Here is a 57,671-nt window from a genome sequence, read left to right on the forward strand (position 1 = left end):
TAAAAGTAGAAAAGGAGTCGATTCCTATGGGCAAAGACAAGATCAAATTCGGCGTTATGGCCGATATTCATCAAGATTTCATGTACCGGGCCGAAGAGCGGCTGCAGCAATTCATTGATCGAATGAACGAAGAGAACGTCGATTTTATTATTCAGCTTGGAGATTTCTGTTTCCCTTACCCGCAAAATAAACCGTTTGTCGCCCAATGGGAACGGTTCACCGGACCGAAATACCATGTGCTGGGCAACCATGATATGGACAAGTGCGACAAGAAGACGATCATGGAATATTTAGGCATGGAGCGCAATTACTATTCATTCGACAGTGGAGATTACCATTTCGTCGTGCTGGATGCGAACTACTTGCTGCTGGAGGGAAGCTGCGTCGATTACGAGCATGGCAACTATCACAAGCACCCCGATGCGATAAGCAACTTGACGGAAGAACAGCTCGAATGGCTTCGGGAAGATTTGGCCGCAACGAACAAGACGACGATTCTGTTCAGTCATCAAAATCTGGAATCGCCCTACAACGATTTCAACTATGGCATCAAAAACAGCGATAAGCTGCGGGCGATTTTGCGAGAAGCGAATGAGCAGGCAGGGTTCCGCAAAGTGATTGCGTGTCTGAACGGTCATAATCATCTGGACGGGGTCAAGGTGATTGACGATATTTACTTCATTCATATTAACAGCATGTCCTACTTCTATATGGGCAAAGACTATGCGGCTACCCGTTATTCAGACGAAGTCATGAAAGCTTACCCATTGCTGGCCAATACAGCGCCATATGAAGACGCATTATACGCTATCGTAACGCTGGAACCGGGAAAGATCAGCATTGAGGGCAGAGAATCGGGCTATGTCGGACCGGATCCTGTTGCATGTGGACACCGCAATCACGCCGGCGGTCATGTGGTCACGGCGCGCATATCGGATCGGAAGCTGCTTTATTAAAAGTAGGTACGACAGCACTTTGATATCGGGATTAAAAAAATCATGGTAGAATCTTCGATGTTTTCGGAGTTTTTAGAGCGGTTGATCGACGAGTGTTCATAGTCAGGAATGGGTTAGGTATTATTAACAAGCCATCGCGTGTTAACGCGGTGGCTTTCATTACTTTGTGGTGGTCTAATTAGGAAATTACGCCTCGAATATGTGGAATAACCGGTTCACCCGATAGCAGGTGTACTAGATCCGTCTCAGTTAGTGAGATTCGAATTAGGCAGCGCCAAACAAGCCACCTATGTAATGGGGCTTTATTTTTTTGCTCAGAATGCGGTTTCCGATAAAACCTCTTGCAATTAATATATGTATGCGATATATTGCATATAAGTAAACATGGAATTGAGGATGATAACCATGCCAGTACCTACCAATTTTGTCTCACCAGCACGGATGTCCGCCAAAGAAAGGGCCTTCTCGCAAATTCAGAGATGGATAATCGATGGAACGCTGCAACCCGGGGAAAAACTTATCGACGCCGAATTGGCGGAATCGCTTGGCGTAAGCCGCACACCGATTCGGGAAGCTTTTCAGCTGCTCGAAGTACAAGGGCTTGTTACCACACATCCTGGAAAAGAAACCAAAGTAACAGAAATTGAGAAGGACGACATCTTCAAGATGTATTCAACGATGGCAGCCCTTCAGGCTTTAGCAGCCGAAATCACCGCCAAGTCTATTGTTCCGGAGCAAATCGAACAGCTCCGAGCGATTAATCTGGATTTTGCAAATTCCATTAAGAGCGGTCAAGCTTATCAAGCCATGGAGGCAGATGAGCAGTTCCATAACCTCATTGTAGAGCTGTCGGACAATCCTTACATCGCTTCATTCAGCGCTTCGCTTCAAATTCATATCCGGCGTTTTAAATATGTGTTCTTAAAGCAGCCGATGGCTGCGACACAGGCTTCAGTCGATGAGCATGCATCAATCATTTCAGCTTTTGAGAAGAATGATAGTGATAACGCTCAGGCTATGATGAAACAGAATTTCATCCGTCCGATGCAGGAGCTGCACGGATTACTCTAAAAAGACTGGAGAGATGTACAATGTCGAACGGAAAAGATCTCCGTATTCGCAGCAAAGTAATAAGTGAAGGTGTGAATCGGGTACCGAACAGAGCGATGCTGCGCGCCGTTGGTTTTACTGATGAAGATTTCAAAAAGCCGATGATTGGCGTAGCCAGCACTTGGAGTGAGGTAACCCCGTGCAATATGCACATCAATGATTTGGCTGTTCAAGCCAAGCAAGGCGTCCGTGACCACAGTGGCGCTCCATTAATTTTTAATACGATTACCGTCTCAGACGGCATCTCGATGGGGCATGGCGGAATGCTGTTCTCGCTGCCAAGCAGGGAAGCCATTGCAGATTCTATTGAGATTGTTGCAGGGGCCGAGCGCTTTGACGGTCTTGTAGCGATAGGCGGATGTGACAAAAACACGCCTGCCTGTCTGATGGCTATCGGGAGGCTGAATATTCCTTCCGTTTATGTGTACGGAGGCACGATACAGCCTGGGAAACTTGACGGTAAAAACGTCGATATCGTTTCGGCTTTCGAAGCAGTCGGTCAATATCATGAAGGTAAAATTACGGATGAACAGCTCTATAAGGTAGAATGCAGCGCTTGCCCGGGCCCAGGCTCCTGCGGCGGCATGTATACCGCCAATACAATGGCCGCTGCGGCGGAAGCAATGGGGATGAGCCTGCCCGGCTCCTCATCAACCCCAGCCATTTCACCTGATAAAGGAGCCGAATGTGCTGCAGCAGGCAAGCAAGTTATATCGTTGCTCGAACAGGAGATCTATCCCAAAGACATTATGACGAAAAAAGCGTTCGAAAATGCGATTACGGTTGTTATGGCTTTGGGTGGTTCAACAAACGCATTCCTGCATTTGCTCGCCATTGCCCATTCGGTAGAGGTCGATTTAACATTGGACGATTTTGAGCGGATCCGTCTGCGTGTTCCTCATTTGGCGGATCTGAAGCCAAGCGGCCGGCATGTCATGCAGGATTTGAACGAAATTGGCGGTGTTCCGGGTGTAATGAAGCTATTACTCGCTGAGGGGCTTCTTCATGGTGATTGTCTGACGGTCACAGGGAAAACCTTGGCGGAGAATCTAGCCGAAGCAGCTCCGCTGCAGGACGATCAAGAGATTATTCGTCCATTGAATCAGCCGCTAAAGCCGAATGGACCCTTGGTTGTACTGAGAGGTAACCTTGCACCTGAAGGTGCCGTTGCCAAAATGTCAGGTATGAAGAAGCAGCGCTTTGTCGGACCGGCCAAGGTGTATGACAGCGAAGAGGACGCAACCGAAGCCATTTTGAGAAATGAAATCCATAAAGGCGATGTACTGGTTATTCGCTACTGTGGCCCAAAGGGCGGACCGGGTATGCCGGAGATGCTATCTGTTACTGCGCTGATTGTAGGTAAGGGACTTGGCGGGGAAGTCGCCCTTATTACGGATGGCAGGTTCTCTGGAGGCTCGCATGGATTCGTAGTCGGCCATGTATCACCCGAGGCACAGGTAGGCGGTCCGATCGCGCTGCTAAGGAGCGGGGACATAATAACCATCGACAGTGAAACGCAGCAGATTATGTTTAACGCATCCGAAGAGGAGCTGGCTGCTCGGGCTCGTGCATGGGTGAAGCCACCGCTCAAAGCTTCTTCGGGTGTGCTAGTCAAATATGCAAGACTCGTATCTTCCGCATCTAAAGGTGCAGTGACCGATCTCTCAGAATAAAAATAATAACCTAAGACACGGCTGCCGCGATGGATTCGGCAGCCGTCTTGTGCTAACGGGCAGAACAATATCAATTTAATAAAAATTTTAGATTTAGCCTCATTTCTTTTTAAATAGTTTTCCTTAAAATCGGGTGGATGAATGGTCTCGGTTTATTGTTCACTGGAGATTGAGCTTAAGGAAAATAGAGGATGAGGAATGAAACAGAAGAGATTATTATTTGATATTGTGATCCAAGCACTGCTCGGCTTGTATGTGTTCGGATTATTCAAAGTGATATTATTTAAGTTCGGCACGATCGATGTGCCATTTCTATATCGCCAGCTGAGACGAAATTTGGCTAACCCTCATTATATTGCCTCGCGGCTGAATGAAGGGAATCTGATTCCGTTTCATGAAATATCCAAATCATTTCATGTATTTTCGAGCCATCTGCTCTATAACCTGTTAGGAAATATCGTGATTTTCATCCCTTACGGTATTTTACTTGGCCTATTATCAATAAACAAAAGAAAGCTATCGTTTGTAGATGCGCTCCTGTGTTCTTTTGGTTTAAGTCTATGCTTGGAATGCGCGCAAACCGTATTTTCCATTGGAATTTTTGATGTTGATGATCTTATTCTAAATTCCTGCGGGGGCTTGATCGGTTGGATTGCGTTCCGATTATGTGCTAAGTTTAAGGTAGCTGTACCAAATTCATTAACCAAGCCAAGCGAATCTTAGCCGGAATCACTAGGAATAAACGATTTAATATATGTAATACTACGTATTACGGAGGTAGAGTGTATGAAGTCTATTACGATTCTAATAGCTGATGATGAGGCGGAGATTGCCGACCTAATTGAGCTGCATTTGAAGAAAGAAGGCTACCAGTGTATCAAAGCGGCTGACGGTCAGGAAGCAATCTCGGTTGTTAATACACACTCTATTGATTTGGCGATTTTAGATATTATGATGCCTAGAATGGACGGTTATGAAGTAACAAGGCAAATTCGAGAAAAACATCCGTTTCCTATCATTTTTTTAAGCGCTAAAGCTACCGATCTCGATAAGATTGCAGGGCTGGTGAGAGGAGCGGATGATTATGTGACCAAACCGTTCAATCCGATGGAGCTGGTCGCACGAGTCAACGCCCAGCTGAGACGGTCCATGCAGTTCAATCAATCGATGCAAGTGATGACTAAGCCTGCTTTGGAGGCTGGAGGGCTGATTATCAATCCTGAAGAGCGAACCGTGTTCTTGTACGGCAAGCTTGTTGAATTAACTCCGAAAGAATTCGATATTTTATTTTTGCTTGCCAGCTATCCCAAGAAGGTGTACAGCACGGAAAATATCTTTGAGCATGTGTGGGGTGAGGCATACTATGAAGGCAGCAATACGGTCATGGTACATATCCGAACCTTGCGGAAAAAGCTTGGAGAAGACATGCATAAGAACAAACTGATCAAAACCGTCTGGGGGGTGGGGTACTCGTTCAATGGATAACGTAATCCGAAGCTTTCGGTTTAAAATGATTTTACTATTCGGCTTGAGTATGTCTTTATCCGCTATATTTACCTATATCCTCTTCAAAATCCTGCAGCTCTACTATCATACGACGAAGTTTGAGGATCCGTCTACCAAACTGCGTTTTTTCATTCGAGAAATCGGGGATGTGAATTTCTTTTTGATCATATTTTTCCCGGTTTCCTTTTATCTGTTCTTTCTGTTCACCAAACGTTATGCGGCTTATTTTCATGTCATATCCAACGGGATTAACCAGCTTGCGAACGGTGATTTTAACAGTCGTATAAGTCTACATTCCAATGATGAATTTGGGGATATAGCGAGGGACATTAATCTGGCAAGCCAAAAATTGCAGCAGGCTATACAAAGAGGAGATTTTGCGGAAAACAGCAAGGAGCAGCTGGTTTTGAATTTGGCTCATGATTTGCGAACGCCGCTGACATCTGTTATAGGCTATTTGGATTTCATGCTTCAAGACGATCAGCTGACGGCGGAGCAAAGGAAGCATTATACAAGCATAGCTTTCACCAAAGCCCAGCGTCTGGAGAAGCTGATTGACGAACTGTTCGAAATCACCCGTATGAACTACGGAAAACTTACCATGGAAACAACGACGATCGATCTTAACGAGCTTCTCATCCAATTAACCGAAGAATTATTCCCTGTGCTGGAGAAAAATAATTTAACGGCCAGACTGAATATGACCCCGCATATGATCGTTTGGGGTGACGGAGAGCTGCTGGCACGCGTATTTGAAAATCTTCTGACGAATGCCATTCGTTATGGAGTAGACGGCCAGTTCATAGATATTCAATGCCATCCTGATGCAAAAGATGTAGTGATTCAAGTAGTCAATTATGGAGACAGTATTCCCCAGAAGGAGCTGCCGCATATCTTCGACATGTTTTTTAGTGGGGATAAAGCAAGAGCTCATAAAGACGGGGGCTCAGGTCTTGGCTTGTTCATCGTGAAGAATATTGTTGAGCAGCATCATGGCACGATTACGGCCCAAAGCAATCTCATTCGTACGGTATTTGAAGTCCGTATTCCACAAAAAAACATACCTGCAGAGCCCGCGTAACATAGGGGTTACTTGACATCGTCAGCTGGTAGGGACGATGTTTTTTTATTTTCAAGGACACAACTCTGATCCTGTGGTTTTAGAAAAATTTTAATTTTTGCGCTGCTTTTTCTTTAACAGTTTTCCTTAGTCTAAATGTAAGAAGAGGAGGACTGAAAATGAAGAAGTGGCTATTTTTATTTGCCGTACTTTTGGTGGCAGGGGGTATCGTCTTCGAACAGAATGAACAGCTCATGCAGGGCTACCCAGCTCGTGAAAAGGATCAAGAAGCGGTATCACAACTAAAACAACAAACGATAACGATTACAAAGGATCAGGTTTACCAAGGTGATCTGTTGTTGGTGAATAAGGAGTATCCCGTTCATAAAGAGGGAATCAAATCCGATGTGATCAAGCTGTCTCAGCATAAGCAGCTGATAAGGGGATATGGTTTGTTGGACAACCGTATTCAATTATCGGAGAGTGTGGCGCAACGATTTATAGAGATGGTGGGTGCTGCACAAAAAGATAAAGTCAGCCATTTCTCTATTACTAGCGGTTATCGCGGCCTGGAAGAGCAGAGTCAGCTTTATCAAGAAATGGGTTCGGATTACGCTCTTCCTGCTGGTTACAGCGAACATAATTTAGGGTTATCCCTTGATATCGGTTCTACGCAAATGGAGATGAATCAAGCGCCTGAAGGAAAGTGGCTGAATAAAAATGCGTGGAAATACGGTTTTATCTTACGCTACCCGAAGGATAAAGCAGCGATTACGGGGATCCAATATGAACCGTGGCATTACCGCTATATCGGACTGCCTCATAGTGCCATTATGCAAGAGAAACGATTTGTCTTGGAGCAATATTTGGATTACTTGAAGAAAGAGAAGAGCATTCTGTTTACCGTTGACGGTACAAAATATCAGGTCGCCTATTACCCAGTATCCCAAAATACCGCCATTAAAGTGCCGGCCAACCGCCAATATGAGATTTCCGGCAACAATATGGATGGAATCATTGTAACCGTACGCCTTTGAACTTTGGCTTTTGGAAAGGATGTTGTAGGCAACCATGAAGAACTGGCTCCGCAAGGATGCTTCGGTGGCATGGATGTTCCTCGCGCCGAGCGTTATCGGCTTTGCGCTGTTTTACCTGATACCGTTCGCTATGGGAATGTACTATTCTTTCATGGACAGTACGGTGGACGGCCATTTTGTGGGACTGGATAATTACCGAGAGCTGCTGGCGAGCGACTCCTTTCGGAAGGCGGCATCCAACACATTTTATTTTAGCGCTGTTAGTGTCCCGCTTATGCTTGTGCTGTCGCTAAGCTTGGCGATGCTGCTGAACCAGAATGTATACCTTCGAAATTGGCTGCGCACTGCGTATGTGCTGCCGCTTGTCGTTCCTGTAGCTTCGACCCTGCTGGTCTGGCAAATTTTGCTTGATTGGAATGGTTCCTTGAACGCCTGGATGAGCGGCAGCGGTATCGAACGAGTGGATTGGATGAAGACCGATCATGCTCGAATCGTGATCATTGCCGTCTATCTATGGAAGAACATCGGCTATAACGTGATTTTATTCTTGGCGGGACTGCAGCAAATCCCGAAAGATTATTACGACACCGCTCAAGTGGAAGGGGCAGGTCGTTTACGGCAGTTCGGCAGTATTACGATTGTCTGCTTAACATCCACCATATTCTTCGTAGTCATTATGTCGATCATTAATTCGTTCAAAGTATTTAGGGAAACGTATTTGATTGCCGGCGATTATCCGCATGACAGTATCTACATGCTGCAGCACTATATGAACAACATGTTCACATCGCTCGATATTCAGAAGTTGACTGCGGCGGCGATCTTGATGGCGGGCTGCATCCTTCTGATCGTCACTGGATTGTTTGCGGTTGAACGCCGGTATCGTCAGTTTATGGAATAGGGGGAAGGTTGGAGGTGCTTGCTGCCAAAATATTGAAAAAAGGCGTGTTGACGCTCTTCTTGGGCGCAATAGCCATAGTGTTCTTATTCCCAATTGTGATTACATTCACAAACTCGCTCATGACAGAGCAAGAAATTAGCATCAATTACGGCTCCATAGGGCAGATGAACCAAGCCGCTCGTTTCGTGAATTTGAAATTGCTGCCGGATCAAGTGACCTTGGAGCAGTATCGTAAGGTGTTGGTGGACAGTCCGAGATATCTCGCGATGTTCTGGAATTCGGTATTTATGGTAGTTCCGATCATCGCAGGACACACCCTGGTAGCATCTCTTGCAGCATACGCATTTTCCAAGCTGAAATTTCGCGGGCGGGAATCCTTGTTTCTCGTGTATGTTTTGACGATGCTCATGCCATTCCAAGTGACGTTAGTGCCGAATTACATTATGGCGGATAGGCTTGGGCTCCTAAATAGTCCGATCGCGATCCTACTACCAGGCATTTTCGCTGCTTTCGGCGTGTTCATGCTAAGACAATTCATGCTGGAAATTCCCTATGACTACATTGAAGCGGGAAAAATGGATGGAGCCGGGCATTTGCGGATCTTCTTCGAGATCATGCTCCCGATGGTTAAACCGGGTCTCGCTGCACTTGTTCTCCTCTTATTCGTTGATTACTGGAACATGGTGGAACAGCCGATAGTTTTTCTGGATGATCCGTTCAAGCAGCCGTTATCGGTTTATTTGTCCAGGATCAATGCTGAGCCGGGGGTTGCTTTTGCTGCGTCCGTCATTTATATGGCTCCGATGGTGCTGCTGTTTCTATATGCGGAAGCCTACTTCATAGAAGGTATTCAATTGTCTGGCATCAAAGGGTAGTGTCGCGATGTCGTCGCCTACCATGCAAGTGTAAGGGGAGATGGAGTTGGAAAAGAAGCCGGTTGATCATAGGCGAAAAAAAAGCATTCAAGTCGTGTTCATTGTATTTATGGGATTATTAGTGTTTTTTACGATATTCAGCAATACGCTGCAGTCGTTAGCCTTGCCGAAAGTGATAACGGAAAAGCCGGCCAAGGGAAGTCTTGTATTCACAATCGAAGGCAGCGGGAACCTGCAACCGCTCAATGAAGCTAACCTATCGAATGCTGCCGGATGGAAGGCCCGACAAATTCTCGTTAAAGCAGGTGATCTAGTGACGAAGGGGCAACAACTAATCATCTATGACAGCAAAACGGCCGAACGTGAACTGGAAGATGAAATGACCAGCCTAGACAAGCAAAAAATCGCTCTTGAAAGTATTCAAGACCAGCTTATCCAGTCAACCATGGATGGGGACGAGCTCAAGATTCGGAATGCAAGACGCGATCTCGAAACGAGAAAGCTTGATCTAGGGTTGCAGGAACGTAAAATTAACGATCTGAAAGACCGTCTATCGATCCAGAAGGAACTGACGGCTCCCTTCGATGGGGTGATTACGAAAGTAAATTCCGCACAAGGTCTGGCCTCGGCAGGTGAGCCTGATATTGTTATGACGAATAGCAGCCTTGGTTATCGATTCGAGCTTGTTGCCGATTCAAGCCGTTTGTCCAGCATTGCGATTTCGGCCGGTGAGAAAGTAGAGGTCGAAGTACACGCTGCGCAAGAACAACAATCCCGTATAATCGATGGCACATTAGACGAAGTGGCGAATGCAGAACCGCGAACCGCGAGCTCTTCTAATGAAGGGATAGGAAAGTCGGTAGCCATTCCACAAAAGATTCTTCGCGTAAAGGTCGTTGATCCCGGACTGAAAGGGGGTGAACAGGTACAGATCAAGCTCGAGAAACGATCGCGCAAAGAGGGATTGACCCTTTCCAATGAAGCTCTTCATCAGGATCGTGAGGGCATGTTTGTTTATAAGATTGACGAGCAGAGAGGAGCCATAGGCAACGTCTTTATTGTCCGCAAGGTCCGAATTCACTCCTATGAAATGAATGGCTATGAAACGATGATTCAATCCGATAGCATCTATGAGGATGACATGATTGTTCTGGAAAGCAGTGAGCCTTTGCAAGACGGAAACCAGGTTCGCCTGCAATAGTTTGATATATGTATATGAGAAATGGATAGGAGGATTTATTCAATGAGAAAGTTTCAATGGATACTATGTATTGGTATGTTAATAACGATAACGACTGCGTGCCGTTCTGGCGGCAGTGAGGAAGTGGAGCGCAAGGGGGGCAATGCATCAGGAGAGGGGAAGACCGTCGTTACTTTGTCATTGCAAAGATCGAGCGCATTTTTCCAGGCTGTAGAGAGAAAATTTGAAGAAAAAAATTCGGGCATCGACCTGCAAATCCAATCCACGGAAGATTATGAAAAATACCAGAAGACGACGAATACGGCGCTCTTGGCAGGCAGAGGCCCGGATATCTTCGAAATAAGCAGCTTGCCAATCGACGATTATATGAGCAAAAAGCTTCTCCTGAACCTGGATGAGCTCATGAAGCAAGATGCAACACTGAATAAGAGCGAGTTGCAGATGAATATTATAGATGCGTTGAAGATGAATGGCGGTTTGTATAGCATTCCATCCGGATTCAACTTGCGGGCGTTCGTAGGAGATGGGGATCTTCTGCAGAAGACAAACGTTGACGATAAGAATTGGACCTGGAAGCAGTTTGCGGAGATATCGAAGAAAATGGGGGAAAGCGGCAAGGAACGCCGTTATGCCTTAGCTAATGACCCGCCGGAAATACTCCTTCAAGAGATGATCGTGGATAAGTACGCGGAGTTTGTTGATCAAACGGCGAAGAAGGCAAAGTTCGACTCTCCTTTATTTTTGGAAGCGATGCAGCAAATTAAAAGCATGTATGATAATAAAGTCATGACCACGGAACCGGCTGACGTAGGCAAGCAAATGTTCTACTCTACCGTTTTGCAATCACCGGCAGATGTTATCAACGGCTTACATCAGTTCTACTCCAACCCGAAGCTGCTGCAAAAGCCTGAACAAAAAAGCGGGACCCGGATTGTCACCACATCCCAGTTCGCTATTCAAGCCAAATCTCCGGTTAAAGAGGAGGCATGGAAGGTGATTGCCTTCTTGTTATCCGAAGAGATCCAGTCCATGCAAGAGAGAGAAGGGTTTTCCATGCTTAAGTCTGTGAACGAGAAGCAACTAAACGATATTCAAGAACAAGTGAAAAAAGGTACATACAAGCTGCCAGACGGAAAAATACCAAAGGTATCGGACGAAGAATTCACTAAATTCAAACAGCTTCTTAGCACTGCGGATAACTATTCGATGGTGAAGGGGAGTATAATTTCCATCATAGGAGACGAAGCCAGATCGTTCTTTAGCGGGCAAAAGCCTGCGGAGGAAGTAGCCAAGCTGATCCAGAGCAGGGTGACCACCTTATTAAATGAGTAGGGAATATGGCGGTCCAAGCGATACAGCCCTTATGGATCCTTCACAATAGGTAATGCTTCCTTTCAGGATAAATTGATATTCTTCGCGAAGCCTGTTACTTTTTATACCCGTATAATCGAAACCTGTTTGGAGCCGCCCTTCGTTGGTAACATAAATTCGTAGATATCCTATGGGGAGGTATTCAAAATGAAATCGATTGTTATTGAAAGAGCAGGCGGAGCCGAGGTGCTGCAATTAAAGGAACTGCCGGATCTTACGCCAAGATACGGGGAGATGATCATCGATGTGGCGTATGCTGGCATTGGGCTCGTAGATATTCTGATCCGCAAGGGCGAGTTTACAGAGTTGTTTCCGTTCCCGGTGATCCCGGGCCTAGAGGTGTCCGGATATGTCCGCTCTATAGGAGAGGGCGTTCAGGGATTTACGATCGGCCAGCCGGTTGCATCTATGAAGCTCCTTGAGCTTGGAGGTTACGCGACTCAGGCTAGAGTAACGCCGCAGCTTACGGTACCGCTGGATACACTAGGAGGCGAATGGAAGATGGCCGAGGCGGCTGCCTCCATCGTTAACCTCACTACCGCCTATATGGCTGTCAAGCATGTGAGCCGGATGAAGGAAGGAGACACCGTCCTGGTTCATGCCGCTGCAGGAGGATTGGGCAGCTTTCTAGGGCAAGTCGCCAAGCGGTTCGGTGCCGGTATGTTATTGGGAACAGTGGGCACATCGGACAAGATCAAGCTCGCTTCCTCGCTTGGATATGATGAACTGCTGCTGCGCTCGGATTTTGCCAATGAAACCAAACGATTGGCGGGAGTACAGGGAGTCGACGCTATTTTTGACCCGGTTGGCGGAGAGACGAGGGATCACAGTCTGGAGCTCCTGAAGCCGCTAGGTCAAATGATCGCTTTGGGCAATGCCAGCGGCGGCAAGCTGATGCATGACACGAATGAGATTTGGCTGGAAAATAGGAATATCGTCGGTTTTAACCTGGGTGCATATGCCGTATATGATCCGGAGGCGGTGGGAAAGGCAGCGAGGGAAGCGCTGCAGCTGCTCGCGAACGGGGATGTACGCTCGGAGATGTACGGTATCTATCCGATGGAGCAGGCAGCTGAGGCGCATCGGCTGCTCGAAAGCCGGCAAACGTCGGGCAAGCTGGTGCTGCAGATGGGATAACGGATAGCAGCATATTAAGCAATAACAATCGTTAGATCATCAAAGCGATATTATGCCACAAGCTACAGCCTCACGCCCGCCCTAAGGCGGAGCGGAGGCTTTATTTTGCTACAGCAGGAATGGTATCATTTGAATATTGTACTCTTAAGTCACGGAGGTGATAGGTAAATGACGCAAAGCCGGAATCTGCTTGGAGAGTTCTTAAAATCGCGCAGAGAAAGGCTTCAACCGGCGGATGTCGGCATCGCCGGCGGATACGGGAGAAGGAGAACCCCCGGACTTCGCAGGGAAGAAGTCGCGGAAATGGCGAATGTCAGCACCACATGGTACACGTGGCTGGAGCAGGGAAGAGACGTGGCTGCTTCCAGGGAAGTTATGGAGAGTATCGCCAGAGTGCTGCTCCTGTCTCATGACGAGAGGCTGCATGTCATGCGGCTGTCGGGGTTTGGCGATCTTCCGGATTGGTCCGAACAACAGCTTGCTTCGCCGATCGAACCGGGACTGCAGAAGATCATCGACCAGCTGCCGTATCCCTCCATCATTGTCAATCGCCGGACCGAAATTATCGCGTGGAACCGCCAGGCGCCTCGTTTCTTATATGACTTCCTGGAAGACCCTGTGATGGGCCGCAACATGGTCTGGTCCCTCTTCATGAATCCGTATTTACGGAACCGAGTTCTGAACTGGGAAGATTTTGCCGAATATAGCGCCGCTATCCTCCGCTCGTATCATGGGCAGTCGAAGGGGGACCCGTGGTACGAGACGTTCGTCCAAAGACTTTCCAAGGAAAGTGCAGAATTCGCCGCCCGGTGGGATCGTCACAATGTCAAAGAGAAGCAGACGCAGCCTTTTCTGCTGAACCACCCGGACTTTGGTGAGTTGTCGTTCGAAATCAACACCTTTGGCCATATTAACGGCAACGAAGACCTGCATTGCTGTGTCTATTCGCCAATCGCAGGCACCGGTACCGAGGAGAAGCTGGTGAAAGGTCAGGCAACACTAACAGTAGAGCAATGAAATATGCACCAAATATAGAAGTCGCATGGGATGCGGCTTTTTCTTTTTTTTATCCCCGGTTGTCAAGGTAGTTGGACCTAGTATCTTGGTTATTCGTGGAAAAAAAAGAGCAGGACATCGTCTGATTTTGTCGAATTAATTACTCACATACAAATGAGAGCTTTGGGCAATGGGGGAGCATTGATGATTCGCGTCGTACTGGTTGATGATGAGGAGCTCGCGCTGGATATGCTGGAAATTATGCTGTGCGAGCTCGGCAATGTGGACATTGTCGGTAAATATATGAATCCGCTGCAAGCCGTTGAGGAAATCAAACAGCAGCAAGTGGACGCTGTCTTCTTGGATATTGAAATGCCGGGTATGAAAGGCGTGGACGTGGCGCGCGCCATTCAGACGGCCCACCCTGGTTTGCATATTATTTTTACAACGGCTTATGCCGAGTATGCTGTCGAAGCGTTTGAAATTCATTCGCTCGACTATTTGTTGAAACCGATTAAACAGGATAGGCTGCATCATTCGTTTAAGCGGATTGAAGAAGCTGTAGCAGGACGGTCTGGAGGATATGAAGAGAGCGGTAGCCCGAGAATCTGCTGTATGGGCAGCTTCTCGGTTAAGCTCGGGCAGAGCGAAAGCACGCAATTGTCATGGCGGACGAACAAGGAAAAGGAGCTGTGCGCACTGCTTGTCCACCGATCCGGTCAAACCGTAGAGAGTACCGTCATTATGGAGACGCTATGGCCGGAATCGAATGCCGAGAAGGCAAGGACCTATTTGCATACGTGCATATCGCTGCTTAGAAAAAATATACGGGAGAGCGGCTTGCCGTTAACCGTTCGTAAGACGGCCCATGGTTATTCGCTTGATTGCGGCAGCCTCGTTTGCGATGCAACCGAGCTGGAACAGCTGCTCGACAAAACGCTGGAAGATACGGGGCTTGGCGTACCGCGTCTGGAGCGGATCATGGCTCTGTACAAGGGGGATTACCTGGAAGACTGTGACTTTATTTGGGCGTACCACAGGCGCGATAAGCTGGCGGACAAATATGTGCATGCGCTTCGCAGGCTCGCTCATTTTTTCAAAAGCAATGACCAGCGCTCTTATGCGCTCGAGTGTCTGCGCAGGAGTGTAGCGATTTCTCCGGATTCCGAGCAGGATAGCCGGGAGCTGATGAAGCTGCATATGGAGATGGGGGATCGCAATGAGGCGATTAAAGTATACCGGCAGCTGGAGCATGAGGTACGCGAGCGTCTCGGTGTCGAATTGGAGCCGGAGACCGCTGCGTTGTACCAGCAGTTAACTTCTTCCCATTTCCGAATCAGGAGCGGCGCGTGAAACAGAAGATAGCAGCACTTTTAATTACAGTTGCTATGGTCGTGTGCACGTACGGAACGATCCCTTGGATATTGAAGCTTAAAGATGACGGAGCGCCGAAGGCGGAGCATGGTGTGCTCGATTTACAACCCTGGCGTTTCGCCGAAGAAGGCGTAATGAAGCTCGACGGCCAGTGGGAGTTTTATCCCAATCAGTTATTGTTCGCGCAAAATTTTGCTGAGGGAAGTGTGCCCGCTCCTCGGATGATTTCCGTGCCGGGATCATGGTCGGACCAAATGAGCACCTTCGGCAGCGCAACGTATCGGCTGCTCATCCAAAACGAGGAAGATAACCGCTTATACGGGTTAAAAACATTGTCGATCCCTATGGCTAACCATATTTATGTGAATGGCCAACTAATCGGGAAGAGCGGAGATCCTGCTAATAACCGGGCTTATGATGCGCGGAATAAGCCATTTGCCGGTTTTTTTACTTTGAAGCGGGGAACCAATGAAGTTATTGTTCAAGTTTCGAATTATGATTTTCCGGCAAGCAGCGGGATAAATCATTCTATTTACATCGGGTACGCCGAACAGATCTCGAAGATCCAAAGTAAAGCGATGGCCTATGATTGGATAAGGCTTACGGCCTTCATGATGGTAGGCGTGTACTTCGTCGGCTTATATACTCAACGGAGAAATGATCCGTCCATCTTCATGTTTGGCTTGATTTGTTTGTTTACTGGCGCTTTTACGTCAATGAGGGGCGAGAGAGTGGTGTATGAGCTCGTCCAATCCTTGCCGGGATGGCTGTTCCTGCGCCTCCAATATCTCTCGGTCGTCGGAGTCGGCATGTCGTTTTGCCTTTATATTTATACAGGCTTTCGGAGTTATTGCTCCAGGCGAATCATATGGTTTATGCTGGTTATCGGATGTATTTTAACGATCGGGTATGCGTTGTTTTTCTCCTATTTCCAGCAAGCGGCTATGCAGCCGGTATCGACGTTTTATGCGGTTTTCCCGATTTTTTATGCGTTGTATGTGTTTATACTGGCTGCCCGGCAAAAAGTGGAAGGAAGCTTGTATTTGGCGGTTGCCGCAGTCGCGCTCAACCTTTATGCTTTTGTGCAAAATTTGAATGTTTATTTCTTCGTGCCGCTATTCACGTTTCCGCCGATAGAACCGTTTTTGTTCCTGCTGATGCTGACCTTGCTCATGTCGCTTCGTTTCTCGAATGCGTTCAAGCAGAACGAGCAGCTGTCGATCCAGCTCATTCAGGCCGATAAGCTGAAGGATGAATTTTTGACGAAGACGGCACACGAGTTCAAAACGCCGCTCCATGGCATGATGAACATTGCCCAGTCCGTGCTGGAAGACCACCGGTATCCTTTAACGGCGCAGCAAAAGGAAAGCCTCGGAATTATTACTACGGTTGCAAAACGGTTATCTATGCTTGTATACGATATATTGGACTTTTCAAAATTAAAACAAGGGGAAATGACGGTAAATCCTGTTCCGATTCATGTGCGATCTGCGGTAGAAGTTACTTTGAAAATCTTCGTTTTTATGACCGGAGATAAACAGGTGCAGCTCATCAACAACGTACCGAACGAGCTTCCATTCGTATTGGCCGATCCTAGCCGTTTCCGGCAAATTATCAGCAATTTGCTGGATAATGCAGTGAAGTATACGGAACATGGCACGATTGAAGTGCAAGCGGCCGAGCATAACGGGATGATCGTCATATCCGTCAAAGATACGGGAATCGGTATTGATGAACAGGATTTGCCTGTCATATTCGAGCCGTTCAAATCGCTGAAGATCGATTCCAATCAAAGCTTCGGACTGGGCCTGCCGATAGTAAAGCAGCTGCTGGAGCTGCAGCAGGGCGATATTCGGGTAATGTCCGTCAAAGGAGAAGGATCGGTATTCACATTTAGTCTGCCGTCCGCAGCGGAATACACTGAGATGGAGGATGCAGAATCCCGCATTGGCGACAATGCGCCCAGTGAGCTGCGCAATGCAACCGAGCAAAGCTATTCTTTCATGACACCCTATGTATCCGAGCGAGAAGGGACATTTACGATTTTGCTGGTCGACGACCAATTCTCCAATTTGAAAGTGTTAATTGATCCGTTAGAGCGGCTGGACTACAAAGTCATCGCCGTGAAGGACGGGGAGGAAGCCTTGCAGCAAATCGATGGAGGGCATTCCATTGATCTGGTCATCCTTGATCTGATGCTGCCGGGGTTGTCGGGATTCGATGTGGTGCGTGAGCTTCGCAAAAAGTACAGTCTCTTGGAGCTTCCAGTCCTTATGGTGACGGCCTCGATTCAGCCTGAGGATAAAATTGTCGCGTTCGAGTCGGGGGCCAACGATTATTTGCCGAAGCCATTCGATGCAGCGGAATTAAAAGCGCGCGTCAAAAGCCTGCTTGTCATGAAAGAGTCGGTGGGCAAGATGGTTGATCTGGAGGTTGCGTTTCTTCAATCTCAAATTAAGCCGCATTTCTTATATAACGTATTAAATACGATTATGGCGCTTAGCTACACGGATGCGACGAAGTCGAGAAAGCTAATAACGGACCTCGCCGATTATATGAGAGGAAGCTTCTCCTTCAGCAACATTCAGAAGGGGGTCCCGTTCAGCAGTGAGCTTGTCTTGATTGAATCGTACGTCGAAATCGAAAAGGCAAGATTTAAGGATCGCATCCGCATCGAATACGAGATCAGTGAATCCGTAAGAGATGTTATGCTCCCGCCTTTGCTTATTCAGCCGCTTGTTGAAAATGCGATTCGGCATGGTATCGGAAGCCGGCTGGAAGGCGGTGTCGTGCGTATAAAAGCCTCCGAAGCAGGAGGTCAATATGAAATCGAAGTCGAAGATAACGGTGTTGGGATAGAACAGCATAGGTTGATGCAGCTGTTGACACGAGATCCGGATGGCGAAACAGCTTCCCGTTCAGGCGTAGGGCTGCTAAACATCCGTAAAAGGCTGAAATTTATGTACGGTACAGAGCTAAGCATCGAGAGTACGGTAGGCTTGGGTACAAAAGTAACGGTCAGTGTACCGACTCTAGAGATGTGATGCTTCATGCCTAGAGGAAAGTCTCCTTCTGTATAAACCGCAGAGGGAGACTTTTTTATTCAGGCTGGAGCAGCGTCTTCATCTAATATTTTAAATGGATAGAGTCTTCAGATTGCTTCTGAAAAGGCTCTATCTTTTTTTGTTAATAATGGACGAACGCGTACTTACGTTTGGGGGATCGGGATAATCGGAGTTTAAATTAACTATTAAGTTAATTAAATAACATGTAGTTGACGAGACGGAAAGTTTAGGACATAATAGACATCAGCGAAAGGAATTAATTGTTATTTAATTAATATTTAGGTAAACGAAAGGAGGAGAACCGTTTCGAAATCCGTTATCGCTTGGCGAAGCAAGATTGTTCCCAAAGACAGGCGCTGTTGGATGTCAAACGTACTCATGACGCCGTGTTACCGCTATTTATGATAGCGTTTACATTGCACTTGTCTTCAAGACTCCATAATTGAAGCTTACCGGTCTGCATCATGAATGAAGCGGAAGTTTATCACATTCGTTCTGGAGGGATCCAAGTGAAAAAGGGAATCGTAAGTACTGCCACAGCACTGCTGCTGGTGCCGATGCTATTGAATGGCTGCGCAGGGCAGCAGCGCGTGGAAACGCAATCCGCCGGGAAAAGCACGAATCTGGCGGAGATCAGTACGGAGCCTGTAACGCTTAAGTTCATGGTAGCTTACGGAGGCTTTACTCAGGAAGAATTTCAGTCCTATTTCGTAGAGCATGTACAAAAGAAATATCCTCATATTACCGTACAGATGGTCACGGGCAAGCTGGAGGATATGATTACAGCCAACGATGTCCCGGATATTTTAATGGCCGGTTTACCTGGTATCCCAGCCTTGCAGGAGTTAAAAATTATTGAAGATCTTAACCCGTACATCAAAAAGTTCGGTGTAGATCTATCCAAGTATGATCCGGTTACTATTGATGCCGTCAAAAAGTTTAGTGAAAAAGGAGAAATGACAGCGCTTCCTTTTAGGATGAATATTCCTGCTTTATTTTATAACAAAGATGTTTTCGACAAATTTGGAGTCCCTTACCCGCAGGACGGCATGACTTGGGATGAGACGATCGGCTTGGCCAATAAAATGACCCGAAGTGACGGAAGCGCTCAATATCTCGGCCTTTATACTGGAGGAGCCGACCGTATGGCTATGGGGCTTTCGTTGCCTTACGTAAATAAGGAAACAAAGGAAGCCGATTTGCAGACAGATGGCTGGCAGCGCGTATTGAACCAATACAAAGCAGTCCATTCCACTCCCGGATATATCAATGACGGGAAAGTAGCAAATACATACAGTATGTTTTTTAAAGAAAAAAATGTCGCTATGGCGGGCTACTGGGGTGCGGATGTCATCGGCGAGCTGGATAAATTGTATAAGAGCGGACAAGAAATGAACTGGGATATGGTTACGATCCCTACCTTTGACAAAGGAAAAGGAGTTGCCTGGCAGGCCGAGACCCACAACCTGATTATAACTAATACAAGTAAATATAAGGATCAGGCTTTTCAAGTTTTATCCTACATAGCTAGCGAGGAAGTCCAGAACTCATTCCAGAAGACCGGAAGAATGACGGTTTTGAAAAAAACGGAGCAAATCAAGAAGGATTACGGGGCTGATTTGCCGTTCTTGAAAGGAAAAAATATCAATGCGTTCTTTATCATTCAGCCAGGGATGCATGAACATACCAAATTCGATCAGAAGGGGAGAAGCATTATTAACGGAGCGGCGAACGATATGCTGTTAAAAGGCGTTGACGTTAATACCGCCTTACGGAATGCTCAAGAAAATCTAAACAAATTTATCCGTGAACAGACGATTAAGTGATTCCTTAATGCAAGCAAATTTAAACCCAATGCACTGACTCCTAATTAGAGTTGGTGCTTTTTTTATTCGGTAAGAGGGTGGGACGTGAAGCTTCTGAATGAGTTTACCGTTACTATCCGCTGCCGGCTTTTATGCTATACTACATTTAGGAAATAGCATCGGTCCAAACGAAGGGTAGAGGAGGAGGACGGGTGAGGAAGAAGCTGTGTCTGACGGTGATGTCAATTACCGCGCTTGCAGGACTGGCGGCATGCTCCGATGAAGGACAGCCCGGGGGCGGGAAAGGGTCGTTGTCGTCCGGATCAGAGTCCTCGTACGAGCGATCCGTGAGGGTTATGTTTGCTGAAAGCGCTAACCAGAAAGTGAAGCCTGTTACGCCGATCAGTGAAGAGATCTTCAAGCGGACCAAGATCCGGCTAGTATACGAGGCGATTCCGGCCAGCAACTATAATGAGAAAAAAAAGACGCTGCTTGCTATGCGCAACCTGCCCGACATTATTCAAATCGATAAGCAGGATATGAATGATTTTGCATCGACAGGGGTGCTTCTGCCTTTAACGAGCTATATGAACAGCGGGCTAACGCCTAATTTTAGCGCGTTATGGAATAAATACCCCGAAATGAAATCGCTTACCTTAGATGGCGAGCTGTACGGATTCCCTGCAGTCGCCCGCAATGAAGCCAAAAACGGCTTTGGACCGGTGATCCGAGTCGACTTGCTCCAGAAGCACGGCTTGCAGGTGCCGGCGACGTTTGACGAGCTCTTGACGACCTTATCTGCGCTCAAGCAGCTTTATCCGGATTCGGTTCCGTGGACGATGCGGAAAGGAACGAGCCAACTGCTGGCGACATCCGCTTACATGCTGGGGAGCGGGTATAGCATCGGCAACGGCTTGTATTTTGACCAGGACCTTGACGGCGGGCGTTACGTATACGGTCCGGCGACCGCGCAGTTTAAGAAGGTGCTCGCCTATTTTCACCGCGCCTTTGAGCTAGGCGTGCTGGACCCGGATTATGCCGTTTCGACACAGCAGCAGTGGACGGAGAAGCTGATCAGCGGACGGTCGTTCTTCTTCCTGGATAACAGCGGCTTCGGGCTGAATTTCACGAGAAGCTTGCATCGGACAAGCCCGGGAGCCGCGTTCCAGCTTATAAAGGTGCCGGAATATGCGCCGGGAAAGGCAAGGGCGCTTTATTATCCGACAACGATTTCCGGTAAAATATTTGCAATCAGCTCGAGAACGAAGGACCCGGCTTCCGTCGTCAAGCTGCTTGACTGGATGTATGGGGAAGAAGCGTCCAATTTGATGAATTTTGGTCTGGAGGGGATTCATTATACGAAGAACGAGAAGGGTGAGCCCGCGTACTCTGCTTCGTATGTGGAATCGTTCAAGGATGCATCACCGACCCCTTATTATGCGCTTTATTCCGATTTGGGCTGCTGCCAGCTGGGTTTTACGCCGTTGTACTCCAATACGATGTCGCAATTTCAGATCGAGAAGCTGACCGGCAACTGGGACGAGCTGAATGAGACTTATTGGCAGCTCGTTTCACGGGACCCGGCTTACCGGGAACCGATACTGGACCCTCCGCTCACGAGACAAGAGGCGCAGCGCGTTAAGGAGGTAAACAGACGGCTGAATGATTGGCTGGAGCAGGAATTTGATAAGTTCATTATGGGTGTCAAGCCCATAGAGGAGTATGACGGTATTATCTCACAAGCTTTGGAGCTGGGAGCTGCAGAGCTGGAGCAAATCTATAATAATGCGTACAAGCGCTTTCATAAAAACGGATAGACCGTTGTGTCGGCCGGAGAGGCAGGAAATATGAGGCATCATAAAAATTGGTTTACAGGCAGCAAGGACCAGCGGCTGTTCCTTAAAATATTTTCATACTTCCTGTCTTTGTTAATCCCGATCATTATCATCGGAATGGCTACCTATTTTTATTCCGTCGATATTATGAAACGGGATTTTACTGAGCGGATCAGGACGAACCTGCAAAATGCGGCGAATACGATCGACGTCAATCTAGAAGCCGCGCAAGAGACGAGCCTTGACTTTTTTAATGACGATATGGTGCGTATGCTGCTTATGCCGAAGGAGCAGCAGAGCTTGGAGGTTCGCTCGGAAATGTGGCGTCTGCCGAAAATCATTCAGCGCAACGAAAATATTGTAAGTGATTTTACGGACCGGCTGTTCGTCTTTATCGACAATAAGGACATTTACGTAAGCGGCGGAGTTAACCAATTCGATTCGTTTTTCCGCAATATGTACAAATATGATAAGTATGACGCCGAGTTTTGGTCGAGGAGACTGTCTTCTACGCAATACATAGAGCTGCTGCCGGTATCGAAGGTTAGCCAAGAGGGTATTCACGACAAGCAGGTGGTGCCTATCGTCTTTATGGACCAAATCAACAATCATACGGCAATCATGGTGCTGAACATCGCAGTGGAGGCACTTGCACGTACCCTGAAAGGCAGCACCGTGTTCGGCTCGACCGGCTTTCTGATTACCGATGCGAACGGAGAGACGCTTTACGACACGAATGGCTTCATGGCGGAACCAAAGGTCGCCTCACTGCTGGCAAGCGATCCGTTCAGCCTGGCCGGGGGAGGTCAAGTGGATTTTCGAGGCGGGATGTACGAAGTATCGTATGCCCAATCGGGTTTGTTCGGCTGGCATTATTACTCCTTTACCCCGTCCGGCGAATTTAATCGGCATACGTTTAATATTTTATCGATGACGTTTATCTTATGTATCGTGCTCGTCATGACCGGTGTCGTCTTTTCTCTAATATTCAGCTTTCGCATCTACAATCCGATCCGCAATATCCGCAACATTATTTCGGACCAAAGCGAGCTGCTGCGGAATGACGAGCATCCGGCGGCAGGGAAGAATGAATTTGATCAGATTCAGCAAGGAATTCGCCGTTTGACCGACTACCATCTCAAGTATAAGCTGAAATATGACAAGCATACGAACGATTACGTCGAATCGTCGTTTCTGTTTTTACTCAAGGGGCATACACTCAACCAGGAGGAAATACTGCGGGATACGCTGGCGACGGAATTCGGCTTTAACCGGTCCGGCTTTGTCTGCTGCGTAGTTCATTTCGATTTGAAGGAAGCATTCTATCAGCATATTCAGGATACCGAACGTCTGTATGTCATGAATGGCGTTAAAAAAATTTTGTGGACGCTGCTAGGCGCCAAGGCACCTTCGTATGTATTGGAATACCGCCAGAGCTTGTTTGTCGGCATTGTCAATATTGAGCATCCGGACGAGGCAGAAAGGCTGCACGATGCGTTTCGGCAAATGCTTGATGTTTTCCGCTATGATATTCATAAGTATTACGACATCACGATCGGCATTGGTACCTTCTATGCCGGCATCAACGATATCGGTGCTTCCTACAACGAGGCGATGACGGCAATCGGAAAGCGGAACGGTGAAGAGCGGTTCCAGGTTGTTGACTCTAACGAGCTGCAAATCGAGAACCGGTTCGTATACTCGTTTTTTGATGAGCAAAAAATATTGAACCATTTGAAGCTGGGCGATCAATCGGGATTGGAATCGATCACGAAGGAGATCGTACAATCGAATGTGGAGCGGGATATTTCCTACGAGTATTTGAAGCTGCTCTTTCAAGAGCTGTATATGACGGGAGTCCGTTTTCTCGTAGAGCGGGGAATCGACGTAAAGCAGCTGGAGTCGGGAGAGACTCTGAAAACTTTGACGAATGCGAACCACGGAGATTCGTTCGTTGGGGCCAGTCAGCTGCAGGACGCGATCAATAGCTTTTACCGAAAAATTGTGGAGGCTACGAAGCCGGATGGCGGGATGAAATCCGGCAGTCTCGTTTCGCTGATCGAGAAATATATTCAGGAAAATTATACGAAGGATCTGGGTCTGGAGCAAATATCGGGAGAAATGGGGGTATCGGTCAAATACGTATCCCGCGTGTTCAAGGAAAAGACAGGTACAAACCTGACCGACTACATTACCCAGGTCAGGATGGAGAAGGCGAAGGAACTGCTGACCCAAACCGATCAGCGCGTCAACGACATCGCGGAGCAGATCGGCATTCCGAGCAGAACGACGTTTCTGCGTGTTTTCAAGAAGACGGAAGGGGTCACCCCGAACGAATACCGGACCATTCACCGCCAGCAGATGTAATGCGCCGGCATGCCCAATCCGGATCATATTGATTGTTTAACCGCCCCGCGCTATGAGCCGCGAGGCGGTTTTTTTTACCACAATAGAATTTATAAGATTCCGAGGTCATCGGATGTAAAAATTCTATTTGGCGATAAAAACTACCTCTTAACGCGGTCGCTCCTCTGTGAAAGGACGTCGATAGACGTTTTTCTCATTCTAAACCTGAGCAAGGCTGGCAGCACTGGCTCCATAACCTTATTGCGTAAGGGCTGGAGCCGGTTTGTGGGATATTTGCACACAGGTAGACAAATGAATCATCGGCCCGAAAGGGGGAAAATTGGTGCGTCCGTTCCGGGATCGGTTCTTTCCTGCGGCCTTACAACATCCCTATAATCGGACTCAAGGAACGCATCATCGACAAGGGAGGGATATCTATCCAACAGTTAAATCTGCAACAAGCCGTTCGTATATCCAAGGGAAGCGCATTCCAATCCTTCCTCCGTAATGTGAAAAGAAGCCGCTACATGTATATCATTTTTTTGCTGCCGCTTATTTATTACATTATGTTTCATTACTGGCCTATGTACGGCATCATTATCGCGTTCAAGGATTACAACATCGTGAAGGGCATAACGGGAAGCCCGTGGATCGGAACCGTCCATTTCGAAAAGTTTCTCCAGGATCCTTATTTCTGGAAGCTCGTCCGCAACACACTGCTTATTAACATCTATGAGCTGTTCTGGGCGTTTCCCGCACCGATCATCCTGGCGCTGCTGCTTAACGAGCTGAAGCACGCGAGGCTGAAGAAGTTTGTGCAAAGCGTCAGCTATTTGCCGCATTTTATATCGACCGTCGTCGTGTGCGGGATGATTGTCAACTTCCTGACGACAGACGGACTGATCAATCAGCTGGTCGTCTGGCTCGGCGGGCAGCCGGTCCAGTTTCTTATGAAGCCGGAATACTTCCGGACGATCTTTATTTCATCGGGCATCTGGCAGAGTATCGGATGGGGCTCGATTATTTATTTGGCGGCGCTGACCGGCGTGGACGAAGAGCTGTACGACGCGGCCAAGATGGATGGGGCGAATCGATGGAAGCAGCTGATTCACATTACGCTGCCCGGCATCGCGCCGACCATATCGATTATGCTCATTTTGAACATCGGCAGGCTGATGAACATCGGCTACGAAAAAATTATTTTACTGTACAACGGCTCGACTTACGAAACCGCGGACGTGATCTCGACCTACGTCTACCGGAGAGGCTTGCTCGGGGCCGACTTCAGCTACGCGACGGCGGTTGAGCTGTTCCAGGCCGTGATCGGTTTGATTTTGCTCGTATCGGCCAATCGCTTGTCCAAAAAAATTAACGATACCGGTCTTTGGTAGAGGGAGGCGGAGATGAACAAGAATACGTCATTCGGTTCCAGATTGTTCGACGGCATAAACATGGTGCTTCTGCTTCTTCTCGTCTTCATTACGCTTTATCCAATTTATTACATTTTTATTGTGTCAATTAGCGACGGTAATCTTGTCACGCGGGGCGTCATCAAATTTATTCCGATAGACATTACGTTCGACGCCTACAAAGTGGTCTTTAATAATCCGGCCATTTGGAAGGCTTACGGCAATACACTGCTGTACACAACGCTGGGGACGACGATCAACATCATCATGTCCGCGCTGTGTGCGTATCCGCTGTCACGGCGGGACCTGTACGGCCGCAGCATGTTTATTTTTATGGTCGCACTAACCATGTTTATTAACGGCGGCTTAATCCCGCTCTATCTGGTCGTCCAGAAGCTCGGGATGATCGATACGATGTGGGCGCTGCTGCTGCCACCTGCAATCAATACGTTCAACATGATCATTATGAAAACGTACTTCGAGGGTATTCCGGTCGCACTGCAGGAATCGGCTTATTTGGACGGGGCCAATGAAATTCAGGTGCTGTATAAAATTATTTTGCCGCTGTCGCTGCCGGTTATGGCGACCATGGTGCTGTTCTATGCGGTGCATCACTGGAACAGCTTCTTCCCGGCGCTGATTTATCTGAACGACAGCGGCAAGTTTCCGGTGCAGGTGCTGCTGCGCAATATTGTAATCGCGGGGGAATTCGCCGATCAGACGTCGGTCATCGGAAGCTCTACGTCCGCCTTCCGTGTCGTAGCAACCAACTATAAATTCGCGGTCATCATTATTACCGTACTGCCGATACTTATCGTTTATCCGTTCCTGCAAAAGTACTTCGTCAAAGGAGCTATGGTCGGAGCGCTGAAAGGGTAGCTGCGGTTTCGTGAAAGGGGGGATGCCCGGCAAACAGGTTTGGGCAGTAATCTATTCCAATAGGGAGGTTCTTTCATGGCTAGAAAATGGCTCAAAGGGGTTTCTATTTCGTTAGTAACCATCATGATGTCGAGCAGCATCATCGCATGCTCCGACGGCAATAACGGCGCTTCCGGCAGTGCCGGAGACGCAGGCGCCTCCGCGCAAAACGGCGCAGTCCCTGCGACGGGCGTCAAAATATCGGAAAAGGAGCGCGAGGTCGTCGTATCGTTCCCGGAGCATCCGAACCAGCCGGTCAAAAATATGGCATTCGTACAACAGGAAATATTGAAGCAGACGAACATCAAGCTGAAATTTGAAACCGTGCCGAACAGCAACTACAACGACAAGAAAAAAATGCTGCTTGCCACCAACAACCTGCCGGATATTATTCAGATTGATATGGCGGATGTCAACAATTTCGGTTCGGTCGGCGTGTTCCTGCCGCTGCTGCAATATATGAACAAAGGGCTGATGCCGAACTTCAAAAAGTTTTGGGACGAGAATCCCGACATGCACAAGATGACGGCGGAGGGTGAGCTGTACGGCTTTCCGGCCATCGGGCGCAATGAGCTGAAGAATGGCTTCGGTCCGGTCATTCGTGTAGACCTTCTGCAAAAGCACAATTTGCCTACACCCAAAACAGCCGATGAGCTGTTGAACGTGTTGGCTGAGCTGAAGAAGCTGTACCCCGATTCGACGCCGTGGTCAGTGAGGAAGGGCAGCGGCCCGATCCACCAGCTATTCAAAACGATGGCGTACCCGCTTGGCTCCGGCGTTGGGGGCGGCAACGGGATCTATTTCGACAAGGACGTCAAAGGCGGCAGCTACGTCTTCGGCCCGGCAACGCCGGAGTTCAAGGAAGTGCTCGCTTATTTCAACAAAGCGTACACGATGGGTGTGCTCGACAAGGACTACGCGGTTGCAACGCAGCAGCAGTGGACGGAAAAACTGACAAGCGGCAAATCCTTTTTCTTTTGGGACAATAGCGGTTTTTCGATGGACTATACTAGCCAGCTGAAGAAAGCGGTTCCAGAAGGGAAGTTCCAAATCATTCCGACTCCCGCAAACAAAACCGGCAAAGCGAGAGCGGAGTTTTATGCTACTACGATTACAGATAAAATGTTTGCCATCAGCTCGAAGGCGAAGGACCCGGAAACACTTATCAAGCTAATCGACTGGATGTATTCGGAGAAAGCATCCAACCTGATGAGCTACGGAATCGAAGGTGTACATCATACGCTGGACGAGAAAGGCCAGCCGAAGCTGAAGGCCGATTATGTCAACAAGTTCAAGGATGGGCAGCCGACACCATTCTATGCTATGTATTCGGATTTGGGCTCAGGCAAGCTCAGCTTTACGCCATGGTTCGCCAATATGGACCCGCAGGTGCAGGTGGAGAAGCTGCTCGGCAGCTGGAGTCCGCTGCATGAGGAATATTGGAAGATCATCGGGGAAGACAAAGCATACCACGATCCGTATATGGACCCGCCTCTTACCAAAGAGGAATCGTCCCGGGTCAAAGAGCTCCTCGTTTCGTTGAATACGATGCTGGAGCAGGAATATGATAAATTTATAATGGGAGTCAAGAAAATGGACGAGTACGACGCGATCATGAAGAAAGCCCGTGATTCCGGAGCGAACGAGATCGAAAAAATATATAATACGGCACTGGCGCGCGTGAAGAAGTAAACGCGATGACGTAAATTGGCGGCATGTCGTCCTTCGCAGGAGGGCGGCGTGCCGATGTCGCTTTCATAAGATCTAGCTTAAAGGGAGGATATGATGAATACAACAGTGCATAGGATGAATAAAGGCGTATGGCCTACGATGATAACGCCTTTCACCGAATCGAACGAAGTCGATTACATCGCTTTGGAGCAGCTTATTGAGTGGTACATTAGGCAGGGAGTGGATGGACTATTCGCCGTCTGCCAGTCAAGCGAAATGTTTTTCCTGACGCTGGAGGAGCGCAGCTCGATAGCCCGCTTCGTCGTGGAGAAGGCGAACGGCCGCGTCCAGGTTATTGCTTCGGGCCATGTATCCGACTCGTTAACAGACCAGATTACAGAGCTTCAGGCGATGGCCTCCACCGGCGTGCAAGCCGTAGTGCTGGTCAGCAACAGGCTTGCCGCAGCGGATCAATCCGACGACGTATGGAAGGCGAATGCGGAGAAACTGCTTCAGTCGGTACCTGCCGTCCCGTTCGGCATATACGAATGCCCTTATCCGTACAAGCGGCTGCTTTCGCCTGAGCTGCTGCGCTGGTGCGCGAATACGGGCCGGTTTATGTTCCTGAAGGATACTTGCTGTCATACGGAGCAGATCGGGCGCAAGCTGGATGCGGTAAAGAGCGGTAATCTGAATATTTACAACGCAAATACGGCCACCTTGCTGGAGACATTAAAGCTTGGCGTACACGGCTACAGCGGCATTATGGCCAATTTCCATCCGGATTTGTATGTCATGCTGCTTGATATTTGGGATCGGATGCCGGAAGCGGCGGAACGGCTGCAAAGCTTTCTTGGTCTGTCGTCCGTCATTGAAAATCAGCTGTACCCGGTTAATGCCAAATATTATTTGGCGTTGGAAGGATTGCCGGTCAGGATCCATACGCGGACCAAGGACAGTGCGAAGCTGACTTATTCGAACCGGCGGGAAGTCGAGCAGCTGTATGCCTTAACGCAGCTGTATCGAGAGCAATACGGGACTCTAAAGAACAGGAGCGTGTAATAGATGAAGCTGAAAAGCAAGCTAAAGCAATTTTTATTTGAGGATGATCGTCCGTTCCATAATTGCCATGCATCAACCGTGGTCTCCTTTCCGAACGGCGATTTGCTTGTCGCCTATTTTGCCGGTTCCCTGGAAGGGGCGCCGGATGTCGCAATTTGGTGTTCGAAACGGACAAACGGTGTCTGGTCGACTCCTTATAAGGTAGCCGATGAGGAGGGGCTCGTACATTGGAATCCGGTGCTGTTTCGGAAGCGTGACGGCCAGGTCGTTCTGCACTATAAGGTTGGGAAGCCGATTCCGGAGTGGTATACGCGCGTCATCGTTTCGGACGACGAAGGGGAGACATGGAGCGAGCCGTGCGAGCTCGTACCTGGAGATCGGGTAGGGGGCCGGGGCCCGGTGAAGAATAAGCTGATCGAGCTTCACGACGGCTCATGGCTTGCGCCAGCTTCGCTAGAGCGGGGCGGCTGGAATGTCTTCGCCGATTTATCTTACGATCAGGGAGCCACCTGGACAATGAGCGAGCTGGCTCCCATCGTGCGGAGCACGGACGGCGTGCCTGCTGAAGTAAAGGCGAAGCATTTGGTCCGTGGAGCAGGGCTTATTCAGCCGACCGTATGGGAATCGGAGCCCGGTAAGGTACATATGCTCACGCGAAGCACATCCGGATTTATTTTCCGCAGTGATTCGGCTGATTCCGGACGTACCTGGTCGACCTGCTACAAGACCTATCTTCCGAACAATAATAGCGGCATCGATTTGGCGAAAATGGATGACGGCACACTGGTGCTCGCCTACAATCCGGTCGGCATGTACAAGGGACCGCGCATGCCGCTTATGCTGAGCTATTCGACGGATAACGGGGAAACGTGGGAGGAGCTGTTGGCGTTGGAGGGCGAGTATACGACTTATAAGCTGCCTATAGAGCCGGGTGAATTTTCGTATCCTGCGGTTATCGCCGATGGCAGTCGGATTTATGTGACGTACACATGGAAACGACAGCGGATCGTCTGCTGGAGCTTTGAGCTGGAAGCTTGATCGGAGCGGCAGGTGAGGCGGAAGAAAGCTTTATCTGCCGCAAGAGAGGAGTTCTCAACTGCCGTGGGCAGAAACAGTTTATATAGAAAGGAGATGATAGCGTGTCGGATTGGAAACGGGTAAAAGAACAGTTCCAGGAGCCTGCGATCGCTCTAAGATCGGTGCCTTTTTGGGCTTGGAACGACGAACTGGAGCAGGAGGAGCTTACTCGGCAAATTGCCGATATGCATGATAAGGGAATGGGCGGATTCTTCATGCACTCGCGCGACGGTCTGGAGACGCCTTATTTGGGCGAGGCCTGGATGGATGCCGTACGTACCGCGGTGGAGCAGGCCGGACAGCTTGGTATGAAGGCGTGGCTGTACGACGAAGACCGCTGGCCGTCGGGCACAGCAGGCGGCAGCGTTCCGGCGAGAGGCGACGCCTTCCGCTCAAAGGGGCTGACCCTCGAGGTGGCTTCCGGGGATTACGAGAATGACGGCCGAATCGCTGCCGTATTCCGCGCCGTTATCGACGGTCTTGAGCTTATACGCTGTGAGCGCGTTCCGATCGGAGACCGGAAGGCGGAGGACACAATGTTAGAGGAGGACGAGGTATTTCTCGTGTTCCGTGTCGAAGTGTCGGCCGCAAGCGAATGGTTTAATGACGAGTCTCCTCCCGACAGCTTGAATCCGGATACGATTCAAGCTTTTATCGAATCGACGTACGAGGTGTATAAAGCGGAATTCGGCGAGCATTTCGGGAAGACGATAGCCGGGGTGTTTACCGACGAGCCGAGCGTGCACGACCGCCATTCGCGGTATACGCCGGGACGTGGTTGGGTCCCATGGACGTATTCGTTCCCGGACTATTTTGCCGGCAAACGCGGTTACGATCCGCTCGATACGGTGCCTTACCTGTTTTTTGACGGGAAGCTGTCTCCGATGGCCCGGCACGATTACTGGCGGACGGTGTCCGACAAGTTTTGCGACGCCTATTCCAGGCAACTGGGAGAATGGTGCGAGGCCAACGGACTAGCCTTTACGGGCCACTATTTATGGGAGAGTGCCCTTGGCGTCGCTACCCGCGTTGCCGGCTCGCTTATGCCGCATTACCGGTATCAGCATGTGCCGGGCATCGATATGCTGTCGGAGCAGACAGATGAGCAGCTCACGGTGAAGCAGTGTACGAGCGTCGCGAACCAATACGGCCGCCCTTATGTCATTTCCGAGACATACGGCTGCGCAGGCTGGGAGTTTACTTTCGAGGGTCAGAAATGGATGGGGGACTGGCAGTATGTTCTTGGAGTCAATTTGCGCAGTCAGCATCTGACGATGTATTCGATCAAAGGCTGCCGGAAGCGGGATTATCCGCCGTTCTTCGGTTACCAGACGAGCTGGTGGAAATATAACCGGCTGATGGAAGACTATTTCGCCCGTATTGCATCCGTAACGACGGAAGGCCGGCCGATTCGCGACATTCTTGTGCTCCATCCGGCTTCGACTGCATGGTCGCTGCTCGGTACGAACCCTTACGGAAGCACAGCCCGGGGCAAAGACCGGAATATTCCCGAGATTAACGATTACGGCGATTCGTTTAATGCGTTTTTGCGGACGCTGCTCGGCGCGCATTACGATTTCGACCTTGGTGACGAAACGATTATGGCTGAAGCGGGAGACGTCCGAGGCGGCAAGCTGCATGTCCAGCTGGCAAGCTATGAAACGGTAGTCGTCCCGCCGATCCGCACGATGCTGCGCAGCACCTTCGAGCTGCTGCTCCGGTTTGCCGATGCGGGCGGCAATATCGTACTAATGACCCCATGGGCAACGATGCTGGAGGGAAGGGCGGTACCGGAGGAGGAGCTGGAACGGCTGTACGGTCATCCGCGCGTGATTGCCGCAGTTCGCGCGGAGGAGGCTGTGCGTGAGCTGGAGCGAATCCATCCCCGCACGGTCAGCATTCGCAACCGGTACGGAACGGAGCAGCCGGAGCTGTTTTATTTATTGAAGGCTGCCGATGGCTTTCATTCGTTGTTCGTCGTCAACAACGACAGAAAACAGAGCTATGACGTCTTCATCGAGACCGATCAGGTCGGACGAGTGGAGGAATTGAACCCGCTTACGGGTACGATCACAGCAGTAAAGGCTGAGATCGTGAACGGGCGGCTGCGGTTCTACACAAGCTTCAAACAGGCGGATTCGAAGCTGTACGTCATCTTGCCCATGGAAGACGTAACCGAAACAGTGGCAGCGGAAGCCCTAGTGGTAGAGAGGCGACCCGTGACGGCTGCACAATGGGCTCAGACACTAGGATCAGGATGGCCATACGTGCCGGCGGCGAACGGCGACAAGCTGTCCGCTGCGTTCGGCCCGTCCTTCCGCTTCAGCCGCACTCAGCCGAATGTGCTGACGCTCGACCGCTGCTCTTACAAGCTTGGCGCCGATGCAGCTGCAGCCGGGCACACGGGGCATGCCGCCGGCTGGTCGAGCGAAATGGACATTTGGCGTGCGCAGCGTGAAATTCGCGAGAAGCTCAGCATGCGGCAGGTATATTATAACGGGATAACTCAGCGTTACAAGTGGATCCATCAGCCCCATCACGGCAACGATACGCCGATTGCACTGAAGCTGATCTTCCAGGTCGCAGAGGTACCTGTGGGCGGGCTTCAGCTTGTTCTCGAAGGCTCGCGCCAATTCCGCATCCATCTGAACGGTATCGAGCAATTGAACGAACCGGAAGGCTGGTTCGTAGACCGGTCCATGGATTGCATCCGTCTGACGGATATCCGTTCCGGAGTCAACGAGCTGGAGCTGCGATGCAGCTATCATCAGGCGATGGAGCTGGAGGATTGCTATCTGATCGGTGCGTTCGCTCTGGACCGCAGCCGCAGCATCGCCGCCGAACCGGACGGTCTGCTCACCGGAGATTGGTGCTTGCAAGGGTATCCGCATTATAACGGAAGCATCGTATATCATGCGGATTTCAATTATCAGCCTGAGGAAGGAAGGCGGGTTCTGCTGCAGCTAGGCGAGTGGTCGGCAGTGACCGTTGAAATCCGAGTGAATGGTGAAACTGCCGGTCATGTGCCGTGGAAAGCAGCGGACGGTGTCGATCTGACCTCGAATTTGCAGCCGGGGGCGAATCGGCTCGACATCGAAGTTATGGGAAGTCCGCGCAATATGTTCGGCCCGTTCCACGAGGCGGAGGGATATACGGCTACGACGAGCTGGAGCTCCTTCCGTCAAGAGGGCAGCGGATATACGCCGGGCTATGTCCTTCAGCCGTATGGACTATTCAGCCAGGTGAAGCTGATCGGCCGGATCTAGCTCATGGAGTACAAATAGAGATTTAATAATAAGCTTTGCCGCCTCCGATATAACTGAGGTATGATAAATTCCAGTAGTATGATTACTGGAGGTAACACAACTTGAATACGCAAAACATATCAAACGGCATTTTATCAGCGCTTATGGCTTGCACGGGGGCGGTAATCCTTGTGATCGATGCCGCGAACGCCGCCGGCTTTAGTCGGCCGCAATTGATTTCGTGGATATTCGCGATTTACTTTCTCGGCGGGCTGTTAAATTTGATACTCCCGCTTATTTTCAAAATCCCGATAGCAGGAGCCCACTCGATTACCGCTGCAGCCTTTCTGAGCACTGCGGCCGCCGGCTTTTCGTTATCCGAGCTGGCTGGGAGCTACATATTGGCCGGAATCTTAATCGCTATCGTGGGAGCTACCGGCCTCTTCGTCAAATGGCTGCGATTTATCCCGAGACCGATGCTTGATGCCATGCTGGCCGGTCTTGTACTGAATTACATTGTCAAAATGGTTCCTGCCATCAAACATGCACCCGTTATAGGATTATTTGCTGTTGCCGGATTTTTGATAATGCCGAAGGTTTCGAAAAAAATCCCTCCAATCATTGGCGTGCTTGGATTCGGCATTATCGGACTGCTTATCAGCTCATCCTTTCCTCCGCTGCAGGAGATGGAAGTTGTATGGCCATCAACGATCATCCCTGCGTTTACTGTCAATGCTTTTGTATCCATAACCATACCGGTAGCTATACTGATCCTGAGCAACGATATTGCTGTGGCTTTGGTCGCTCTCCGCAAAAACGGATATGAACTGCCGGTGAATAAGATTTTGATCATCTCCGGTCTTGCAACTGTCATTGTCGGTTTGTTCGGAGGGCACGCCGCCACAGTCGGAGGGATGATGAGTGCCGTATGCAGTCAAGAGGATGCCGGACCCCGGCACCAACGTTATTGGGCAGCAGTCCTATCCGGAGCGCTCGTACTGTTATTTGGTCTGTTTGCATGGGGGACTGTATTAATAATCGAGATACTTCCAATGGAATTTATTACTATTATTGCTGGTTTTACGTTAATAGGTGTGCTGATGAACAGCTTGCAGTCCGCTTTTTCAGAAAGCAACTACCGGTATTCCACAGTATTCGCGTTTGCTATCGCCATTTCGAATGTTACCTTTCTAGGCGTTGCCGCCCCGGTTTGGTCTCTTGTCTTCGGGGTACTAACTGCTAAGGTTTTGGGTGAGGGTGAAGAGTCCGCTAACGAGACAAGGAAGCTTGGTATGAAATAAACAAAAATATAGCAAAGCCCAACAAACGGTGACCTCACAGGTGCCGTTTATTTTTTTCGTATTAAGGTATTTCTTAAATAACTGCCTGCCGGAACCTAGAGCAATAGAGTGTGTCGACATGGAGATGAGTAAAAGCGATTGGAAAAAATGACAAATGGTAAGCGCTTTCCACAAAGACGAATGTATTTCCTGCTAGTAGTATGTAAGTTATCAGACCATGCAGGTCAATCCTTGAACATCACAGGGGTGGAAAAATGCAAGAAAATAGAAGGAGGAATAGAGTATGAAGATCACGAAGGATTGGAAAAAGAGGATGCATCTGGCGGTCACCTCCGCCTTGCTCCTTACGGTTGCAGCAGGCTGTTCAGGAGGGAAAGAAACTCCCGGACAGGCTGTCGACCAGCCGAAGGAGACGACGAAGACTACCGCCTATGACACCAATATCACTGCGAATCTCTCGATGTATGTAGATATCAGCCTTCCCGATGAATGGTACAAGAAATTTATCATTGATCCGGTAACCCAAAAGTTTCCTAATGTTAAGCTTGAGCTTATCCGCAAAGGGAAAGGGACGAATCCAAGCGAGCTGGTCGTTGCCGAGACCTTCCCCGATATCCTGTATAACAGCCCGCCCAGATTAAATGAATACAAGGAGCTGGGGCTGCTTTACGATATGAGCGATCTGATTAAAAAGTATAACGTCGATCTGAGCAAGCTGAATCAGCCCGCTATGGATACGATCAAGCAAATCGGAGACAACGGGCAAATCGTAGGACTGCCGTTCTGGGTAAACTGGTCGGCGCTGTACTACAATAAAGATATATTCGATAAGTTCGGAGAACCGTATCCTAAGGACGGCATGACCTGGGAGGAAGTGATCGAGCTGTCGAAACGGCTGACCCGCATGGATAACGGTGTCCAGTACCGTGGACTTGACCACTCGTTAAGCAGCTTTACCGGCCAGCTGTCACTTGGCTTTGTGGATGCCAAGACAGAGAAGCCGGCGCTGCTCCAGGCAGAGGGCTTTAAGCGCTCCTACGAATTGCTGCTGAGCTTGTACAAAATACCGGGCAATCAAGAAAGAAAAGCAGCTAAGGATGCGTTCCTGAAGGACAAAAATCTTGCCATGTGGCCGATGTACGCGGATGTTCCTTCGTGGATTGCCGAGCTGGAGGCGAAGGGGGAGAAATTCAACTGGGATATGGTTCAGATCCCAAGCCTTAAGGAAGCTCCGGGAGTCGCTATGGGCGTCGATTCGCACAATCTGCATGTAACCAGCAGCAGTAAGAATAAAGAAGCCACATTCCAGGTCATTCTGTATCTCTTGTCAGAGCAGCCTCAGCTGGAATTAGTTAAAAACGGCTTTCTGACCTCTTCCAACAATAGTGATATTAATAAGCATTTCGGAGAAGCCATGCCTGTCTTCCAGGGGAAAAACATGAGTCCCGTATTCAATTCCAAGCCGGCACCAAAGGGCGTGATGCATAAATACGATTCCATTGTGTCGAGCGAATATAACAAAGCGTTTACGAATGTAGAGAAGGGCGATAAAGACGTGAACACTGCCCTCAGAGAAGCAACGGAAGCGGCAGAGAAACGAATCAATGAAGCGAAGAAGTAATCTGCTAACCTTTATATGAATTCCATTATAACCTGGATACCAGTAAGAAGCGGAGAGATGAAATGAGCTGGGAAACTGAGCTGTACGAGAAAGCGAATCGGATCGCCGATTCATTCCGAAGCCATCCGAGAGTCGTCGCGATTGCGCTGGGCGGCAGCATAGGCAGGGGACAAATATGGGAGCATTCCGATTTGGAGCTGTGTCTTGTCGTTGAGCAGCGAATTGAAGAGCTTCAGCACTTCAATTACATAGACGGGATGGGCGTAGAGATCATTCAGTTAACAAGGGGCAAGCTGGAGGCGTTCGTTAACGAGTGGCAGGGTCCTGACCGTTCGTTGCTGGCATTTCCAATCCAGATTTACCAATGTAAAATCTTGCACGACCCGGAGCATGTATTAGCGCCATTCATGCATCTGTACGATTCCTTTTTATTTGATGATAGTATCGTGTCGATGAAGGAAGAGGAGATGCTGAAGCAAGCCGATCTGCGGCTTGATAAAGCCAGACGGCTTGTAGAAACAGGCTGCGCAAAAACGGCAGCAGCCCATCTGAGAATCGGCCTTAATTTCTTGCTTTTGGGTTATTATTGGCGTAATCGGATATTGCCGCGCAGTCAAAACCGAACGATCCATTTCCTGAAACAAAATTCCGCCATAATCGGGCACGATCTTCTGTACGATCTATTCATCCTGGCGTTTTGCCTGAATCTACCCGACAGCGTTCTTAAGGAACGATTATTGGATGCACAGCCATCCATATTTCCAATAGCCGAGTCGAGCTGGGGGAGTCAATCGTCGACCTTTCTGAAATATGCGGTGGACGGGAGACTGGAATGGGGACACGATCAAAGCATCATATACGTATACAAGTATTGTATACATCGCATGCAGGCGAACAGCTATGATGTGGACTCTTTGTACGATCTGCCCTCGTTTGTCGAATCCTATCCGGAGCTGCATCGCTTCCTGGATTTTGATGATCTGACACCGGACATAGTTTCGCAATGGATTGATCTCTATGCTGCTGCCAGAGGCCGTCTTGATAGCAAGGCTATCAATTGAATTGAATTCAATAGGGAAATTTACAGCAAAAGACCTCCATACGGGATAACCGGATGGAGGCTTTCTCACATATGATTATGGAATAATTTCAAAAACAGTACCTTGGTTGGAATCAGCCACTTTCATTGATCCATTAACCCCTAGGTAAAGACTGGATTGATTCAGATTTGTCCCTAAGCTAACGTAATAAGCTGATTGATCTCCAAAATCATAGTCTGGTTCGATAAAACCAAAATCATTCAGATTACAATCCGTCCTTACCTTGGTATAAGCTAAAACCCCTCTTACCGGAAGTTGAGAAGCCCGTGCCAGATCGGTAAACACAACGTTTCCTGCTAATTGGGGGATATCCTTTCCCATATAGGGCTGGACTCCTGTAAGCGAAGTGGCTCCAAACTTACCGGGTCGCGGTTCTTTATGATAATAACTAAGTAAAGGCTGAAGACGCTGAACCGAAGTTTTTATCGCTTCATCGTAATAAGCAATTGTTTTCTCATTCAACTCCGAATTCGAAGAGCAGCCTTTTATAATCGAAGTAGGAAAGGCGCCTTCCCATCCTCTCCAGCCAAAGTTAATAAATCCTTCTTGGTCCAGCCCGGTATTCATGATAAAAGCTTGAACAAGCCGAGTAACCGGCATACCTTTATAATGAATGAATGAAAAAATCGTCTCAACGAGATCCTGTCCGACATTTCCTATATATTTAATGTATTGGTTATAGAACCTTTGAAATGAAATGCCAGGAATATTGCGGACTCCTTTTGCAATGACCGTAAGCGTTTCCTGGATAGGAAGCGGCAGCTCATGAAACCGTGTAACAACGGGAGGATTATCGATAAATGTATTCTTTCCGACATCCATTTCAATAATTTTACCTGCAATTTCCATATCATCTTGACTTAAATTAAATGGATCATAGCCCGATCCGCCATCGCCGGTTGTCAAAACTAGATGTCCTGTTTCTGGTGAAAAATTTAAGCTATTGACACCATTATGATTTAAAAACGGTCTTCTTATATTCAGCAATGTCCGCTTTTTATAAGGTTGACCATTCGATTGTAAAATCCATTCTTCAACGGTATCAATATGATCATAATGATTTTCTCTATTTACCCACTTCATATTTAGAGTATTAGAATCACACGGGTTAGGCTTAAAGGATTCAAATGCACCGGGAAGAGCGCCTGGACCTTGGGTTCCCGCCACTGAATAATGAAGATAAAACAGACCGTTAAAATAAAAATTCGGATGAAATGCCAGCCCTAGCAAGCCCCGTTCATCATATCCACCGCTGGAGGCACCCAGCTTGATTATTTGTGGGCGAATATCTAAGAATGTCCTTATAACGCCGTTCCCTATGTAAAAGATTTCACCAACCTGGGTTGCAATAAATAATCTTTCCATAGAGTCCCCAGGGAGTATAGCTGTTTTCAAAACAGTGGGCAGGTTTAACCTACTTACAATAGGCCGTAAACTAACCTTAACATTTATCAATTAACGGTCCGCTCCTTCTCATTTTTCTATAAGAATATGATTAGAGCTGATAGGTTAGTACCAATGTAAGGTTTCTTCATTCCAGCAATCCCAGTTGTTCGTACACCTTTACAGTGACGATACCGTTAGGAGCCAGTCCGCGATCCCGTTGGAATTGCTTTATTGCAGCAGTTGTGTCCGAACGGAACTTGCCGTTACATATTCCCTTGAAATAACCGGCACTTTTTAGACGGGACTGAATGAGCTGCACGTCACCTCCGACGTCGTCCTCCGCTAAATCTCTCGGCTCATGATTCGAATCTCCCAACACATGCCCGTTAATTTTGACAATGGTGCCAATAGGTATCAACTCATATAATTCTTTGACATCCCTATTGCGCATTCGGATGCATCCATGACTCAAATGCTGTCCAATAGAGTCAGGCCTATTGGTTCCGTGAATTCCATAATTTCCCCACGGGACGTTTAAACCAAGCCAGCGCGGGCCAAAGGAAGGAGCCCAATCTTTCCCTTTATAGACAATTTGATATTCTCCCACTGGGGTAGGAGTGGACGGATTGCCGACGGCTATGGGATACGTTTTGTATATTTGCCCTTGAACCCGTACGATCATTTGATGGTGCTGCGGGTAAACTTCTATAATGTACATTCCTTGTTCAGCGACAATCGGCAAGGGCGGATCGGCATGAACAGGATAGTCAGCTATGGTCAAAATGACTAAAGCCGCAATGATGGGACGTAGGAGAAGGTATACTAGGTTTCTCATTTTTATTGTCTCCGTAGAAATATTTCAACTCTGGATATAGCTTAGCTACCCGTTCATAATGACCCCGCCGGTGACATGAATAAACTGCCCGGATACGTAAGAAGAATCGTCCGAAGCCAAATATACATATGCGGGTGCGACTTCATACGGCTGCCCTGCACGCTTCATCGGGGTCGTTGCACCCCAATTGGCCACTTGCTCCGCTGGAAAGGAAGCAGGAATGAGGGGGGTCCAGATCGTACCCGGAACAACTCCGTTAACGCGTATGCCTTTACTGTGGAGCGATTTGGACAAGGAGCGTGTGAAAGCTACGATCGCTCCCTTGGTTGCCGAGTAATCCATTAACTGTTCGTTTCCTTCATAAGCCGTTAGCGATGCGGCGTTAACGATAGAAGCGCCTTGTTTCAATTGTGGTAAAGCAGCCTTCGTTAAGTAAAAGATGGAAAAGAAGTTCGTGCGGAATGTTGTTTCCATTTGTTCGGAGGTGATCGTTTCGAGACCGTTCCGGACATGCTGCTCCGCTGCGTTGTTGACCAAAATATGAAGCTTGCCGAAATGCTCGATCGTTTGCTTTACCACCTGCTGGCAAAACGTTTCGCTACCTATATCTCCAGCGATGGTTATGCAGCGGCGGCCTTTTTGTTCTACAAGCTGTTGAGTCTCGGCCGCATCCGTATGCTCGTTCAAATATACAACGACCACATCCGCACCTTCTTTGGCGAAGGCTAGAGCAATGGCGCGCCCTTGGCCGCTGTCTCCACCGGTAATAATCGCTACTTTATCCTTAAGCTTGCCGCTGCCCTTGTAATCGGGGTTGTCAAATACGGGTCTCGGATTCATGTCTGATTCAATGCCTGGCTGCCGGTTTTGGTGTTGAGGCGGGTAGGGGGGAGCAGGCTGCATTTGCGGTTCGGTTTGATTAGGTTGTTGGCTTGTTGTTGGCGACATCGGATCGATCTCCTTTGGTTATGATTTGAAATCGGGATGCGGGATATTAGCTGTTCGTACGTCCAACAAAACCGGTTTACTCCCGGATAAAGATTGCTGTAATGCTGTTTCAAGTTGTGCAACAGTTTCAATCTGGCAGGCATTCCAGCCGCAAGCTTCTGCGACTTTAGCGAAATCCGGATTGGTCAGCTCAGTCCCTTCGGGCTGCAGCCCTTTCATAAGCATTTTGTCTCGTTCCATTTGTAAGGTTCCGTTGTTGAAAACAATAACGACAATCGGCAGTCGGTACTTAACCGCTGTTAGCAGATCAGCCATGACCATGCCTATGCCTCCATCACCCGAGATGCAAATAACTTGCTTCTCCGGAGAGCTTAGCTTTGCCGCGATTGCAGCGGGCAATCCCGCTCCCATCGTCCGCCAGCGTTCGGACAGCAGCACTCGCTGGCTTATGGCCCGGAAGTTTCTCAGAAACCAGAGCGTTGAATCTCCTTCATCCAGGGCAATTACTGCATCCTCGGCAATATGCTGCTCCACGGCTTTAATAATACTTGCGGGATGAAGCGGGGAGGTCGCTTGATTTCTCTCGGTGTCATTTTGTACATACCATGTTTGTTTGCATTCCTTAATTTGACGTATCCAATCCGGATCAGGAACAAAAGGCTCTAGTTCTTCCATCAGGTTGAAAAGAATTTCCGTGATATCTCCGGTCAGTCCGGCTGCCATACGCATGGAAACTCCGAGACTCACCGGGTCACTTGCGATATGAACAACCTGTGCTTGATGGGGGACGAGTCCTTCTGGCCACCATGTAGTTTCTAGCGCCAAAACAACGTCTGCCTGCATGAACAAACCGGCTACATTCGGGTTTCCGCCTTCTCCGAGACCATGCAGCATGTAGGGGTGCGAATCAGGGACTGTTCCGGATGCACCATAGCTTAATACGATGCCGCATCCCCATTGTTCGGCAACGGTTTGAATGGCTGCCGAGTGAGCTCGGGCTTTGCCGCCAACCAACAGAATAGGCCGCCGGGCAGATTTCATGAGCTGCAAGGAGTTCCGAATCATAGATGGACCAACAGTTGAAACGGCTGCCGGCTGCATCATAATCGGCTTCAGCGTTGTAGTTAGAGCAAACACATCCATCGGGATGGATAAGTGCGATACGGTTTTGGAGGAAACCGATGTTTGCAAAGCCTGCACAAGCGATTCATATATCGTGTCCGGATGGACAATAAGCTCGCTATAAGACGAAACGGCTTGCACCATTTGTTGTTGGTTGATGAACTGCTTGCAGCTTGTGCCGATCTTGTTCAACGGGGCTTGTCCTGTAATTGCGAGTACAGGCGCTTTATCAAGAAAAGCATCACCCAATCCGTTCATCAGATTAGCTAACCCCGGTCCCATATGTGCGGCGCAAACGCCGAGGCGGCCCGTCAGTTTGGCTTCGGCCGAAGCCATTAAGGCAGCAACGGATTCATGTTTAACGGCAATGAACGAAATTGCCTCTTGCTTTGCAATAGCGTCCATGAGTCCAAAAATGGCATCCCCTACGACTCCATAAATCCGTTGTACGCCCCAGAGGCGCAGCTGTTCAAGGATAGCATCGGCTACGGTGATGTAGCGAAGCGGCGGTGCAGCCGCAATCGAACTCTTATCTGACATGGTTTTGGACATCCTGGTACCCCTCACATGGATCTGATATCTACCCATAGTATGCTCATCTTGTTATGGGAATAGTTCCTCAATCCGGAGGAATAATGGAATCATCTAACATGCATGTGGAAAAGAGGATGCAGGATGAATTGGTCTATGTGGTCGATTGAACGAGTGCTCATTTTATTCGTTAGCCTGGCATTTCTAATGATGAGCATCCAGGTAACTATGTTTCATTACCGGCAAAATTTTCACCATAAAGCAATGTGAGTGCCCGTCATTTCCTCGCCGATTTTCTTCCTGACGGGAGTGATCCTGACCTTATATAACGTAAGCTGGCTGCACACTTTGTTTATGGCGCTAATGTGGCTTGGTGTCGTATCGGGATGTATCGGCTTTTACTTCCATTTCCGGGGGGTAGGCGTACGAGTCGGCAGGCGTTCCCAAGGGTCCGGTGCTTCTTAAAGCTGGGCTTCAAGCGATTGAACAAGGGGCTCAGTCACAGTATGACACTTCATTTTTGAATCTGGATATAGATCAGCAAAAACAATACTTGCAGCATATTAGCGAATCCGCCGCCAAACCTAATGAGATTTGGAACGAAATCCCGCAAGAGGCCCTATTTAAAAAGCTTTTGAATCTAACGGTCGAATCTTACTGCTCCCATCCAAGAGTGTGGTCCGAGATCGGTTATGCAGGTCCGGCCTATCCGCGAGGATATATACGCACGCAGTTAGGACAATTGGACCCATGGGAGGCGCAGCCAAAACGATGATCAAACGAAAATATGAGCACGAAGAAGTCGATGTCGTCATCGTTGGAGCGGGTGCCGCAGGAGGCGTGCTCGCTAAAGAATTAAGCGAAGCAGGCTTGAGCGTTGTTATTCTGGATGCGGGACCGTTTCGCGATCCGCAACAAGATTTTGCCAGTGACGAGTTGTCGATGAAAAACCTGGGGTGGCAGGACACCCGAATTGTAGATGGCAGCGATCCGCTAACCATGGGGCATAACAATTCCGGCCGGGGTATCGGGGGAGGAACGGTTCATTTTACTGGCGTATTTTTGCGTTTTCACGATACGGATTTCAAAGCGAGAACGATTGACGGCGTAGCCGATGATTGGCCTATCAGCTATCAAGATTTGGAGCCCTATTATGCGAAAATTGAGAAGGACATAGCTGTGTCCGGTCCCAAGCATTTTCCTTGGGGAAATTACAACGGTCCTTACCCGTATTCGGAAAGGGAGCCGCTCAGCCCGAACGCGTACATGTTTATGAACGGATGCGAAAAGCTCGGCATTCGCTCGTCCGTAGCGCCTCTTGCCATTCTCTCGGCACCTTTCGAAGGGCGCCCTCCATGTATCAATCGGGGCTTTTGCAATCAAGAATGTATGCCGGACGCCAAATTCAGCACACTTATCGTTCATATTCCGAAAGCGAAATCCATTATGGTTCACAGCAGCCAGGATGTTTATGCCAAATTTGACGAGGAAATCAGACTGTATAAAGGAACTCCTGTTTTAGCAACCACCCAGGATTTTTACCGTACCGATCCGAATAACAATTTCGTCCGAGGCTATACCCTTCATTCGCATGGGTCCAGACCGGTCGAGTTTGCTAACGGAATATCGAAAGCACAGGGCGGACCGATATGGGGAGATCGATTAAGGGACGCTGTTTAGTTATGGTGACAACGATCGGAGGCTCATCGATCATGCGGTAGGCAAAATGAGCGCAATCCTTAAAGCGGCAGGCGGTAAAGTCGAATTTGAAATTCCCGATACCGCTCATATGATGGGGGGCTGCCGGATGGGTGACGATCCGGAATCCTCGGTTGTCAATTCCTATGAACAAACGCACGATATTCCAAACCTATTCCTTTGCGACGCGAGCATCTTTGTTACCTCAGGTGCCGGGAACCCTACAAACGCGGTCATGTCGCTAGCATTGCGAACAGCGGATTTTATTAAGGAAAAGATGAAAAAGCTGGAATTGGCAAGGTCGGTCTAACCGGCCTTTTTGCATAATTGCTTGTATTGTGTATAGGCAAATTCATCCGCACTCCGTTCAATCTGCAGGAGCCGGTACGATGTCGATGCTTTTACCGCTTTCTTCAATTCGGTCTGGTATGCATCAAGGCTTTTTATTTTATTCAGCTGCAATTGGGATAATACATCAATAAGATGATAGCATTCATGGAAGAAAATAAAATAAGGAAGCGCATTTTTGCTTATTGCATAATGGGATAATACTTGTTGTTCGTCTGCAGTAATATATCGGTCATATGGAATTTGAATATAGATTTTGGCTTTGGTGCCTCTCCGGTTTAATACAACCGATCCGCCATAAAAAGGCCCCCAGGAAATACAGAGCGTACATTGGAAAGAAGATGGGAACTCACTGGAGATCAATGATAATTGATAGAGCAGTCTTTTCTCCCAAACCCGAAGCCGGAGCTTTTTCCATTTGCGTATGACTAAAAAACGTTCAGTAAGCATTGCAACTCCCCCTTGGTTCCACCATACAGCAGAGCACAATTCATATACAATGTGAATTTCAGGAATTTACTTTAGCACCTGTCAGAACAGGGATTCTCTCTGAAAATAGCAAATAAAAAGAAACCGCAGCCCTCTGTTTGTGCTACTATTTTAGTAATAATTCGACATTAGTAAAATGAACTAAAATAGGAAGGGTGGAAGAGGATAATGAGGAACGAGGAAGTTACAGCTTTTATCGAAAAATTGGGAGCACCGTGGCAGGTGGAGCTCTCTAACCGACTTCGAGAGATGGTTCATCAAACGATTCCAGGGGTAGAGGAACGGATTCAATACAAGAAGCCCCATTTCCTGAAAAACGGCCATTATGCAGCGGTTATTTCCCCGTCAAAGAATGCGATCGCTTTCATGATTATGAACACGACGGATGTGGAAGTCCCGAAGGGCTTCGAAGGTCCGCCGGAACGCAGGTGGCTCAAAATCAAAGAAGGGGTTACTCCCGACTATAACCAGCTCTCTGAACTGCTGGCTCAAGCATCTCAAACGCTTTGACACAATTCGGCGGCCCAGGATTGGAGTGCAGTATAAGGAGGACTATAGGTTGGGAAAAGCAGTATTAACGATGCAAATGTCGTTGGATAGCATTGTCACCAATACAGATCAATGGATGGAATTCAGCGATGAAATTTTGGAAGAGTATCTTGTCTATTACAATAAGATAGATCGGATCGTCGTTGGAGGAAATACGTATGCGGAGTTAGCGGAGTATTGGCAAAATGCCGAGCAATCCTCCGAGTCCGTTCTTGAGCGCACGATCGCAAAGAAAATAAACGACATTCCGAAATCCGTCATCTCCCGGTCGCCTAAAGAGCTTGTCTGGAGAAATTCAGAGCAAATCTTGATTCAGGATAGCAAGTCCTTCGTGCAGGAAATACAGGCACTGAAAAATAAGACAACATCAATCTCCGTCGAGAGCGGCTTGAAGACCTGGCAGCTTTTTATCGAGCATGAGCTTTATGACGACCTTTGGGTGTTCGTTCATCCTGTAATCGTTTCTCAAGGCGAAAGATTATTTGAACCTTCCGATAAACAGCACAAACTCCAAGTAATAAGCAGTAAAACATATAGCAATGGCGTGTTAGGTTTATACTATCATAAAAAAGTGTAGGATGATGGACGAAGATCTAAAACAGGCATGAAAGCTTAATATATAACAAATCGCGGCTGCCGATATTTGAAGGCAGCCGTGTTAGTTTCTAATGGACTGGATAATAGTGTGAAAAAAGGCTTACAACAATACGCAATCGATTCAATTGGGAGATTTTCCCGTTGTTTCTTGGTACCGAGGGCCTTCCAAGAGAAGTAAGGGGAAATGGGAACAATTACCGATTTCCTATTGTGCGCAAAGAAGCTTTTGATGTATGATAATTATATCTTAATCATTAAGTTAATGGAGGTTACACCTATTCAAGCTAACAACAAGATCGCATACCTGCAGCAAGTGAAACAGTACAATATGGCGGCCATTCTGAAGCAAATATGGCGGATGGAGCAAGTATCGAGGATCGAGCTTGTTGAGCAAACCGGGCTAACGTCGGGCACGATCACCAATCTGACTCATGAATTAATAGAGCTTAAAGTCATTCGCGAAAAGGAGTCCGTCTCCGGGCATGTCGGGCGCAAAAGAATCCTGTTAGGCTTCGACCCCGGATACTACCGAATCGTCGGTCTTGACATCGGTCGAACCTCCTTCGAAATCGTGGTCAGTGATTTGTGCGGAACCATTCTTAAGACAGTGGAGCGTGAAATCCTGCAATCGAGCGGACCTGATATCGTTGAGCGCGAAATAATACCGATCCTTCAGACCATCAAGAACGAAGCGGAGCAATCGGGCTGCCGAATTCTCGGCTTGGGTGTCGGGGTGCCAGGACCGATCGACTACGGCAGGGGAAGATTGTTGAACCCGCCGAATTTTCCCGGCTGGAACGGCTTTGAGCTGCGTCAACTATTGGAGGAAGAGCTGCAATGGTTAGTCGTTATTGAAGATGATGCGCGTACATCGGCTCTGGCTGAAAGCTGGTACGGCATCGGCCGTAACATAGAAGAGCTTGTTTTTATAACCATGGGAATTGGCATTGGCGGAGGCGTTGTGTCCGGCGGCGACATCATACGCGGGACGAACGGGCTCTGCGGTCAAGTCGGACATATGACCATTGTGCACAATGGCAAACCTTGCGATTGCGGCAACAAGGGCTGCTGGGAAACGGTTGGCTCCATGCCGGGCATATTAAGCCGGTGGGCGGGCGTGGGTACGATGGATGATTTTGTAACCGCCGTGCGCAAGGGAGATCAGGAAGCTGTACATTGTATGGATGAGACGCTTCAGTACTTGGAGACGGCGTTGATCAATATATATAACTTATATGATCCGCAATTGGTTGTGCTTGGTGGCAAATTGCTACCGTATCTAAAGGAATACTTGCCGGCAGTACAGTCCAATTTGCAGACCCGTCTGTACGCGTTTGCCAGAGAGAGGCTGATGCTGAGAACGTCTACCTTCGGTGCATCCCAAAGCGCCTATGGAGCAACCGCTCTGCTGTTCGGAGCTTTGCTGAGCGAACCGCTTAAGCTGCTTTCCGACCTGAGTCCAACAGGACAGGAGGGCAGCAATCAAGAGGTATGAGTACCGTGAACATAGAGTTTTGCCAATGGCAGAACTCGGTCGCGGTCAATAAACTTAATCATTAAGTTAAAAGCAAACAACGAAAACGGAGGTTGTCCGGCATGAGCATGTCCTACCTGGATTTGACTCACTCAACCGTAGTTTATTCGAGCGAAGCAAAAGGTGCGGAAGCCAAAGCAGTCGATGTCTTGATTGAGGAGCTGGCCAAGCGGACAGGAATTGTTTTGCAGCGTTCGTTCGCCTATCAAGTAAAGGAAGAAGCTGTGATTGTTATAGGGACCGCTGAATCCGTTAAGCAGATAGGAGGGATTTCGTTTCCAGGGCCGATTCCGGCTATGGAACCCGAGGGATATGCTCTCCGAAGCGTGATGAGCAAGCGAAGCGGAACGGTCTTTATCATTGGAGCTGATCCTCGCGGGGTTCTTTACGGAGTAGGAAAGTTGCTTCGTGTCTTGAGATGGGGAGAGAAGAGGATTGGATTGGATAGCGAGCTTACCTTGACCGAGTCTCCCCGCTTCCCCCTTCGCGGGCACCAGCTCGGCTATAGACCCAAGAACAACGCATACGACGCATGGAGCGTGGAGCAGTTCGATCAATACATCCGGGATCTGGCCATATTCGGAGCGAATAGTATCGAACTATTGCCGCCAAGAACGGATGACGCGGCCACCAGTCCGGTGATGAAGGCAGAGCCGATGGAGATGATGATCCGCCTGTCAGAAATCATCCATTCCTATGGACTCGATACATGGATATGGTATCCGAATATCGGCCGGGACTACACCGATCCGATGACGGTCGAAGCGGAATTGGCGGAGCGCGAAGCTGTTTTCAGAATGCTTCCGCATCTTCAGCATGTGTTCATTCCTGGTAGTGATCCCGGAACGATGGAGCCGGAGCTTCTCTTTACATGGTGTGAGAAAGTAGCGGAGCTTCTCCAGCGTTATCACCCTGACGTCAAGCTGTGGCTATCTCCCCAAAGCATGAATGACGACCCGGTAAGATGGAAGAACGCCTTTTATGAACAGCTGAAAACAGAACCGGATTGGCTCGGAGGCATCGTGTTCGGCCCTCATGTTGACGAAACGCTTCCTATACTGCGCAGTATCGTTCCATCCCGCTATCCGATACGCCGATATGAAGACATCACTCATAGCTTTCACTGCCAATATCCGGTCGCCGACTGGGATGTTTCGTTCGCCCTGACCTTAGGCAGGGAATGCGCCAATCCGCGGCCGTCCGCACAAAAGCACATCCATAATTTGCTGGCACCTTACGCGGCAGGCAATATTTCTTACTCGGAAGGCATCAACGACGACGTGAACAAATTCGTATGGACCGTTCAGGACTGGAACCCGGAAACGCCGGTCATCGAAACATTAAGAGAATATGCGAGATGGTTCATCGGTTGTGATCAGGAGGAAGGAGTCGCCCACGGATTGCTGGCACTGGAGAATAATTGGAGCGGCCCTTTGGCAGCCAACGATGGTGTGGAGACGACTCTGCTCCAGTGGCAGCAGATGGAGAAGGAAGCGTCCTTGCAAGTGCGGAACCATTATCGGTTCCAGATGGGCTTGCTGCGCGCTTATTTCGATGCTTACACGAAGCGTCGGCTGTTTTATGAAACCGAGCTAGAGTATCGGGCCAAGGAAGTGCTTCGAGATGCGAAGAGCATGGGTGCACTGGCGGCCATCCGTCTCGCCGAGCAGATTCTTGACCGCGCCGTAACCGAGCCTGTGGCACAAGATTACCGCAGACGCTGTGACGAGCTGGCCGATGCCTTATTTGCATCGATAGGATACCAATTGACGGTATCCCGGCATTTTGCCATTGCCCGGGATCGTGGCGCGTTTATGGATACGATTCAAGCCCCGTTGAACGATGCCTGCTTGCTGCGGGTTCGATTCGCCATGATTCGTGAAGAGGCCGACGAGACGAGGCGGCTCGAGATGATCGACGAATTGCTGAACCGGGCAAATCCGGGGCCGGGAGGCCTTTACGACAATTTCGGGTCGAGCCGCAGCAGCCGTCGAGTCGATTGGGGACCCGGTTGGGAGAGAGACCCAGGCTCCTTGTCGTCGCCAAGAATCGCGCACGCCGTCTATTTGGCTTCAGGCAGCCTTCCCGAAGCGAAGGAGAAGGAGCTCGGCGGCATCCCGCTCGCTTGGATTCAACACGTGAATGTGATGCTGGACACCCCGCTCCGCCTGTTCTATGAGAATCTCAATCCTTCAACCGATTACAAGATGAAGGTCGCCTTTCTCGGGGAGGTAGGAACCGGAGCTCATAAGACATCTCACGTGACGATTACGGCTAACGACGATCACTTGGTCGCGGAAAGTGTAAAGGTTCCTGGGGGAACTGTGACTTTGTACGAAGCGTTCATCCAGGGAGAAATAGTTCGTGATGGAGTTCTAAAACTAGCCTTCCTGCGCACGAAAGGGACCAAGCGCTTAAATGTAGCGGAGTTATGGTTAACCCCCATTACATGATTATTATTCTTAATGATTAAGATAATGCACAAGGAGGTATGTCACCCGTGAGCTGGCTTGCCGGAATTGATATTGGCGGAACTAAATGTGCGGTTTGTCTGGGAGAAATAGAAGGCTCGGGAATACGCATTTCCGCAAGACGCAGCTTCCCGACCGATAACGGCAACACAACGCCTTACTCAGTCATCCGCAGACTGATAGCAACACTGGATGAACTGCTGCTGGAGCAAGGCTCCCCGCGTTTGCTCGCTATTGGCATCAGCTGTGGAGGACCGCTCGACAGCAGGCAGGGTCTCATCCTATCGCCGCCTAATTTGCCCGGGTGGAATGGCGTCGATATGGTCCGACCGCTGCGGGAGCATTACGGCATTGCCGTTGGATTGCAGAACGACGCCAATGCATGCGCACTGGCAGAGTGGAAGTGGGGAGCCGGGAGAGGCTCGCATAATATGGTCTTCCTTACCTTTGGGACCGGCATGGGCGCAGGTCTCATTCTGAATGGAGCCCTGTATAGCGGAACCAATGATATGGCCGGAGAGATCGGCCATATGAGGCTGGAAGCAAGCGGGCCGGATGGCTATGGCAAAGCCGGCTCGTTCGAGGGATACTGCAGCGGGGGCGGCATCGCCAAGCTGGCACGGTCGATGGCCCTCGAGGAGCTGCGCAAAGGGGAGAGGCCGCTGTTTTGTCCTAAGGCAGGTATGCTAGACGCTATAACCGCTAAGAAAGTGGGCGAAGCTGCGGCGCAGGGAGATCCATTGGCTCTCAAGGTTTGGGGTATTGTCGGGAAGCAGCTCGGCAGAGGGCTTGCCGTCCTAGTGGATCTGCTGAATCCAGAATTGATTGTGATTGGCAGCATATACGGCCGACAGCAGCCATTGCTAGAGCCATTGGTCATGCAAGAGCTGCAGCGGGAAGCTTTGCCATACTCGATGTCCGTATGCCGGATTGTCCCTGCGCAGCTGAGTGAACAAATCGGAGATTACGCGAGTCTCTCGGTTGCCAGCAGCATGCTTCCTTCCTAAAAAAGCTGCTCAAGCAGCCGCGCGAAGCGCTCATAGAGCGAAATATCAGCTAAAGAGCATGAGCTCATCTAATGATTATCGACCTTCGCAAGGCCTGATAAACCGGGAATACCGATCTAGTCGGTTAAAGATTATAGACTGAACAACAAGCTGCGGCCTATGATGAGCACGTAACCGGGAAGGGGAGGTGAAACTTATCGAAAGCAATGTAAAGGTACTGCAAGCTAGTAGCACTCGTCTATCTATTCAACGAACGATCGGCAAAGACATTTGGCTGTATTTGATGATGCTGCCCGGATTGTTGTTCTACTTGCTCTTCAAATATTTGCCCATGTGGGATATGCTGATCGCGTTCAAGGACTATCAGCCTGCATTGGGGTTCTGGGGCAGCCGATGGGTCGGTTTCGAGCATTTCGAGCGATTTTTCTCGGATCCGATCTTCTGGCAGCTGTTCCGCAATACCGCTATATTGGCGGTTTATAACATCGTGCTGTTTTTTCCGCTTCCGATCATTGTTGCCCTGCTGTTGAATGAACTGCGGATTCAATGGTTTAAGCGAACGGTGCAAACGCTCATCTATATCCCGCACTTCTTCTCCATCGTGGTTGTCGTGGGGATTACTTATGTTATGTTCACGACGGAGGGCGGGATTATCAATGAAGCGGTCAGCAGTCTCGGTGCGGAAAAGATCAATTTTCTAACGGAGCCGGGCTGGTTTCGGCCGATGGTTACGCTTCAGGTCATATGGAAGGAAACGGGATACGGTACGATCATCTTTTTGGCGGCGCTTGCGGGAGTCGACCCGTCCTTGTACGAAGCCTCCAAAATCGACGGAGCTAACCGGTGGCATCAGCTCTGGTATATTACGATGCCTGCGATTAAAAGCACTATCGTCATTTTGCTCATCCTTCGTCTTGGGAACTTCCTGGACACCGGTTTTGAGCAAATGCTGCTTATGATCAATGCCTTGAACCGCGAAGTGGGCGAGGTGTTCGACACGTACGTCTACATCAACGGGATCACGCAGGGGCAATTCAGCTATTCGACTACGGTAGGCTTGTTTAAATCGGTCGTCGGCCTGATCTTGGTCGTCGCTGCGAACTACATTGCCCGTAAATTAGGGGAAGAAGGCGTATATTAGACATTGTAAAAAGGAGGTGTATCCGATTGCGCAAACGCTCTATCACAGGCACCGTCTTCGATATCGGCAACTATGCTCTTCTCTCGCTGCTCGCCTTGCTAACGCTGTTTCCGTTTCTCCATATTTTGGCCGGATCGCTGGCTTCGCCTACGGAGGTACTGCAAAGCAAGTTCATTCTGTTTCCCAAGGAGCTTTCCCTTGAAGCGTACCGGTATATATTTTCCGAAAATACGCTGCTTCGCAGCTTGCTGATTACCATTTACATTACGGTCGCCGGCACTCTGATCAACATGGCGATGACGCTATCCATGGCCTATCCGTTGTCGCGCAATGTAAAAGGCAAACGGACGATCATGCTGCTCGTCGTATTCACCCTTCTGTTCGGCGGCGGAATCATCCCCACCTTTCTGGTGGTCAAGTCGCTAGGTCTGTTGAATACCTACTGGTCCTTGTGGCTGCCCGGTGCGATACATTCCTTTTATATGATCATCCTGATCAATTTCTTCAAGCAGCTGCCCATTGAATATGAAGAATCCGCCAAAATCGACGGGTGCAACGACCCGACATTGCTATGGAAAATCGTGATTCCTTTGTCACTTCCGGCTATCGCTACCTTTTCCTTGTTCTATGCGGTAAGTCATTGGAACACCTTCTTCAGCGCTTTGCTCTATATCAATGATTCGCATAAGTGGCCGATTCAAATCTTGCTGCGGCAAATCGTCATCATGTCGTCGGGAGGCATCGGGGATGCCAGCTACGCCTCGGAATCCGCTTATGTGATCCCGCCGCAAACGGTCAAGATGGCGGTGATCGTAGTCGCCACGCTTCCTATTATTATGGTCTATCCTTTTTTGCAAAAACATTTTGCCCAGGGTGTACTATTAGGGTCGATTAAAGGATAATAAAAATATGCGAGTCGAAAGGAAGAGCCGCCATGAAAAAACAAGCTGCTGCCTTAGCAAGCGCACTGGTTTCGCTGTCCATGGTTGTTGTAGGGTGCAGCGGAGGAGGGCAGGGAAGCCGGGACGGAGAGACCCCCGCAGCTGCCAAAGCTCCGTCCGCGTCCCAATCGACGGAAGGACCGAAAGCACCTTTAAAGCTGAGCATTATGGCTACTTATTACACACCTCAGCCGCCCAATAACCAAAGCGACATATGGAAAAAGCTGCAAGAGATGACGAATACCCAGATTGATATGACTTGGGTACCGCGCTCGGCCTATGACGATAAAGTCAGTGTATCGATCGCTTCCAATGATCTCCCTAAGGTGCTGCTGGCATTGAACTCCTCCTCGCCGCCCCTGGTGAATGCTATTAAATCGGGGCTCTTCTGGGAAATCGGGCCTTATCTGAAAGATTATAAAAACTTGAGCGCTCTCAGCAAGGTTCAATTTGAAAGCACGAAAATACAAGGAAAAACGTACAGTTTATACCGGTCGAGACCTCTTGCGCGTTTCGGCGTCACGTTCCGCAAAGATTGGCTGGATAACCTCAACCTGAAGGAGCCTAAAACTCCCGAGGAAATGTACGAGGTGATGAAAGCGTTTACCAAGAATGATCCCGATAAAAACGGCAAGGACGATACGTATGGCGTACTCGCTTTTAAAGACGGGCAAGGCTATTTAATCCCTCATATCGCCTCATGGTTCGGGGCTCCGAACGATTGGAAGGAAGAGAACGGGCAGTTTACGCCTTCCTTTATGACCAGCGAATACTTCGAGGCTCTGAAATATATTAAGAGATTGTATGACGAGAAGCTGATGAATCAGGATTTCGTTGTGACGGAAGAGCAGCAGATGAACTCGCTGTACAATCAGGGCAAGGCTGGAATCAACCTGGGGCTGTTTGACGATGTGGGCAAAATGCAGCTGGAGCTCAGGAAGATCAATCCCCAGGCTAAAGTGGGCATCCTCGATACGATCACGGGGCCGAAGGGGCAACGCATCTGGTCTCAGCCGGGCTATACGGGCGTGTACCTTTTCCCGAAATCGTCCGTGAAGACGGAAGCGGAGCTCAAGGAGATATTGGCCTACTTCGACAGGCTGCAGGAACCGGATGCCGTCAATTTGCTGACTTGGGGAATCGAAGGCAAGCAATACAAGCTGACGAACGGTCAAGCGGAAAAAATCGTCTCCGACGACGCATTCAACAACGATACGCTTGGTTTGGGAGAGCTTCGCATTGATGACGGCTCGAAGGAGCTGGTGTTGACTGGCGAAGATCCGCTGACTACGAAAGGAAAGCAGCTGATCAAGGACAACGTTAAAATAGTCGTTACCAATCCGGCGCTGAGCCTGTATTTCGAATCTCTAACCTGGAGCCAAAAAAGCAACGAGTTGAAGAAAATCGTTTCCGACGGTGCGGTCAAATTCATTATGGGCAAAATCGACGAAGATGGCTGGAAAAAGGTGCAGGAGGACTGGAAGAAAGCCGGAGGCGATAAAGTGCTGACTGAATTCGCTGACATTTTCGCCAAGTCCAAGAACAAATAACCCATCGGCAGGAGTGTTGGAGTTTGAAGAGAGGAACCGCATATCCATCGGAAAGACGCTTCTTCTATGCTATCCCGAGAGCTCCAATTCTCATCCGCAATGGTCGCATCCGCATCCGTCCTTCAGTCCTGACGGCAAGTATGTGGTCTACAATTCCGACCGGACGGGAACAGCCCAAATGTATATCGTCCGCATTCCGGATCAGCTCAGAGAAGAGCTGCAAAGGTAATCTGCATATGAGAATGAAATCCTTTTTCGGCAGGTGAAACTTCAAATGGATAAGCTCAACATTGGCATAGTTGGACTTCGATTCGGCAGTACGGTAATCGAGGAGTTGCTGAACGGGGACGGGGGACGCCGCTTTCGGATTCATGCCGTGTGCGATATCGATTCTGCCAAAGCAGAGGCATGCGCCAGCAAGTATGGAGCGAAGCCTTATGGCTCGCTGGAGAGCCTCCTTGCCGATCCGGAGGTTCAAGTGATCGGGTTATTTACGCCGCCGGCGGGAAGAGCGGAGCTGATTGACCGGATCATAAGCTCCGGGAGAGATGTTATGACGACAAAGCCGTTTGAGCTGGATCCGCAAAAAGCGCTGAATATCCTCACAAAGGCGAACCGCTTGAAACGGGTCGTTCATCTGAACTCTCCAGGTCCGGTATGGCACGATTCCCTTCGTCATATTCAAACGTGGAGGGAGAAGTACGGCCTCGGAATCCCCGTAGGCTGCCGCTCGGATATATGGGTCAACTACCATGAGCGGCCCGACGGCGGCTGGTACGACGATCCGGAGCAATGCCCCGCTGCGCCGATATTCCGGCTCGGCATTTACATCATCAACGATATGGTCCGCCTGTTCGGTCCAGCTCAACAGGCTGCCGTAATGAGCTCGCGCTTGATCACGGAGCGGCCGACGGCGGACAACGCACAGCTGAGCCTGCGTTTTAGAAATGGCGCTATTGCCAACATTTTCGGCAGCTTTTGCGTAGATGACAGTCAAAGGTATAAGTCTCCGATGATCTTGAACTTCCAGCACGGCACGATCTATGGTCATGTGCTGCCCAAGCAGGACGGAGAGCCGAGCCGGCTCCTCCTCGTCACCAAGGACCGGGCAACAGGCGAGAGAGTGACGGAGGAAGCGGCAGTGACCGGCGATTCCGGAGCGTATCAATGGGATGTACTGGATCGGGCCGTACGCGATAGACGGCCTAATGAGGACAGCTATATCCGCGATATCGTCGAAGGGATCAGGATCATCCGGGCTATGAACCTATCCGAGAAAACAGGCAGGATCGTGCAGATCGGGGAGGACGAATGAAGCTCGGCATCGGTTTATACGGAAATAACGGCGGTCATCAAATTCATGGAGAGCTGAGCGACCATCCCGATGCCCGGCTCGTCGCAATTGCAGGCATGGACCTTAAGCAGCTTACTCCTGAGCAGCAAGCCGATTCCAGCATCCGTGTGTACGACACTTTAGAAGCAATGCTAGCAGACGAACGAGTGCAGGTCATATCCCTATGCTCGCCAATAAGGGCAAAGCAAGCTGAGGAAGCGATGTTGTGCATGAGGCGAGGAAAGCATGTATACGCTGAAAAGCCTTGCGCCATGCAGGAAAGCGATGTCGACCGTTTAATAGAGACATCCATGGCGACGGGATGCCGATTCCGGGAAATGGCCGGAACCGCGTTCCAGCAGCCGTACATGGCCATACGGGAATTCGTTCGGTCGGGCGGTATCGGCGACGTTGTGCAAATATTCGTCCAAAAGTCGTATCCGTATCATGACGAACGTCCGCAGGATGAGGCGATAGACGGCGGGCTTATAGGCCAGAACGGCATCCACGCCGTTAGATTGATCGAGCATGTCGCCGGAGTGAGGATCAAAGCTATTACAGCGGTCGAGACGCGTTTGGGAAATCCCTGTGCAGAGGGGAGGCTGCCCATGGCGGCAAGCTTACTGATGGAGCTGGAAAACGGAGGCGTTGCAAGCAGTATCGTCAATTATCTGAACCCTCGAGGCACAGGCTGCTGGGGCAACGATCATCTGCGCATCTTCGGTACCGAAGGAATGATAGAAAGTACGGACGGAGGCGCCCGAACCAGGCTAGTCATCGGAAATGTCGATAAGGGTCCTCTGGAGCTCCAAGAGCCCGCATACAGCTATTTCGATCTTTACATGATGAGCCTTCTCGGCCGGGCAGAGATGCCCTTGACGCTGGAAGAGGAGCTGCATTGCACAAGAATGGTGCTGCGTGCCAAGGCATCTGCACAGGCTGCAAGCAATGGCAGCCAGCTGTAAAACTAATGAACTAATTAGAGGAGTGAGTGTATGGCAAGGGGTCAGTCTTATCCTTCTGAACGGCAGTTTTTCACCGATAGCAAAACAGGGGTTCGCATTACGAAGCTAACCGCGTTTCCGACGGTTAATAGCAAGCTGTATTTTCACATCAACGCATTTACGCCCGATTCCAAGACGCTGGTGTTCCATTCGTACCAGTATGCCAAGCGCGATTCCAGAGTCGACGTATTCAAAGTGAATATTGATGGAATGGGACTGGTGCAGCTGACGGACCGCCCGTACGTAAGGGGGGCTATGGTGTCGTATGACGGAAACTGGCTGTACTATGTGGACGAAGGATATTTTCGCAGGGTCTCCATGCACTCGTACGAGGAAGAAACGATCAGCTATTTAGAGCCGCTAACCTGGTTCGCCGAGTCCGCAAGCATGACCTATGACGATAAGCAATATTACGTGGAAGCCACGTTAAAAAACGGCAGGCGTGGCATTGCAAGGTTTAGTACGGACGGCAAGGAAGCCGAGGTACTGTTCGAGCATCCCGACATCACGCATACCCAGGTGGAGCCGACGGAAG

Annotated in this window: 46 protein-coding genes and 1 pseudogene (2 of these 47 running past the window's edge); 42 read left to right on the plus strand and 5 right to left on the minus strand. The window is 49.2% G+C overall.

Annotated elements, in window-relative coordinates:
• The 28 genes from ACFQ88_RS18945 to ACFQ88_RS19080 form a co-directional block, all read left to right on the plus strand.
• On the plus strand, window positions 1-3 hold the 3' end of the coding sequence (locus tag ACFQ88_RS18945) for a carbohydrate ABC transporter permease (RefSeq protein ID WP_379455276.1). Its footprint begins 888 nt before the window's first position; only the last 3 of its 891 coding nucleotides appear in the window; the start codon falls outside the window, past its left edge; its stop codon occupies window positions 1-3.
• A 23-nt stretch (window positions 4-26) separates the two neighbouring features.
• Window positions 27-956: a metallophosphoesterase family protein gene (locus ACFQ88_RS18950; RefSeq protein ID WP_379455278.1), complete on the plus strand. Its 930-nt coding sequence runs from the start codon at window positions 27-29 to the stop codon at window positions 954-956.
• Window positions 957-1,361: 405 nt separating this feature from the next.
• A complete protein-coding gene (locus ACFQ88_RS18955) occupies window positions 1,362-2,027 on the plus strand; it encodes a GntR family transcriptional regulator (protein ID WP_239625479.1) in 666 nt (221 codons plus the stop codon).
• A 20-nt stretch (window positions 2,028-2,047) separates the two neighbouring features.
• Window positions 2,048-3,739 (plus strand): dihydroxy-acid dehydratase, encoded by a 1,692-nt coding sequence (gene ilvD, locus ACFQ88_RS18960; RefSeq protein ID WP_379455281.1) that lies wholly within the window; start codon window positions 2,048-2,050, stop codon window positions 3,737-3,739.
• A gap of 198 nt (window positions 3,740-3,937) precedes the next feature.
• Window positions 3,938-4,462 (plus strand): VanZ family protein, encoded by a 525-nt coding sequence (locus ACFQ88_RS18965; protein ID WP_379455283.1) that lies wholly within the window; start codon window positions 3,938-3,940, stop codon window positions 4,460-4,462.
• A 63-nt stretch (window positions 4,463-4,525) separates the two neighbouring features.
• Entirely contained in the window at window positions 4,526-5,224 is a 699-nt protein-coding gene (locus ACFQ88_RS18970; protein WP_379455285.1) for a response regulator transcription factor, read from the plus strand.
• Window positions 5,217-6,326: a sensor histidine kinase gene (locus ACFQ88_RS18975; protein WP_379455287.1), complete on the plus strand. Its 1,110-nt coding sequence runs from the start codon at window positions 5,217-5,219 to the stop codon at window positions 6,324-6,326. Before ACFQ88_RS18970 ends, ACFQ88_RS18975 begins: the two co-directional genes overlap by 8 nt.
• Window positions 6,327-6,484: 158 nt before the next feature.
• Window positions 6,485-7,342, plus strand: a complete 858-nt coding sequence (gene vanY, locus ACFQ88_RS18980; RefSeq protein WP_379455289.1) for a VanY-A/VanY-F/VanY-M family D-Ala-D-Ala carboxypeptidase — start codon at window positions 6,485-6,487, stop codon at window positions 7,340-7,342.
• 34 nt (window positions 7,343-7,376) lie between these two features.
• Window positions 7,377-8,243 (plus strand): carbohydrate ABC transporter permease, encoded by an 867-nt coding sequence (locus ACFQ88_RS18985; protein ID WP_239625465.1) that lies wholly within the window; start codon window positions 7,377-7,379, stop codon window positions 8,241-8,243.
• A 14-nt stretch (window positions 8,244-8,257) separates the two neighbouring features.
• Window positions 8,258-9,118, plus strand: coding sequence for a carbohydrate ABC transporter permease (locus ACFQ88_RS18990; protein ID WP_379455292.1), 861 nt, complete (start codon window positions 8,258-8,260; stop codon window positions 9,116-9,118).
• 40 nt (window positions 9,119-9,158) lie between these two features.
• Window positions 9,159-10,319, plus strand: coding sequence for an efflux RND transporter periplasmic adaptor subunit (locus ACFQ88_RS18995; protein ID WP_379455294.1), 1,161 nt, complete (start codon window positions 9,159-9,161; stop codon window positions 10,317-10,319).
• A gap of 42 nt (window positions 10,320-10,361) precedes the next feature.
• The gene (locus ACFQ88_RS19000; protein ID WP_379455296.1) at window positions 10,362-11,651 is read left to right on the plus strand and encodes an ABC transporter substrate-binding protein; all 1,290 of its coding nucleotides are present in this window, start codon (window positions 10,362-10,364) and stop codon (window positions 11,649-11,651) included.
• A 186-nt stretch (window positions 11,652-11,837) separates the two neighbouring features.
• A complete protein-coding gene (locus tag ACFQ88_RS19005; RefSeq protein WP_379455298.1) occupies window positions 11,838-12,827 on the plus strand; it encodes a quinone oxidoreductase family protein in 990 nt (329 codons plus the stop codon).
• Between the two features lie 168 nt (window positions 12,828-12,995).
• Window positions 12,996-13,844 carry a helix-turn-helix transcriptional regulator gene (locus ACFQ88_RS19010; protein ID WP_379455300.1) on the plus strand — a complete coding sequence of 283 codons (849 nt, stop codon included), beginning with the start codon at window positions 12,996-12,998 and terminating at the stop codon, window positions 13,842-13,844.
• Window positions 13,845-14,027: 183 nt separating this feature from the next.
• Window positions 14,028-15,176 carry a response regulator gene (locus ACFQ88_RS19015; protein WP_379455309.1) on the plus strand — a complete coding sequence of 383 codons (1,149 nt, stop codon included), beginning with the start codon at window positions 14,028-14,030 and terminating at the stop codon, window positions 15,174-15,176.
• Window positions 15,173-18,241: an ATP-binding protein gene (locus tag ACFQ88_RS19020; RefSeq protein ID WP_379455311.1), complete on the plus strand. Its 3,069-nt coding sequence runs from the start codon at window positions 15,173-15,175 to the stop codon at window positions 18,239-18,241. The genes ACFQ88_RS19015 and ACFQ88_RS19020 overlap by 4 nt, the downstream gene beginning before the upstream one ends.
• 530 nt (window positions 18,242-18,771) lie before the next feature.
• A complete protein-coding gene (locus ACFQ88_RS19025; protein WP_379455406.1) occupies window positions 18,772-20,088 on the plus strand; it encodes an ABC transporter substrate-binding protein in 1,317 nt (438 codons plus the stop codon).
• A gap of 191 nt (window positions 20,089-20,279) precedes the next feature.
• Window positions 20,280-21,884, plus strand: coding sequence for an extracellular solute-binding protein (locus tag ACFQ88_RS19030; RefSeq protein WP_379455409.1), 1,605 nt, complete (start codon window positions 20,280-20,282; stop codon window positions 21,882-21,884).
• A 30-nt stretch (window positions 21,885-21,914) separates the two neighbouring features.
• Entirely contained in the window at window positions 21,915-24,269 is a 2,355-nt protein-coding gene (locus ACFQ88_RS19035) for a helix-turn-helix domain-containing protein (RefSeq protein WP_379455412.1), read from the plus strand.
• A gap of 506 nt (window positions 24,270-24,775) precedes the next feature.
• Entirely contained in the window at window positions 24,776-25,639 is an 864-nt protein-coding gene (locus ACFQ88_RS19040) for an ABC transporter permease (RefSeq protein ID WP_379455415.1), read from the plus strand.
• Between the two features lie 12 nt (window positions 25,640-25,651).
• Window positions 25,652-26,536, plus strand: coding sequence for a carbohydrate ABC transporter permease (locus ACFQ88_RS19045; RefSeq protein ID WP_379455417.1), 885 nt, complete (start codon window positions 25,652-25,654; stop codon window positions 26,534-26,536).
• Between the two features lie 75 nt (window positions 26,537-26,611).
• Window positions 26,612-28,267, plus strand: a complete 1,656-nt coding sequence (locus tag ACFQ88_RS19050; RefSeq protein WP_379455420.1) for an extracellular solute-binding protein — start codon at window positions 26,612-26,614, stop codon at window positions 28,265-28,267.
• Between the two features lie 93 nt (window positions 28,268-28,360).
• Window positions 28,361-29,308: a dihydrodipicolinate synthase family protein gene (locus ACFQ88_RS19055; protein WP_379455422.1), complete on the plus strand. Its 948-nt coding sequence runs from the start codon at window positions 28,361-28,363 to the stop codon at window positions 29,306-29,308.
• 3 nt (window positions 29,309-29,311) lie between these two features.
• The gene (locus ACFQ88_RS19060) at window positions 29,312-30,346 is read left to right on the plus strand and encodes a sialidase family protein (RefSeq protein WP_379455424.1); all 1,035 of its coding nucleotides are present in this window, start codon (window positions 29,312-29,314) and stop codon (window positions 30,344-30,346) included.
• A gap of 101 nt (window positions 30,347-30,447) precedes the next feature.
• Entirely contained in the window at window positions 30,448-33,651 is a 3,204-nt protein-coding gene (locus ACFQ88_RS19065) for a glycosyl hydrolase (protein ID WP_379455426.1), read from the plus strand.
• A gap of 101 nt (window positions 33,652-33,752) precedes the next feature.
• Window positions 33,753-34,931, plus strand: a complete 1,179-nt coding sequence (locus ACFQ88_RS19070) for a benzoate/H(+) symporter BenE family transporter (protein WP_379455428.1) — start codon at window positions 33,753-33,755, stop codon at window positions 34,929-34,931.
• 283 nt (window positions 34,932-35,214) lie between these two features.
• Window positions 35,215-36,552 carry an ABC transporter substrate-binding protein gene (locus ACFQ88_RS19075; RefSeq protein ID WP_379455430.1) on the plus strand — a complete coding sequence of 446 codons (1,338 nt, stop codon included), beginning with the start codon at window positions 35,215-35,217 and terminating at the stop codon, window positions 36,550-36,552.
• A 62-nt stretch (window positions 36,553-36,614) separates the two neighbouring features.
• A complete protein-coding gene (locus ACFQ88_RS19080; protein WP_379455432.1) occupies window positions 36,615-37,613 on the plus strand; it encodes a nucleotidyltransferase domain-containing protein in 999 nt (332 codons plus the stop codon).
• 75 nt (window positions 37,614-37,688) lie between these two features.
• On the opposite strand, the gene ACFQ88_RS19085 is transcribed toward ACFQ88_RS19080, so the two are convergent.
• The 4 genes from ACFQ88_RS19085 to ACFQ88_RS19100 form a co-directional block, all read right to left on the minus strand.
• Window positions 37,689-39,107: a PQQ-dependent sugar dehydrogenase gene (locus ACFQ88_RS19085; RefSeq protein WP_379455435.1), complete on the minus strand. Its 1,419-nt coding sequence runs from the start codon at window positions 39,105-39,107 to the stop codon at window positions 37,689-37,691.
• A gap of 76 nt (window positions 39,108-39,183) precedes the next feature.
• Window positions 39,184-39,873, minus strand: a complete 690-nt coding sequence (locus ACFQ88_RS19090; RefSeq protein ID WP_379455437.1) for a L,D-transpeptidase family protein — start codon at window positions 39,871-39,873, stop codon at window positions 39,184-39,186.
• Window positions 39,874-39,918: 45 nt separating this feature from the next.
• Entirely contained in the window at window positions 39,919-40,821 is a 903-nt protein-coding gene (locus ACFQ88_RS19095; protein WP_379455439.1) for an SDR family oxidoreductase, read from the minus strand.
• An 18-nt stretch (window positions 40,822-40,839) separates the two neighbouring features.
• Window positions 40,840-42,483: a thiamine pyrophosphate-binding protein gene (locus ACFQ88_RS19100; RefSeq protein WP_379455441.1), complete on the minus strand. Its 1,644-nt coding sequence runs from the start codon at window positions 42,481-42,483 to the stop codon at window positions 40,840-40,842.
• Window positions 42,484-42,928: 445 nt separating this feature from the next.
• Here ACFQ88_RS19100 and ACFQ88_RS19105 point away from each other — a divergent pair, with 445 nt between their 5' ends.
• Both ACFQ88_RS19105 and ACFQ88_RS19110 read left to right on the plus strand, forming a co-directional pair.
• Window positions 42,929-43,249 (plus strand): gluconate 2-dehydrogenase subunit 3 family protein, encoded by a 321-nt coding sequence (locus tag ACFQ88_RS19105; RefSeq protein WP_379455444.1) that lies wholly within the window; start codon window positions 42,929-42,931, stop codon window positions 43,247-43,249.
• Window positions 43,246-44,482, plus strand: a pseudogene (locus tag ACFQ88_RS19110) (GMC oxidoreductase). The gene ACFQ88_RS19105 and the pseudogene ACFQ88_RS19110 overlap by 4 nt, the downstream one beginning before the upstream one ends.
• On the opposite strand, the gene ACFQ88_RS19115 reads toward ACFQ88_RS19110, so the two are convergent.
• Window positions 44,479-44,970, minus strand: coding sequence for a hypothetical protein (locus tag ACFQ88_RS19115; RefSeq protein ID WP_379455446.1), 492 nt, complete (start codon window positions 44,968-44,970; stop codon window positions 44,479-44,481). The pseudogene ACFQ88_RS19110 and the gene ACFQ88_RS19115 overlap by 4 nt on opposite strands.
• Window positions 44,971-45,177: 207 nt before the next feature.
• On the opposite strand from ACFQ88_RS19115, the gene ACFQ88_RS19120 reads away from it, so the two are divergent.
• From ACFQ88_RS19120 to ACFQ88_RS19175, 12 genes are all read left to right on the plus strand, one after another.
• Window positions 45,178-45,519, plus strand: coding sequence for a DUF1801 domain-containing protein (locus ACFQ88_RS19120; protein ID WP_379455448.1), 342 nt, complete (start codon window positions 45,178-45,180; stop codon window positions 45,517-45,519).
• 49 nt (window positions 45,520-45,568) lie between these two features.
• Window positions 45,569-46,135, plus strand: coding sequence for a dihydrofolate reductase family protein (locus ACFQ88_RS19125; RefSeq protein WP_379455450.1), 567 nt, complete (start codon window positions 45,569-45,571; stop codon window positions 46,133-46,135).
• Window positions 46,136-46,339: 204 nt separating this feature from the next.
• Window positions 46,340-47,650 carry an ROK family protein gene (locus tag ACFQ88_RS19130; protein ID WP_379455452.1) on the plus strand — a complete coding sequence of 437 codons (1,311 nt, stop codon included), beginning with the start codon at window positions 46,340-46,342 and terminating at the stop codon, window positions 47,648-47,650.
• A 101-nt stretch (window positions 47,651-47,751) separates the two neighbouring features.
• On the plus strand, window positions 47,752-50,142 hold the full coding sequence (locus tag ACFQ88_RS19135) for an alpha-glucuronidase family glycosyl hydrolase (protein WP_379455455.1): 2,391 nt from the start codon (window positions 47,752-47,754) through the stop codon (window positions 50,140-50,142).
• Window positions 50,143-50,189: 47 nt separating this feature from the next.
• Complete coding sequence (locus ACFQ88_RS19140; protein WP_483875132.1) at window positions 50,190-51,167, plus strand: ROK family protein; 978 nt, start codon at window positions 50,190-50,192, stop codon at window positions 51,165-51,167.
• Between the two features lie 283 nt (window positions 51,168-51,450).
• The gene (locus ACFQ88_RS19145) at window positions 51,451-52,308 is read left to right on the plus strand and encodes an ABC transporter permease (protein ID WP_379455876.1); all 858 of its coding nucleotides are present in this window, start codon (window positions 51,451-51,453) and stop codon (window positions 52,306-52,308) included.
• Window positions 52,309-52,334: 26 nt separating this feature from the next.
• Entirely contained in the window at window positions 52,335-53,210 is an 876-nt protein-coding gene (locus tag ACFQ88_RS19150) for a carbohydrate ABC transporter permease (RefSeq protein ID WP_379455459.1), read from the plus strand.
• A gap of 32 nt (window positions 53,211-53,242) precedes the next feature.
• Window positions 53,243-54,799: an extracellular solute-binding protein gene (locus ACFQ88_RS19155; RefSeq protein ID WP_379455461.1), complete on the plus strand. Its 1,557-nt coding sequence runs from the start codon at window positions 53,243-53,245 to the stop codon at window positions 54,797-54,799.
• A 16-nt stretch (window positions 54,800-54,815) separates the two neighbouring features.
• The gene (locus tag ACFQ88_RS19160) at window positions 54,816-55,028 is read left to right on the plus strand and encodes a TolB family protein (RefSeq protein ID WP_379455463.1); all 213 of its coding nucleotides are present in this window, start codon (window positions 54,816-54,818) and stop codon (window positions 55,026-55,028) included.
• 45 nt (window positions 55,029-55,073) lie between these two features.
• The gene (locus tag ACFQ88_RS19165) at window positions 55,074-56,114 is read left to right on the plus strand and encodes a Gfo/Idh/MocA family protein (RefSeq protein ID WP_239625400.1); all 1,041 of its coding nucleotides are present in this window, start codon (window positions 55,074-55,076) and stop codon (window positions 56,112-56,114) included.
• Window positions 56,111-57,097, plus strand: a complete 987-nt coding sequence (locus ACFQ88_RS19170; protein ID WP_379455467.1) for a Gfo/Idh/MocA family protein — start codon at window positions 56,111-56,113, stop codon at window positions 57,095-57,097. The genes ACFQ88_RS19165 and ACFQ88_RS19170 overlap by 4 nt, the downstream gene beginning before the upstream one ends.
• Before the next feature lie 30 nt (window positions 57,098-57,127).
• Window positions 57,128-57,671, plus strand: partial view of an oligogalacturonate lyase family protein gene (locus tag ACFQ88_RS19175; RefSeq protein WP_379455469.1) — the 5' portion only. Its footprint extends 503 nt past the window's final position; the window shows 544 of its 1,047 coding nt (coding positions 1-544); the start codon lies at window positions 57,128-57,130; its stop codon lies off the right edge, out of view.

The sequence above is a fragment of the Paenibacillus sp. NPDC056579 genome (assembly GCF_042793215.1).
Lineage (GTDB): Bacteria > Bacillota > Bacilli > Paenibacillales > NBRC-103111 > Paenibacillus_S.

Coding starts and splice junctions, on each gene's coding strand:
- ACFQ88_RS18950 (WP_379455278.1), top strand. CDS start 27: ATGGGCAAAGACAAGATCAAATTCGGCGTTATGGCCGATATTCATCAA.
- ACFQ88_RS18955 (WP_239625479.1), top strand. CDS start 1,362: ATGCCAGTACCTACCAATTTTGTCTCACCAGCACGGATGTCCGCCAAA.
- ilvD (WP_379455281.1), top strand. CDS start 2,048: ATGTCGAACGGAAAAGATCTCCGTATTCGCAGCAAAGTAATAAGTGAA.
- ACFQ88_RS18965 (WP_379455283.1), top strand. CDS start 3,938: ATGAAACAGAAGAGATTATTATTTGATATTGTGATCCAAGCACTGCTC.
- ACFQ88_RS18970 (WP_379455285.1), top strand. CDS start 4,526: ATGAAGTCTATTACGATTCTAATAGCTGATGATGAGGCGGAGATTGCC.
- ACFQ88_RS18975 (WP_379455287.1), top strand. CDS start 5,217: ATGGATAACGTAATCCGAAGCTTTCGGTTTAAAATGATTTTACTATTC.
- vanY (WP_379455289.1), top strand. CDS start 6,485: ATGAAGAAGTGGCTATTTTTATTTGCCGTACTTTTGGTGGCAGGGGGT.
- ACFQ88_RS18985 (WP_239625465.1), top strand. CDS start 7,377: ATGAAGAACTGGCTCCGCAAGGATGCTTCGGTGGCATGGATGTTCCTC.
- ACFQ88_RS18995 (WP_379455294.1), top strand. CDS start 9,159: ATGGAGTTGGAAAAGAAGCCGGTTGATCATAGGCGAAAAAAAAGCATT.
- ACFQ88_RS19000 (WP_379455296.1), top strand. CDS start 10,362: ATGAGAAAGTTTCAATGGATACTATGTATTGGTATGTTAATAACGATA.
- ACFQ88_RS19005 (WP_379455298.1), top strand. CDS start 11,838: ATGAAATCGATTGTTATTGAAAGAGCAGGCGGAGCCGAGGTGCTGCAA.
- ACFQ88_RS19010 (WP_379455300.1), top strand. CDS start 12,996: ATGACGCAAAGCCGGAATCTGCTTGGAGAGTTCTTAAAATCGCGCAGA.
- ACFQ88_RS19015 (WP_379455309.1), top strand. CDS start 14,028: ATGATTCGCGTCGTACTGGTTGATGATGAGGAGCTCGCGCTGGATATG.
- ACFQ88_RS19035 (WP_379455412.1), top strand. CDS start 21,915: ATGAGGCATCATAAAAATTGGTTTACAGGCAGCAAGGACCAGCGGCTG.
- ACFQ88_RS19040 (WP_379455415.1), top strand. CDS start 24,776: ATGTATATCATTTTTTTGCTGCCGCTTATTTATTACATTATGTTTCAT.
- ACFQ88_RS19045 (WP_379455417.1), top strand. CDS start 25,652: ATGAACAAGAATACGTCATTCGGTTCCAGATTGTTCGACGGCATAAAC.
- ACFQ88_RS19050 (WP_379455420.1), top strand. CDS start 26,612: ATGGCTAGAAAATGGCTCAAAGGGGTTTCTATTTCGTTAGTAACCATC.
- ACFQ88_RS19055 (WP_379455422.1), top strand. CDS start 28,361: ATGAATACAACAGTGCATAGGATGAATAAAGGCGTATGGCCTACGATG.
- ACFQ88_RS19060 (WP_379455424.1), top strand. CDS start 29,312: ATGAAGCTGAAAAGCAAGCTAAAGCAATTTTTATTTGAGGATGATCGT.
- ACFQ88_RS19075 (WP_379455430.1), top strand. CDS start 35,215: ATGAAGATCACGAAGGATTGGAAAAAGAGGATGCATCTGGCGGTCACC.
- ACFQ88_RS19080 (WP_379455432.1), top strand. CDS start 36,615: ATGAGCTGGGAAACTGAGCTGTACGAGAAAGCGAATCGGATCGCCGAT.
- ACFQ88_RS19090 (WP_379455437.1), bottom strand. CDS start 39,873: ATGAGAAACCTAGTATACCTTCTCCTACGTCCCATCATTGCGGCTTTA.
- ACFQ88_RS19095 (WP_379455439.1), bottom strand. CDS start 40,821: ATGTCGCCAACAACAAGCCAACAACCTAATCAAACCGAACCGCAAATG.
- ACFQ88_RS19100 (WP_379455441.1), bottom strand. CDS start 42,483: ATGTCAGATAAGAGTTCGATTGCGGCTGCACCGCCGCTTCGCTACATC.
- ACFQ88_RS19115 (WP_379455446.1), bottom strand. CDS start 44,970: ATGCTTACTGAACGTTTTTTAGTCATACGCAAATGGAAAAAGCTCCGG.
- ACFQ88_RS19120 (WP_379455448.1), top strand. CDS start 45,178: ATGAGGAACGAGGAAGTTACAGCTTTTATCGAAAAATTGGGAGCACCG.
- ACFQ88_RS19130 (WP_379455452.1), top strand. CDS start 46,340: ATGGGAACAATTACCGATTTCCTATTGTGCGCAAAGAAGCTTTTGATG.
- ACFQ88_RS19135 (WP_379455455.1), top strand. CDS start 47,752: ATGAGCATGTCCTACCTGGATTTGACTCACTCAACCGTAGTTTATTCG.
- ACFQ88_RS19145 (WP_379455876.1), top strand. CDS start 51,451: ATGATGCTGCCCGGATTGTTGTTCTACTTGCTCTTCAAATATTTGCCC.
- ACFQ88_RS19155 (WP_379455461.1), top strand. CDS start 53,243: ATGAAAAAACAAGCTGCTGCCTTAGCAAGCGCACTGGTTTCGCTGTCC.
- ACFQ88_RS19165 (WP_239625400.1), top strand. CDS start 55,074: ATGGATAAGCTCAACATTGGCATAGTTGGACTTCGATTCGGCAGTACG.
- ACFQ88_RS19170 (WP_379455467.1), top strand. CDS start 56,111: ATGAAGCTCGGCATCGGTTTATACGGAAATAACGGCGGTCATCAAATT.